At 45.6% G+C, this 57,671-nt stretch carries 52 protein-coding genes (1 of these 52 running past the window's edge); 26 read left to right on the top strand and 26 right to left on the bottom strand.

The window, feature by feature from the left end; translation table 11 throughout:
* A protein-coding gene (sstT, locus tag ACXAD4_RS19005) for a serine/threonine transporter SstT (protein WP_475243401.1) crosses the window boundary here: on the top strand, positions 1–1,224 show its 3' portion. 18 nt of this gene lie to the left of the window's left edge; 1,224 of the gene's 1,242 nt are visible here — the last part of the coding sequence; the start codon falls outside the window, past its left edge; it ends in the stop codon at positions 1,222–1,224.
* Positions 1,225–1,323: 99 nt separating this feature from the next.
* Here sstT and ACXAD4_RS19010 read toward each other — a convergent pair whose 3' ends face one another.
* Positions 1,324–2,298, bottom strand: coding sequence for an outer membrane beta-barrel protein (locus ACXAD4_RS19010; RefSeq protein WP_475243402.1), 975 nt, complete (start codon positions 2,296–2,298; stop codon positions 1,324–1,326).
* A gap of 351 nt (positions 2,299–2,649) precedes the next feature.
* Here ACXAD4_RS19010 and ACXAD4_RS19015 point away from each other — a divergent pair, with 351 nt between their 5' ends.
* Positions 2,650–4,176 carry an NAD(P)-binding protein gene (locus ACXAD4_RS19015; protein WP_475243403.1) on the top strand — a complete coding sequence of 509 codons (1,527 nt, stop codon included), beginning with the start codon at positions 2,650–2,652 and terminating at the stop codon, positions 4,174–4,176.
* A gap of 94 nt (positions 4,177–4,270) precedes the next feature.
* Here ACXAD4_RS19015 and ACXAD4_RS19020 read toward each other — a convergent pair whose 3' ends face one another.
* The 3 genes from ACXAD4_RS19020 to ACXAD4_RS19030 form a co-directional block, all read right to left on the bottom strand.
* On the bottom strand, positions 4,271–4,594 hold the full coding sequence (locus ACXAD4_RS19020) for a cupin domain-containing protein (RefSeq protein ID WP_475243405.1): 324 nt from the start codon (positions 4,592–4,594) through the stop codon (positions 4,271–4,273).
* 55 nt (positions 4,595–4,649) lie between these two features.
* Positions 4,650–5,312 (bottom strand): chromosome segregation ATPase, encoded by a 663-nt coding sequence (locus ACXAD4_RS19025; protein ID WP_475243406.1) that lies wholly within the window; start codon positions 5,310–5,312, stop codon positions 4,650–4,652.
* A 197-nt stretch (positions 5,313–5,509) separates the two neighbouring features.
* A complete protein-coding gene (locus ACXAD4_RS19030; protein ID WP_475243407.1) occupies positions 5,510–6,571 on the bottom strand; it encodes a PTS sugar transporter subunit IIC in 1,062 nt (353 codons plus the stop codon).
* A gap of 279 nt (positions 6,572–6,850) precedes the next feature.
* Here ACXAD4_RS19030 and ACXAD4_RS19035 point away from each other — a divergent pair, with 279 nt between their 5' ends.
* Complete coding sequence (locus ACXAD4_RS19035) at positions 6,851–7,765, top strand: DNA ligase (RefSeq protein ID WP_475243409.1); 915 nt, start codon at positions 6,851–6,853, stop codon at positions 7,763–7,765.
* 697 nt (positions 7,766–8,462) lie between these two features.
* The gene (locus tag ACXAD4_RS19040) at positions 8,463–9,623 is read left to right on the top strand and encodes an MFS transporter (protein WP_475243410.1); all 1,161 of its coding nucleotides are present in this window, start codon (positions 8,463–8,465) and stop codon (positions 9,621–9,623) included.
* Positions 9,624–10,274: 651 nt separating this feature from the next.
* On the opposite strand, the gene ACXAD4_RS19045 is transcribed toward ACXAD4_RS19040, so the two are convergent.
* The gene (locus ACXAD4_RS19045) at positions 10,275–13,025 is read right to left on the bottom strand and encodes a hybrid sensor histidine kinase/response regulator (RefSeq protein ID WP_475243412.1); all 2,751 of its coding nucleotides are present in this window, start codon (positions 13,023–13,025) and stop codon (positions 10,275–10,277) included.
* Positions 13,026–13,126: 101 nt separating this feature from the next.
* Here ACXAD4_RS19045 and ACXAD4_RS19050 point away from each other — a divergent pair, with 101 nt between their 5' ends.
* The gene (locus ACXAD4_RS19050; RefSeq protein ID WP_475243413.1) at positions 13,127–13,609 is read left to right on the top strand and encodes a hypothetical protein; all 483 of its coding nucleotides are present in this window, start codon (positions 13,127–13,129) and stop codon (positions 13,607–13,609) included.
* A 3-nt stretch (positions 13,610–13,612) separates the two neighbouring features.
* On the top strand, positions 13,613–14,668 hold the full coding sequence (locus ACXAD4_RS19055) for a porin (protein ID WP_475243415.1): 1,056 nt from the start codon (positions 13,613–13,615) through the stop codon (positions 14,666–14,668).
* A gap of 113 nt (positions 14,669–14,781) precedes the next feature.
* Here ACXAD4_RS19055 and ACXAD4_RS19060 read toward each other — a convergent pair whose 3' ends face one another.
* Both ACXAD4_RS19060 and ACXAD4_RS19065 read right to left on the bottom strand, forming a co-directional pair.
* Positions 14,782–15,225, bottom strand: coding sequence for a GNAT family N-acetyltransferase (locus ACXAD4_RS19060; RefSeq protein WP_475243416.1), 444 nt, complete (start codon positions 15,223–15,225; stop codon positions 14,782–14,784).
* A gap of 108 nt (positions 15,226–15,333) precedes the next feature.
* Entirely contained in the window at positions 15,334–16,239 is a 906-nt protein-coding gene (locus ACXAD4_RS19065) for an ROK family protein (protein ID WP_475243417.1), read from the bottom strand.
* Positions 16,240–16,347: 108 nt separating this feature from the next.
* Between ACXAD4_RS19065 and ACXAD4_RS19070 the strand changes: the two genes are divergently transcribed.
* A complete protein-coding gene (locus ACXAD4_RS19070; RefSeq protein ID WP_317522957.1) occupies positions 16,348–16,563 on the top strand; it encodes an acetyltransferase in 216 nt (71 codons plus the stop codon).
* Positions 16,564–16,632: 69 nt separating this feature from the next.
* On the opposite strand, the gene ACXAD4_RS19075 is transcribed toward ACXAD4_RS19070, so the two are convergent.
* From ACXAD4_RS19075 to phhA, 5 genes are all read right to left on the bottom strand, one after another.
* On the bottom strand, positions 16,633–17,202 hold the full coding sequence (locus ACXAD4_RS19075; RefSeq protein ID WP_475243419.1) for a PqiC family protein: 570 nt from the start codon (positions 17,200–17,202) through the stop codon (positions 16,633–16,635).
* Positions 17,203–17,219: 17 nt separating this feature from the next.
* Positions 17,220–18,866 carry an intermembrane transport protein PqiB gene (pqiB, locus tag ACXAD4_RS19080; protein ID WP_475243420.1) on the bottom strand — a complete coding sequence of 549 codons (1,647 nt, stop codon included), beginning with the start codon at positions 18,864–18,866 and terminating at the stop codon, positions 17,220–17,222.
* Positions 18,859–20,193: a PqiA/YebS family transporter subunit gene (locus ACXAD4_RS19085; RefSeq protein ID WP_475243421.1), complete on the bottom strand. Its 1,335-nt coding sequence runs from the start codon at positions 20,191–20,193 to the stop codon at positions 18,859–18,861. Before ACXAD4_RS19085 ends, pqiB begins: the two co-directional genes overlap by 8 nt.
* A gap of 157 nt (positions 20,194–20,350) precedes the next feature.
* Complete coding sequence (locus ACXAD4_RS19090) at positions 20,351–20,695, bottom strand: 4a-hydroxytetrahydrobiopterin dehydratase (RefSeq protein WP_475243422.1); 345 nt, start codon at positions 20,693–20,695, stop codon at positions 20,351–20,353.
* A 9-nt stretch (positions 20,696–20,704) separates the two neighbouring features.
* On the bottom strand, positions 20,705–21,547 hold the full coding sequence (phhA, locus tag ACXAD4_RS19095) for a phenylalanine 4-monooxygenase (RefSeq protein ID WP_475243423.1): 843 nt from the start codon (positions 21,545–21,547) through the stop codon (positions 20,705–20,707).
* Positions 21,548–21,950: 403 nt separating this feature from the next.
* Between phhA and ACXAD4_RS19100 the strand changes: the two genes are divergently transcribed.
* The 4 genes from ACXAD4_RS19100 to ACXAD4_RS19115 all read left to right on the top strand — a co-directional run bounded on the left by ACXAD4_RS19100 (position 21,951) and on the right by ACXAD4_RS19115 (position 26,969).
* A complete protein-coding gene (locus ACXAD4_RS19100) occupies positions 21,951–23,090 on the top strand; it encodes a homogentisate 1,2-dioxygenase (protein WP_475243424.1) in 1,140 nt (379 codons plus the stop codon).
* Positions 23,091–23,172: 82 nt separating this feature from the next.
* The gene (locus ACXAD4_RS19105) at positions 23,173–24,204 is read left to right on the top strand and encodes a fumarylacetoacetate hydrolase family protein (protein ID WP_475243426.1); all 1,032 of its coding nucleotides are present in this window, start codon (positions 23,173–23,175) and stop codon (positions 24,202–24,204) included.
* A 55-nt stretch (positions 24,205–24,259) separates the two neighbouring features.
* Positions 24,260–24,907 (top strand): maleylacetoacetate isomerase, encoded by a 648-nt coding sequence (gene maiA / locus ACXAD4_RS19110; RefSeq protein WP_475243427.1) that lies wholly within the window; start codon positions 24,260–24,262, stop codon positions 24,905–24,907.
* A gap of 49 nt (positions 24,908–24,956) precedes the next feature.
* Positions 24,957–26,969, top strand: coding sequence for an acetoacetate--CoA ligase (locus ACXAD4_RS19115; RefSeq protein WP_475245590.1), 2,013 nt, complete (start codon positions 24,957–24,959; stop codon positions 26,967–26,969).
* 25 nt (positions 26,970–26,994) lie between these two features.
* Here ACXAD4_RS19115 and ACXAD4_RS19120 read toward each other — a convergent pair whose 3' ends face one another.
* Positions 26,995–27,237, bottom strand: coding sequence for a hypothetical protein (locus ACXAD4_RS19120; protein WP_475243428.1), 243 nt, complete (start codon positions 27,235–27,237; stop codon positions 26,995–26,997).
* Between the two features lie 143 nt (positions 27,238–27,380).
* Entirely contained in the window at positions 27,381–28,409 is a 1,029-nt protein-coding gene (locus ACXAD4_RS19125) for a S66 family peptidase (protein ID WP_475243429.1), read from the bottom strand.
* A 371-nt stretch (positions 28,410–28,780) separates the two neighbouring features.
* On the opposite strand from ACXAD4_RS19125, the gene ACXAD4_RS19130 reads away from it, so the two are divergent.
* The 3 genes from ACXAD4_RS19130 (at position 28,781) to ACXAD4_RS19140 (ending at position 31,989) form a co-directional block, all read left to right on the top strand.
* The gene (locus ACXAD4_RS19130) at positions 28,781–29,770 is read left to right on the top strand and encodes an ABC transporter substrate-binding protein (RefSeq protein WP_475243431.1); all 990 of its coding nucleotides are present in this window, start codon (positions 28,781–28,783) and stop codon (positions 29,768–29,770) included.
* Positions 29,771–29,852: 82 nt separating this feature from the next.
* Positions 29,853–30,752, top strand: a complete 900-nt coding sequence (locus ACXAD4_RS19135; protein ID WP_475243432.1) for an ABC transporter permease — start codon at positions 29,853–29,855, stop codon at positions 30,750–30,752.
* Positions 30,745–31,989: a quaternary amine ABC transporter ATP-binding protein gene (locus tag ACXAD4_RS19140; RefSeq protein WP_475243433.1), complete on the top strand. Its 1,245-nt coding sequence runs from the start codon at positions 30,745–30,747 to the stop codon at positions 31,987–31,989. The genes ACXAD4_RS19135 and ACXAD4_RS19140 overlap by 8 nt, the downstream gene beginning before the upstream one ends.
* A gap of 114 nt (positions 31,990–32,103) precedes the next feature.
* Here the strand turns inward: ACXAD4_RS19140 and ACXAD4_RS19145 are convergent, their stop codons facing one another.
* Both ACXAD4_RS19145 and ACXAD4_RS19150 read right to left on the bottom strand, forming a co-directional pair.
* Entirely contained in the window at positions 32,104–32,478 is a 375-nt protein-coding gene (locus ACXAD4_RS19145; RefSeq protein WP_475243434.1) for a hypothetical protein, read from the bottom strand.
* Between the two features lie 138 nt (positions 32,479–32,616).
* Positions 32,617–33,591: a CobW family GTP-binding protein gene (locus ACXAD4_RS19150; RefSeq protein ID WP_475243436.1), complete on the bottom strand. Its 975-nt coding sequence runs from the start codon at positions 33,589–33,591 to the stop codon at positions 32,617–32,619.
* A 262-nt stretch (positions 33,592–33,853) separates the two neighbouring features.
* On the opposite strand from ACXAD4_RS19150, the gene ACXAD4_RS19155 reads away from it, so the two are divergent.
* The 3 genes from ACXAD4_RS19155 (at position 33,854) to ACXAD4_RS19165 (ending at position 37,318) form a co-directional block, all read left to right on the top strand.
* On the top strand, positions 33,854–35,236 hold the full coding sequence (locus tag ACXAD4_RS19155; protein ID WP_475243437.1) for a TldD/PmbA family protein: 1,383 nt from the start codon (positions 33,854–33,856) through the stop codon (positions 35,234–35,236).
* The gene (locus ACXAD4_RS19160) at positions 35,236–36,579 is read left to right on the top strand and encodes a TldD/PmbA family protein (RefSeq protein WP_475243438.1); all 1,344 of its coding nucleotides are present in this window, start codon (positions 35,236–35,238) and stop codon (positions 36,577–36,579) included. The genes ACXAD4_RS19155 and ACXAD4_RS19160 overlap by 1 nt, the downstream gene beginning before the upstream one ends.
* A 475-nt stretch (positions 36,580–37,054) precedes the next feature.
* The gene (locus ACXAD4_RS19165) at positions 37,055–37,318 is read left to right on the top strand and encodes an Lpp/OprI family alanine-zipper lipoprotein (RefSeq protein ID WP_107296951.1); all 264 of its coding nucleotides are present in this window, start codon (positions 37,055–37,057) and stop codon (positions 37,316–37,318) included.
* Between the two features lie 66 nt (positions 37,319–37,384).
* Here ACXAD4_RS19165 and ACXAD4_RS19170 read toward each other — a convergent pair whose 3' ends face one another.
* Positions 37,385–37,633, bottom strand: a complete 249-nt coding sequence (locus ACXAD4_RS19170; RefSeq protein WP_475243439.1) for a hypothetical protein — start codon at positions 37,631–37,633, stop codon at positions 37,385–37,387.
* An 82-nt stretch (positions 37,634–37,715) separates the two neighbouring features.
* Complete coding sequence (locus ACXAD4_RS19175) at positions 37,716–38,171, bottom strand: acyl-CoA thioesterase (protein WP_475243440.1); 456 nt, start codon at positions 38,169–38,171, stop codon at positions 37,716–37,718.
* A gap of 366 nt (positions 38,172–38,537) precedes the next feature.
* On the opposite strand from ACXAD4_RS19175, the gene ACXAD4_RS19180 reads away from it, so the two are divergent.
* Positions 38,538–39,614, top strand: a complete 1,077-nt coding sequence (locus tag ACXAD4_RS19180; RefSeq protein WP_475243441.1) for a Preprotein translocase subunit SecY — start codon at positions 38,538–38,540, stop codon at positions 39,612–39,614.
* 97 nt (positions 39,615–39,711) lie between these two features.
* Here the strand turns inward: ACXAD4_RS19180 and ACXAD4_RS19185 are convergent, their stop codons facing one another.
* The gene (locus ACXAD4_RS19185) at positions 39,712–41,970 is read right to left on the bottom strand and encodes a peptidase U32 family protein (RefSeq protein WP_475243442.1); all 2,259 of its coding nucleotides are present in this window, start codon (positions 41,968–41,970) and stop codon (positions 39,712–39,714) included.
* Between the two features lie 91 nt (positions 41,971–42,061).
* Positions 42,062–42,979 carry a LysR substrate-binding domain-containing protein gene (locus ACXAD4_RS19190; RefSeq protein WP_475243444.1) on the bottom strand — a complete coding sequence of 306 codons (918 nt, stop codon included), beginning with the start codon at positions 42,977–42,979 and terminating at the stop codon, positions 42,062–42,064.
* 138 nt (positions 42,980–43,117) lie between these two features.
* On the opposite strand from ACXAD4_RS19190, the gene ACXAD4_RS19195 reads away from it, so the two are divergent.
* Together ACXAD4_RS19195 and ACXAD4_RS19200 are read left to right on the top strand one after the other, a co-directional pair.
* Complete coding sequence (locus ACXAD4_RS19195; RefSeq protein WP_475243446.1) at positions 43,118–43,990, top strand: DMT family transporter; 873 nt, start codon at positions 43,118–43,120, stop codon at positions 43,988–43,990.
* A gap of 3 nt (positions 43,991–43,993) precedes the next feature.
* On the top strand, positions 43,994–44,506 hold the full coding sequence (locus ACXAD4_RS19200) for a YgjV family protein (RefSeq protein ID WP_475243448.1): 513 nt from the start codon (positions 43,994–43,996) through the stop codon (positions 44,504–44,506).
* Positions 44,507–44,550: 44 nt separating this feature from the next.
* Here ACXAD4_RS19200 and ACXAD4_RS19205 read toward each other — a convergent pair whose 3' ends face one another.
* On the bottom strand, positions 44,551–44,892 hold the full coding sequence (locus ACXAD4_RS19205; protein WP_475243449.1) for a hypothetical protein: 342 nt from the start codon (positions 44,890–44,892) through the stop codon (positions 44,551–44,553).
* Between the two features lie 549 nt (positions 44,893–45,441).
* Here ACXAD4_RS19205 and ACXAD4_RS19210 point away from each other — a divergent pair.
* From ACXAD4_RS19210 to ACXAD4_RS19220, 3 genes are all read left to right on the top strand, one after another.
* A complete protein-coding gene (locus ACXAD4_RS19210; RefSeq protein WP_475243450.1) occupies positions 45,442–46,917 on the top strand; it encodes a peptide MFS transporter in 1,476 nt (491 codons plus the stop codon).
* Between the two features lie 393 nt (positions 46,918–47,310).
* A complete protein-coding gene (locus ACXAD4_RS19215; RefSeq protein ID WP_475243451.1) occupies positions 47,311–48,354 on the top strand; it encodes a GMP reductase in 1,044 nt (347 codons plus the stop codon).
* 228 nt (positions 48,355–48,582) lie between these two features.
* On the top strand, positions 48,583–48,738 hold the full coding sequence (locus ACXAD4_RS19220) for a hypothetical protein (RefSeq protein WP_317523019.1): 156 nt from the start codon (positions 48,583–48,585) through the stop codon (positions 48,736–48,738).
* A 74-nt stretch (positions 48,739–48,812) separates the two neighbouring features.
* Here the strand turns inward: ACXAD4_RS19220 and ACXAD4_RS19225 are convergent, their stop codons facing one another.
* The gene (locus ACXAD4_RS19225; RefSeq protein ID WP_475243452.1) at positions 48,813–49,472 is read right to left on the bottom strand and encodes a Crp/Fnr family transcriptional regulator; all 660 of its coding nucleotides are present in this window, start codon (positions 49,470–49,472) and stop codon (positions 48,813–48,815) included.
* Positions 49,473–49,685: 213 nt separating this feature from the next.
* Between ACXAD4_RS19225 and add the strand changes: the two genes are divergently transcribed.
* Entirely contained in the window at positions 49,686–50,681 is a 996-nt protein-coding gene (gene add, locus ACXAD4_RS19230) for an adenosine deaminase (RefSeq protein WP_475243453.1), read from the top strand.
* 85 nt (positions 50,682–50,766) lie between these two features.
* Here add and ACXAD4_RS19235 read toward each other — a convergent pair whose 3' ends face one another.
* The 4 genes from ACXAD4_RS19235 to ACXAD4_RS19250 form a co-directional block, all read right to left on the bottom strand.
* On the bottom strand, positions 50,767–51,864 hold the full coding sequence (locus ACXAD4_RS19235; RefSeq protein ID WP_475243454.1) for an ABC transporter permease: 1,098 nt from the start codon (positions 51,862–51,864) through the stop codon (positions 50,767–50,769).
* Positions 51,861–52,787, bottom strand: coding sequence for an ABC transporter ATP-binding protein (locus ACXAD4_RS19240; RefSeq protein WP_475243455.1), 927 nt, complete (start codon positions 52,785–52,787; stop codon positions 51,861–51,863). Before ACXAD4_RS19240 ends, ACXAD4_RS19235 begins: the two co-directional genes overlap by 4 nt.
* A 2-nt stretch (positions 52,788–52,789) precedes the next feature.
* Positions 52,790–53,755, bottom strand: coding sequence for an HlyD family secretion protein (locus ACXAD4_RS19245; protein ID WP_475243457.1), 966 nt, complete (start codon positions 53,753–53,755; stop codon positions 52,790–52,792).
* A 428-nt stretch (positions 53,756–54,183) separates the two neighbouring features.
* Complete coding sequence (locus ACXAD4_RS19250; RefSeq protein ID WP_475243458.1) at positions 54,184–55,110, bottom strand: LysR family transcriptional regulator; 927 nt, start codon at positions 55,108–55,110, stop codon at positions 54,184–54,186.
* A gap of 139 nt (positions 55,111–55,249) precedes the next feature.
* Between ACXAD4_RS19250 and ACXAD4_RS19255 the strand changes: the two genes are divergently transcribed.
* Both ACXAD4_RS19255 and ACXAD4_RS19260 read left to right on the top strand, forming a co-directional pair.
* A complete protein-coding gene (locus ACXAD4_RS19255; RefSeq protein ID WP_475243459.1) occupies positions 55,250–56,254 on the top strand; it encodes a zinc-binding alcohol dehydrogenase family protein in 1,005 nt (334 codons plus the stop codon).
* 261 nt (positions 56,255–56,515) lie between these two features.
* Complete coding sequence (locus tag ACXAD4_RS19260; RefSeq protein ID WP_222549204.1) at positions 56,516–57,559, top strand: GMP reductase; 1,044 nt, start codon at positions 56,516–56,518, stop codon at positions 57,557–57,559.
* Positions 57,560–57,671: the final 112 nt, after the last annotated feature.

Consider the following 57,671-nt stretch of genomic DNA (forward strand, 5'->3'; position numbering starts at 1 on the left):
TTTCTAGCCCGAGTCGCGAATGGAAGCCTGGTAGTACAAATACTAATTGGTATTGTCGCCGGTGTTATCCTCGCACTATTCTCACCCGCTTCAGCTGTTAAAGTTGGCTTCTTAGGCGGCTTGTTCGTCAGTGCCCTTAAAGCAGTTGCTCCTATTTTGGTCTTCATTCTTGTCGCCTCTTCTATCGCTAACCAGAAGAAAGGCGCACATACCAATATGAAGCCGATCATCGTGCTGTACCTATTCGGTACCTTGATGGCATCGCTAACCGCCGTAACCATGAGTTTCCTTTTCCCTACCACTCTAACTCTAGTTACCGGTGCGACTGGCGCTACACCGCCTGAAGGCATTACAGAAGTCCTGAATACACTACTATTCAAGATTGTCGATAACCCTGTAAACGCCCTAATGTCTGGTAACTTCATTGGTATTCTTGCATGGGCCATTGCCCTTGGCTTTGCCCTTCACCAAGCCAGTGACGCAACTAAGCAAGTCTTCCACGATGTATCGAATGGCATCACACTGATTGTTCGCTTTGTTATTCGCCTAGCGCCAATTGGTATCTTCGGCCTAGTGGCAAATACGTTTGCAGAAACAGGTTTTGACGCCCTATTTGGTTATGGTCACCTACTTGCTGTACTACTAGGCTCAATGGCTGTTATCGCATTTGTGGTAAACCCAATCATTGTTTTTGTGAAAACCAAAGAGAACCCATACCCACTGGTACTTCGCTGTATCCGTGAAAGTGGTATCACTGCTTTCTTCACCCGTAGCTCAGCGGCAAATATCCCAGTAAACATGCAGCTATGTAAAGATCTAGACTTGCATGAAGATACTTACTCTGTGTCTATCCCTCTGGGTGCAACCATCAATATGGCAGGTGCTGCAATTACTATCACGGTTCTGACTTTGGCTGCAGTACACACTATGGGTATCGACGTTGATGTGGCAACAGCTGTGCTATTGAGTGTGGTTGCTGCTGTATCGGCATGTGGTGCTTCTGGTGTGGCCGGTGGTTCGCTACTGTTGATCCCTCTAGCATGTAGCTTGTTTGGTATTCCAAACGATGTGGCGATGCAAGTTGTTGCGGTTGGCTTCATCATTGGTGTTATTCAGGATTCAGCTGAAACAGCTCTGAACAGCTCAACTGACGTAATCTTTACAGCTGCGGCATGTAAGGCGGCTGAAGCAAAGCTTGAAAGTGCTGACGTTAAAGCTGCTTAACAACGCATCTTTATCTAAACAAATTCGGCACTAACAAAATGAAAAATCCAGCATCAAAGATGCTGGATTTTTGTTTGAAACGCTAGCATAGCTTAGCTGTTATTGTTCCATTTCGAAGCCAGGAACAAACACTTCTACACGACGGTTCTGAGCACGCCCCTCTTCGGTATCATTAGTTGCAACAGGCTCTAGCTCACCGCGCCCCTGTGCAACGATACGGCTCTCATCAATACCAAAGTGATTACCTACATACCCTGCAACTACCGCAGCACGGTCTTCAGATAATTTCTGGTTGTATTCAATCGAACCACGACTATCCGTGTGACCAACTACATAAAGTTGGGTATCAGGGTACTTCACAAGCTGCTGGGCAACAGGCTGAAGCAGCTCAATATCACGTTGGGTTAGTTTGTCACTATCGAAGGCAAATGGTAGCACAGCACCCACGGCTTCAACTTTCACAATCTCAGGGACAGGTTCTGGCATTGGTTCTGGCTCTGGCTCGACGACAGGCACAGGCGCTGGTGCACCCCAGTGATACACTAAGCTCAAACCATAGAAGTGAATGTCACTTTCACCTGGAGAATCAGTATCACCCACCTGATTGTAGTATTGGTATTCAGCACGAGCTGACAAGTCATTGTTAAAGAAATACTCAATACCGACACCAGCGGTTCCTGCCAAGCCACTCTTATCATCGTTTACAACACTGTTGTCTGCATCGAAGACAAAGCCACCGAGCTTACCGTAAATATCAAACGAGTCAGAGACTTCGTAGGTAAATTTACCCAGCAGATCAATACCCTGAACTTCAAAGCCATCATTTGAGTAGTCGGCTTGGCCGAGATAAGTGTAACCACCCTCTAGTGCAAACCAAGAGTTAAAGTTATACCCGACGAAGACACCACCACCCCAATCATCTTTGTCGGCATTCTGGCCTTTGATCACGCCATCTAGGTTGTCATACGTTGTTCCACCGACACGGGCACCCACATACCATGGATTATCTGTGGCAGCGTGAACAGCGCCGGATATCAACAGTGCAAGCGGAAGTACCTTGAAGACTTTATTCATAACTAACTGTCCTTATTTATTATTTACCACTACCACATTAGGTGTAGAACAAAGAACAGCTTTTGTACAAATTTCGATAACAAAATTCTTCAATAAAAAGAGCAAATAAGGTGATCTTTTACCCAAATTATTTTCGAACAGCATTAAGTTTAAACAGAGACTTAGAACGTTTACTCTCGAAAGCTGTTTCAAATGAGTCTAAAAAGCTCAATTTGAGAGCAAAAAAGTCACACAAATTTTTATTCATTTACCAAAAATTATAATGTCCCTATTCTTTTTCGGTTTTCAATGTGATCTATGCACAGTAAAATCGGGTAACTTAGATTTTGTAATATAACGACGCGCATTTGTATGAAAGAACAAGCTAAACCGCACAATCATCACCCCTCTTTGTCGGTAGGTATTATTGGCGGTGGCATAGCAGGCTCAACCATTGCGCTGCGTCTGGCTGAGTTAGGCATCAACGTCGAGATTTTTGAAGAAGGTACCAGTCTGGTAAATGGGCCACCTATCTGCCACCTTCATGCCGGTGGTAATTTATACCGTGAGATCTCAGACGAACAATGCATCGCACTCCTCCAGCAGTCTATCGATTCACTCAAAATCTTTCCGCATACTGTCAATATCCGCCCGACGGTGATTGCAACGCCGAAACATGACAAAGGGGATCCTGGTGCCCTTATCCCTCGATTAGAGAAACTGCAATCTTTTTACCAGCAGTTAGTCAATGAAGATCCTGCTAACCAGGTCATTGGAAAACCGGCTAATTACTTCAAACTCTACTACCAAGAAGATCTTGAAGTGCTTTCACAGCGAGACATGCCTACGTGTCCAGTCAGCTTTGATGACTGGATGATCCCTGTTGCGAGAAACTTAGATCTAGACCAATTTAAATATCCTTTGGTGCTTGTTCAAGAATATGGTTGGAGTGTTTTCCGTCTTGCGGCTACCGCCAACCTTGCGCTGAATAAGCTCCCTACTAGTCGTGTCCATACACAATCTAAAGTCACGCTCGTATCTCAACATGCTGATTCCAGTTGGCAAATTGAATACCAAGAGTACGATTCAAACTGCCAGGACTATGTTACCCGCCACCTTAATGTTGACTACCTTATCAATGCCTGTGGCTTCCAAACCGGTGTCATTGATGACATGGCAAAACAACAGCGTCGTCGTCTGGTAGAGTTTAAAGCTGCTTATGTTACCCATTGGCCTGATTGCCAAGGAAGCTGGCCTGAAGTGATATTTCATGGTGAACGAGGCACTCCAGATGGCATGGCGCAGCTGACACCTTACCCTGACGGTTATTTCCAGCTACACGGCATGACAGAAGATATTACCTTGTTCAAGCAGGGTCTCGTCAAAAGCACCTCGCACAGTGCACAACCGAAACTGTCAGATAGCTTTATACATAAAATTAAATCTGGCTGGGATAATAACGAAGTCGACACTCGTACAACGCGTGCCATTAAGCACATGTCCCGCTTCGTACCTACTTATCAATCTGCCCAAGTCGGAGGTAACCCCCTGTTTGGTGCCCAGCAAATCCCTGGAAACGACATTACCTTAAGAGCCGCAGATGTTTCCTTTGCCGGAGATCGCTATGCCCGTACTGAAATTGTGAAAGCGTCTTCTGCATTGTCGGCTGCAAACAGTATCGTTGAACAACTTCAAAACGATGGCCTTTTTGCTTTAGATAGCAGCAATGCGGCTCAAAGTTTAGATAGCAGCAATGCGGCTCAAAGTATTGAGCAACATTTTCCTGTGACAAGGTCACTTTCAGCACATGAAGTCGAAGCCTACGCCATCCAGCTTGCCCACGAGCGAGACTACCCAGAAGCATTGGCGAAAACCTTGTCATTTGATTTGGAAAGCTAGTCATCTTTCTAATGAAATAAACGGGGCTAAAATAGCCCCGTTTATTCATCTAAAATGCAGCACATTAGCCTTAATTTTTAGCCAAGCTCTATTACTAATTGTCCGAGTAAAACACAGCCAGCCAAATGGTATCCTGATCAGGATCAGTCCAAGAGACACGATGGCGTTGATGAGAAGGGATATTAATGTGATCGCCTACTTCCATTGAGACTTCACGCATTCCGTCTTCAAAAAGGAGCTTGGCACTGCCTTTTACGACCATGACCCACTCCGCTTCATCTTGATCGTACCAATCGCCTTCAGGGGTAATATGACCACGAGACACAATACGCTCAACCCTCACCGAGTCAGTCTTTAGGATATCCTCAAAAAGCTCATCCGGTAATGACGTAGGGATCGTGCCAAACAAGTTATTCATTCGCTCTCCTAAAGAAAAAGGCGAGCCTAAGCTCGCCTTTTACCTAATTCATAAATTATTTCAGTTTCGGAATTTCTATCTCAATACGTTGGTTTAACTGGTCGAGCTCTTGCTCCAATGCAGCCAGTTGCGCTTGCTCACCTTCAACCACTTTTAACCGCGCCTCGTATTTATCACAGTCGGCTTGTGAAACCCAGTTCCAGCTAGTACCTGACTTGAACTCATCACAAGCTTGCTTGAATTCAGCAGCCACTTGTTCTGCCTTTTTGACATCTGCTTTTGCTGCTCTGATCTGCTTTTGAAGCTCCAACTGTTGTTGGTATAAGGCTTTTGAGTTATCCAATACCGCTTTTTGCTGTTCAGCGGTGCTAGTTAATTTAACTACTTGGGTATCGAGCTTTTTCTTGGTCACAACCAAAGACTTTTTCTCAGTCGTCATGGCCGCCATTTTTTGCTCAAATTCGGCTTTTTGATCCTCAATCGCTTGTTGTGAGGTTTTCAACTCAGTACGAACTTGCTCAATATCAAGTGCGCTTTGGGTTTGAAATGCTTCAAACTCTTGCTCGATTGCTGACTTTTGAGCAATCAATTGCTGGTTTTTCTGCTGAAGTTGATCAAACTCTTCTTGTGTTGGTCGAGGCGTGCGGTGCCAAACAGCGGTTGTCAACAAACCACCTATAACCAAACCAGCAACTAAAGATATTTTCCAAGATGTCATATAACGATATCCATAAGTATTGGAAATGTTTCCCTCACAGGGCAGCAATACAGCTATTTACAACATAAAACGGTTGGCAATCGAACAAGCAAAATCCAACTGCTAACTATTAAATTATCAGTGTAGAGAAACCGAATGTCAGATTTATATCAAATTTTCCGGAAATTCTATACAGCTAAAAGACTTGGAATTGTTTGTCATTGCAAGTTGAGCTTTAGATCACCTTCTTTTATCCAACCAGCTTTTCTAAGCATCTCGGAAAACAGCAAAGTAAGAAGCGCAGGGAGTACAAAGTGCAGCAAGACAATCACGCCGTACATCGTCATGCTATCCCAGCCAGCAGCTTCTAATGCAATAACACTCTGAATCTGCCCGACAAAGCCCGATGTACCCATACCGGCACCCAATGGGGTATTTTCCACAGCGAAAATCGAGGTCGCTACTGGGCCAAGGATCGCAGATGTCAGAATAGTCGGGATCCAAATTTTATAGTTTTTGATGATATTAGGCATTTGCAGCATGGACGTTCCGAGCCCTTGAGCCATCACCCCTGCCCAGCGGTTTTCACGGAAGCTCATTACCGCAAAGCCCACCATTTGAGCACAGCACCCGACCGTAGCCGCACCTGCGGCTAGCCCGTTAAGACTCAACATAATAGCTATTGCTGCACTGCTAATAGGTAGCGTTAGCGCCATCCCCATCAATACAGCCACAACGACACCCATCAAGAAAGGCTGCAATAGCGTCGCAGACATGATCAAGTCACCCAGCGATGTCATAAACTGGCTGATATAAGGACCAATCAATGTCCCGACTAAAACACCGCTGATCATTGTCACAGCGGGTGCAACAAGTATATCGACCTTGGTTTCATTAGCGACCAGCTTACCCAGTTCAGTGGCAATCAGTCCCGATACGAATGCACCTACAGGCCCTCCTAGCATGGCACCAGCTGCGCCTACCGTCGTTACCGAAAACATAACCAGTGGTGGAGCCTTCAAAGCAAAGGCCACAGCTACCGCGATAGCAGGGCCAGTCATTTGCTTTGCTAAAGGCCATAGCGTTTCAGTAAACAAAGGGATACCAAATTTGATCCCTACCGTGTTCAAAATCGAACCGATCAGAAGTGATGAAAACAACCCCAGAGCCATAAAACTCATGGCATGGATAAAGTAAGTTCTTGGTGAAAGCGAGACACCTTTGCGCTGGAAAAACGCTTGGCATTGAGCAGAAAAAGTAGCGGACTGGGTACTGGACATGATTAAACGTAACTAGATATCTAAAGCACAAACACGCAATTCTATGCCTGCCCTGCCAAGATGCAACAAAATTACTCAAAGTATTAATATTTCTGCCCCTCTCCTAGCCCAAATCCACAACAGCTCCCATATCTATGCGTGTCCGACTTAAAACATAAGCAATAAAGTGTTGGCTGAGTCGCAAACATTACGCCCCAATTGAAGTGATATTTTTCTCAGCGCTGTTTAGACCGTAACCATCAGCTCTATCTGTTTTTATACACTGAAATGAGGCAATAGATGGTTACTTGTTCAACACTTCCGATCAACATAAAACTTAGCGCGCTATCTGCGTTAATAGCACTCGCCATTAGCCCCTTTGGCACAGCAACCGATTCGCACCCTATAAGCCAAACGCTCATGCACTCACGCAGTATCGACATCAACAAGATTGAATCTGATGATGAACTCATTGAGCAGCTCGACACTTTCTTTGCGAGCGAAAAACTAGATGGCATCAGAGCAATTTGGACAGGTCGTGATCTTGTGACCAGACAAGGGAATCCGATCAATGCGCCTTTGTGGTTCATAGAGTCTTTACCTATGGACACATGGCTTGAAGGAGAGTTGTGGATTGAACGTCAACAGTTCCAAAAACTCAGTAGTATTGTTAGAGATAAAGACCCCAATGACAAACAATGGAAACAAGTGAAGTTCATGGTTTTTGACTCACCGTCATTACAATCACCATTTGCTGGTCGATTACAAGCTATTGAAACTTTTATTAACGCTATAAACAAACCCTATATAAAAATGCTTCCTCAGCTCGAAGTGAACCGCTATGAAGAGCTAGACCGTCTTCTTGACAATATCATCAGCCAAGGTGGTGAGGGTGTCATGCTGCACCGCAAGGATAATCTATACCATTCAGGTAAAAGCCATGCGCTCATCAAAATTAAACCTTATCAAGATGCTGAGGCTATCGTCGTCGGCTATGAACCCGGTAAAGGAAAATATAGCGGTCAAATGGGTGCAATTTGGGTCATCACTCCTAATAACAAGAAATTTAAGATTGGCACTGGTTTCAGTGAACGAGACAGGCAGTCCCCTCCGGCTCTCGGTACTATTGTTCAATACCGGTTCAATGGATACACCGACAGCGGTATTCCTCGTTTTGCGCGCTTCTTGAGAGAACGTTCTAGCCCAGACTCTTAAGCCGTAATATCTTGAAAAGTTATAGATAAAAAAAGTACTACTCCCCCGCTACTGAGAGTAGTACGTAAAAAGATGTGATTGTGTACCATCTGCTGCAATCATTACCTCGTATAAAGAGTGTCAGATTGCAAATTTACTGTTGCATTATGCTTGCCAACTTTTGAAGTACCAATAATCAACAACTTAATTCACCCTGTGTATGACTACCGCCCCAAAACAGTGAATGCTTGCACTACACAGTAGCAAAAGGCCTCACGCTTTGAAGCTGAGGCCCCTCTTTTCTAGCGTTAATAAAAAAATCATATTTTGAACATTAAAATCTTCATTGATTACCGGCTTAACAAATTATTTAGCCTACTAATCATTTTAGAATCGAAAACCACATAAAAACTCACAACACTAAGCATTTAACCACCATAAAATCAGCGATTTAATTAACAATCACCCATATATCAATAGCTAACTTAACTTTATCCATCAAAGCTTCTTTATGATGATATTAATCAGATAAATTTGATTGTTATTTCACATTAGAATTAGTCATTTTACTCGCCCTAATTTTATCGCCATAGTCCCGATCAGCGACAATCCCTTGGGCATGTTCAATGCCTATATCATCGCCTGAACACCCTGTTATAGCCGCTTCTCAACCTGAGAAAGTGGTCATTTATTTGCTTAATTTTTGGAGATCACTGTAGTGAACAAGCACGCTACGCCATCCGCAAAGAATCCTGTTTGGGTTCCTATTTTGGGGCTATCTATTTTTGCCATCGCCTCAGGGTATTTTATGAGTGTGCTTCCTTTAACATTGGCAAGCCATCATATACCTGAATCTGCAGCCGGATGGCTTGCAAGCATTTATTACTTTGGTCTTTTAGCTGGTGCAATGCTGATCGAACCTGTGATCAAAAAGGTTGGTCACCGTATGGCATTTATTGGTTTCGTGGCCATGTTAGCCTCATCAGTAATCTTCATGGGGTTAACATCAGCGCTTAGCCTTTGGATGGCCAGTCGCTTTGTTGCGGGCTTTGCCGTTGCAGGCATTTTTGTGGTGATCGAATCCTGGCTACTAATTGGTGATAGCAAAGAGGAACGGGCCAAAAACCTAGGCCTTTATATGACTTCACTATACGGTGGTACGACCGTGGGCCAACTTGGCATTGGTGTTATTGGCACAAGTGGCGTGTTGCCATTTATCGTGACCGTCGCATTGTTATCTCTGGCCATTATTCCTACACTAACATCGAAGCAGTCGAACCCAAGCCAAGCAGAACATGTGAGCTTGAGCTTGAAGCAAATTCTTGCCCTTAGCAAACCAGCATTAATTGGTTGTTTGGTTTCGGGTATTGTAATGGGGTCAATATACGGGTTATTACCCCTGGCTTTGAAAGCGACCACCAGCAACCTAGAACAAGTCGGTAGCTTAATGGCTGCGACAGTGTTGGGTGGAATGAGCATTCAGCCAGTGCTAAGTAAACTCTCGTGCAAGATGCCAAAATCACTGCTTCTAGCTTTGATGAGCCTTCTAGGTGTATTCGCGATGGGGTTATTGCATATAGATAACAGCTACGGGGTACAAATTGTGGCTCTTGCCCTATTGGGGATGTCGGCATTTGCGCTTTACCCGATAGCCATCACTCTAGCCTGCGATGGCCTAGAGTCAGCTTCAATTGTCTCAGCCACGCAAATTATGCTATTTAGCTACAGTGTGGGATCAGCATTTGGCCCAGTTGCAGCGAACTACATCATGCAAACTGAGACAGGACTAACCGGGTTTTTCTTTGCAGTAATGACGGCTACAGCTATTTATATGTTGATGGTGAGCCTAAGAACCAAGCCTACGGCCATTGCACAATAAAAATCGGAAATGATTAAGTACCAAAAAATTTTCTAGGACTAGAAATAAGAGCGGGCGCGACTTTCGTCGCGCCCTTTGGTCTTACTTGCAGCAATCCGGCTACTAAGATGCTCCCTGCATCATTCCATGATAAAGCTGTTTCCTTCAGCGCTTCCCTTTTATATCCGTCCTGGACATGTCCTATTGGTCTCGCCTTGACCCGTCGATCCATCCTGTCTCGACTCTCTTCTCCATCCTGGAGGTGTCCCTAACTTCTTCCTGAAGTGGTCCATCTGCGTCGTCATGACTAGTAAGCATCCTACTTACCGTATCGCTTCCGTTCGATTATCCCTTCACAGTCCTTGTCCGATAAATCATCCTGATCCACCGACCTCTTCCTGAGGTTGCCAACTTCCCTGGCCGCTTTCCTGTTCCGTTCCGTCAGTTCCTTCCGACGCAGTTAAGATTACGCGAACTAAAAATCTTAACAACCAATAAAGATCACATTTCTAATATCCATTTCGGCGCTATACAACAAATCACCTATAAATTATTGTTTTAAAAAGGAACATATATTTACGCAAATATCATCTGACATGCATAAACATAAAAATCCCACCGATTTGTAAGAGATCTCTCACAAGCCAGTGGGATGATTACACATTAAAACACCTAAACAGTTTGCTCTTCTATATTTTCTGACCGGCTTAAATCTTCAAGTTTCTCTAGCAAAATATCCTTCTTAAAGGGTTTGGCCACATAATCATTCATCCCTACTTCATAACATTTCGAGATATCAGCATCGAGAACGCTGGCTGTGAGAGCAATGATATGCAAACTAGGGACTGCCGCTTCTTTTTCCCACGCCCTAATCGCTTCTGTCGCGGTAAAGCCATCCATCACCGGCATCATACAATCCATAAGAATGGCATAGTATTGATGGCCGGCTTTGACTTTATCAACGGCCTCCTGGCCATTATTAGCTATATCAAATTGGTAGCCGGCTTTTTTCAAAAACAACCCTGCAACTTTCTGGTTTACAGCATTATCTTCAACAATCAGCACTTCTGGTTGTTCAGTTGTCGGTTCCTGGATTTGCTCTGAAACTTCAGTTGTTTTTAAGGTAGAGGGAGCAGTTTCAACAGACAAACTGGATTTAACTGGCTGCATTTCACTTTGTTGAAGAGAAACCGGCGTTTTTTTAATTTCCAACGCCTTAGTGAGAGTTTTGACTAATCGCTTGCCAAAAAATGGCAAGGTGACAATGCCAGCAATCATATTGCCAAAGTCATGTTGTTCATTTCGATGGTCAACACACAGTATGATATTGAGGCTTGGCATCATCGAATTGATTAACCCCAGATCGTATTGGGTCTGTTTGATACTTTGCTGACAGTAGAAAATGACATCAAAGTCCTTTTCTGATTGCATTGAGAGATCGGCTAAATCTACAGCAGTAGAATGAATGCCAAGACTATGACATTCAGCCTCTATGCGATGCGTCGCTGGCTTATTCGCGCCCAGAACGATCGCTTTGCGGGTACTCAGGGTATCTAAAGAATTATCATGAGCTTTACACACCTCTACATCCAAACTGAAGAAGAATCGGCTACCTACCCCTTTTTCAGATTCAAGCGCTAGCTCCCCTCCCATTAACTCGACAAGCTGACGACAAATGGCCAGACCTAGGCCTGTCCCGCCAAACTGTCGTGTAATTGAACTATCTTCTTGTATAAATGGTGCAAATACCTGCGCCTGCTTATCTTTTTCGATACCTATGCCGGTATCTACCATTGAGAAAACCAACTTGGCACGACCATCCCGATGCTCCACACAATCTATTTCAAGCGTTACCCCACCTTCTTGGGTGAACTTGACCGCATTGGAGGCCAAATTCATCAATACTTGCCTCAATCTGTGTTCATCCAAAATTACTATGGCGGGTAAATCAGGATCGATTTTCACATCCAGATTAAGCTGACTTGAGGTTGCTTTTGCTAGCACTACGGTCATTGTATCGTAAGCTATTTCAGCCACTCGGCTTTCACTTGGCGATAAAACAAGATTACCGGATTCAATCTTCGACAGATCCAAAATATCATTAATCAACAACAACAATGTCTGAGAAGAGGTTTCAATCGTCTGGACGTACTCCGACTGTGAGGGGGTCAGATCGGTATCAGAGAGAATACCAGACATCCCAATTATGCCGTTTAGTGGGGTACGAATTTCATGTGACATATTGGCCAAAAAAGAGCTCTTAGCTAGGTTGGCTTTTTCGGCTTCATCCTTAGCTTGAATTAGCTTGTTGTGGTTATCTATTCGCTCTTCAATCATGCCATTCAGCTGATGGCTAAATACAGTAAATTCATCTTTACCATCAACTTTAATCTTGGCAGCTGAGTGATCATTATTACTTGTTTCAAGCAACGACATGGCTTTGAGTATCCGGCTCAAATATGAGCCAATTCGCCGGATAAGATTAACCCCAAGCCAAATAATCATGGTAACAGACAGTAGGATCACGCCAGCATATAACCAGATAAGTACCTTAGATTGGCTGATACTCCCCTGGATATCTCTGGCTAACTCACGACTTATCTCAACAACAACAAATTGAATTAATGCATAGCGCTCATCCAGCGCTGAGAATGAATCACTCTCACTAAATCCACTAAAAGAATCTGAGAAAATACTTTCACGTAACTGGTAGCTAGTGGAAAAAACGGGGTTGGCAAAAGTTTTACGTAGCAATTCAATCTGAGATGGATTGGCACTCACCGATAAATAACGCTCGATGATTAATTGCTGCCGTTCAATAATTGTATCTAATTGCTCTTTGTAATCGGCGGCTTGTTCTGGTTGGCTAGCGATTATTCGGATATACCAGTTTTCTTGTTGCGCCCAGAGTTGAAGCCATTGAAGTTGGTATAAAATTGATAACTTCTGCTCGATGTTAGTATCTGCAACATTCAAAGGGGCTTTTTCTAATGAAACCAAGTTTTGGATAAGAAGATCGAATCCCCAGTCAGACCAATCATTGACATCCATGGCTTCTACAAACTCATATTCAGTAATGAGATCTTTCATCTCCTCACTGGTAGACATTGGCTCGGTCGAATCACTCGTTGGGAAGGCTTGAGGAATTAAAACAGAATACTGTGATGTACGTTCAATTGCTTTCTCAACTGTTTCACTATTTTCATTACCTGATAACTTATTTAATTTTAAATCGTGAACTGAATTGGAAAATTGTGAATTTGCTTTCAACAACTCCATTCGAGCCGTTAACGTATTCAATGAAGAGACTTTGTCGAAAAGACTCGAAATCTCTATCGTCGCAAAAGCCCCTGAAAACGTAAGTGGCAGAACAACAAGAGAAATCAGCCTAAATTTTATCGAAAATCGATTTAACAGCCCCATAACCTCACCTTGATCAAAAAATCCATTCTTGCCTATTTGTACTCACTTCAATGTCTACTAACATTTATAGCAGGAATAGACGTAATGATGGAACTAAATCAATGATCAAAGGATTGACTTTAAAAAGGTTATTGCCTTTATCGTTATTATTGGCAATTACATCAATAATAATGCCAGCACATGCTGAGGATAACCAAAATATTCAAGATGTGGAGTTTGCAGTATTTTCATTAAATAATGAGATCCCTGCCCTTACAAAAAGTAAGGCGAGAATGCTTTATAAAGGAAGAACAAAGAAGCTAAATGGTAGCATCAAAATAGTCTTGGTCGATTTACCTGAAAAATCGATACACCGGGAAGAATTTTACAATATGCTGCTAGGTAAGTCGGTATCCCAAATGAACGGTTATTGGGCAAGCCTTTCTTTTTCTGGTAAAGGAACACCACCAGAGGAATTGAGCTCTGATGATATTAAAGACATCCTTGAGTGGTTAAACGATAATCCCAATGGCATTGCGTATGCACCCGTTAGTGCAGTACCTGAAAATGCCAACATCCTCATAACTGTCTTACAAGGAGAGTAAGATATGACTCATAAATCATTACTTGCATTCACTCTGCTTGTATCACCATTAACCAGTGTGGCAGCAATACAAATCACCGATAATTTTTCAATCAGCGGATTTGGTTCCACTTCTATTGCTAAAACTGATAACAGTACCCCGTTGTTCGTCAACCGCGAAATTACTGACGATACCTGCTACGACTGTGACACTATCTTTGGCTTGCAAGCTGACTTGTCCATTATCGACAACCTTAATGCATCGGTGCAGGTGGTTAAGCGTCCACAAGACGATTGGTCAGATCCTGAATTGGAATGGGCTTACCTCAATTACGAATTTAACCAGTTCTCTTTCCGTGGCGGTAAGCTGCGTATTCCACTCTTCCTTGTGTCTGAATACTTCTTTGTCGGACAGGCATACACTTGGGCTCGCCCTCCGCAGGATGTCTATGACAGTATTCTTGGGTTTACCTCTTTCGAAGGGGTAAGCGCGACATGGCAATGGGATCCCAGCGATGAAATCGTGGTAAACATTACTCCGTATTACGGCTTTGGCAATGACAATAAAATCGAGTTCAGTGGTAGTGAATTCAATTTCAAGTCAGATTACATGGCCGGGCTATCTACTGAGGTGAGTGGTTTCAACTACCGAATTCACCTTGGCTATATGCGCTCTGAATATCAAATCGAACGACTGGGTATAGCCTCACCGGAAGAAACGACCAATATTTTTACCCTCGGAGGCGAATACTCCTACGACCAATGGCAATTTATGTCAGAAATACAGACAGATGACATCCAGACAAACTGGTATGTCAGTGCAGGCTACAACATCAACGACTTTACCCCCTATTTGGTGTATGGCGAGAGTCACCACCGTCGCAAGTCCAACAGTGTAACAGCTGGCGTACGCTATGATCTAACCCCGAAAATATCGCTCAATGCCGAGTGGCAGGGTATATACATGGACCAGAAAGATTACGACGACTTTAACGACGGTCAATTTGTAAATCCGCCTAAGCGATACGGTGAAGACAAGGACGTGAACCTTTACACCTTGATGCTTAACTTTTTCTTCTAGGGCGAGTCATCCCCCAATAAAACGGAAGCGTCTCCGGTTATTAGCCTGAGACGCTTCTTCTGTCTTTATACCCTCAAGAGAACCCTAAGGGTCATGCACATTTATCGAGTGACTCACATATCTTGATGCAATTTCATATGAAGTATCGGGAAAGGTTTGCCCATACCGTCAAGCGGTGAGCGAGATTCGACTTTGAAGCCCATGTGCTGGTAGAAACCAACAGCTTGCGGGTTTTGCTCATTCACATCGACAAATAGAGCGCCCAGCTCATCTATCGCATGCTGAAGCAAGATCTTACCTACCCCTTTACCTCTGGCGTCATCATGAACAAACAGCATTTCTACTTTTGCATCATGAACACCAACAAAGCCCAAAATCATACCCTGCGTGCCTTTGACACACTTCAGAGTAACAGCAGGGAACGCCTGCTCAATAATAATAGGCTTAAAGAAATCAATGTCCTCTTCAGTAATGAAGTCATGAGTCGCTCGGACTGAATTCTCCCAGACGCTCAGTAGCTCTGAGTAATCTTTGGAGTTAACACTTTCTACAATCATCTTGTTCTCTTTAGAATCAGTTTTCGGTACAAAGTGCAGCCGCGAGCGAAGAATATACCATGCCCCCACTTATCGGGCTATTTCACTTGCCTATTTATCTAGCATGGATTATTTCACTAACATGGCTGCGCCGAACACTCCCGCACTGTCTCCTAGTGCCGGTTTTGCCAGCACGGTATTGAGAGTTGGGTTAAACAAATGAGGAAGAATCGCATCTCTACCCTCTGAATACAGCGACTCAATATTACCCACACCGCCACCGACGACAATGACGTCCGGATCGATGACATTAATGATTGAGGCAACCGCAAGGCCGAAATAGGAATGCATTCTATCAATTGTCTGCTTCGCCAATTGATCACCCTGTGCAGCAAATGACACAATGTCAGGCAAGCTCAAGTTGCTGTCACTATGCTCTCTGTAATAGCGCTCTAACCCTTTGCCAGACAGTACTGTTTCAACACAGCCCTGCTTGCCGCAGTAACAAGGTGCACCACCGGCTTCAAGCACATTGTGCCCCCATTCACCGGCAATGCCATGGCAGCCATTAAGCACCTTGCCATTAACCACAATACCGCTACCGACACCGGTTCCCATGATGATGCCAAATACCACTTCGGCATCCGGTTTAATCTGCTTCGCAACGCCCAACGTCGCTTCAGCCAAAGCAAAGCAATTGGCATCGTTAGCTAACTTAACAGAGCATCCCAATATGGCTTGAAGATCTTTATCCAGTGGCTGGCCATTAAGATGGGTCGAGTTACTGTTCTTCATTGTGCCAGTCGCTGGATCTAACGTTCCTGGCGTTCCAAACCCAACCGATTTAGGATACTCACCAACTTCTTCTGCACATAGTTCAATTAGCTTTTTAATCTGCCCCAGAACATGCTGGTAGCCCTGTTCGCCCTCAGTGGGTATGCGCTTACGCAATACACAGTGATCATCAGCATATTGCATCACCGCGCACTCAATTTTCGTTCCACCTAGGTCAATGCCCCAATAAAAATTACTCATAGCTCTCCTGCTCTGCAAAGCGCGTAAAATCAGCCATACTTATACCAAAACATAATGGCTCCGATGGTGAGTTATCATCATTATTTCAATAAATTTTGGAGATTTGTGATGTTTCTAAAAGAGTCACGCACTGGTGATTTAGTTGACGTCATCGATATGTCTTCTTTGATCAACCCATTCTCCTCGCATGTTAAAGTGCAGTATCAGTCTGGCGAAGATCTTGCCGATCCAGTCACTATCGACAAACAAAACCTAGCCTTCCCATCAGGAGAAGAATTACCTGAATGCTGGATCAACGGTTACTATCGGCACAGCCAGCGTTAGCCCAAACAAAAGAGCCCTCACTTCACAATGAGGGCTCTTTCTTATGTCCATACAATTGGATTTAACCAATTACAGCGTTAAACCGCCCATGCTCTGACTGATTTGGTTAGTTAAACGAGCAACCCCTTCAGCAAGGGCTTTGACCTGCGCATCGTAACCATCTTGTTCCAATGGGACCTGAATGAAAAACGGTTGCCTTGCCAAGGCTTCTCCTTGTTCACCTACTAGCAGCCATTGTCCACTCAATCGAGCCAGACCGCTATAGTGCCCATTGAACTGGGTAAATTTCACCTGCAACTTCGGTAGTGCATTGCTGTTGACAACAGGGGTCAATTCATCAAACCAATACCTTGATTGCTTCTGGCGTAAATCATGGGTAATCATTCGGGTCAACTGACGCGAAAGGCTCTCCGCCCATAGGTTCTGTTGAGCCTGCACCACTTCAGTCTCACTGGTTTGGTAAACCAACCCAGTACCAGCAAGATGCTCTGCAACTTCTACAGGACGCACAATTACAACGGGCTGATGCTTATTGGCAAACGCCATGGTCAAATCACTACTCTGATCAGGTAGTAAGTATGTTTTAGTAACAGGCTCGGTTGAGCTACAACCTGCTACAGCAAGCAGAATTAACGCCATCAAGCTTCCCTTTAACATTATTGACGTCCTCCTACTGGAATTGGGTCAGCGGCTTTCTCGCCACTGAAGATCAACGAATTGGGCTTTTCATTTATTTGGCGTAATACCGGCTGCAACTCGGCCATTACCTGCTCAAACTGAACCAGCGCCTGCTCAAGGCTCTGATATGGCGCCCCGTCAGGGCTATAACCGTTGAGGGTATCTTGGATTTGCTGCAAGCTTTCACGGATCTCACCCGGAATCGCTTTAGTGTCTTTCTGGGCTAGTAAGCTATTCAACTCCTTAGCCACTTTCTCAGCCGCTAGTAAGGTTTTCTGAGAGGTTTCCAGCGTCTTGTTGAGCGTTAACAGTGTATCCTCAACCGGCAAATTGTTGATCTTCTTCAGCACTGAAGAAATTTCTTTCTGAATTTGGGCAAACCCACCCGCTTTGGTTGGGAACACATCATATTCACCATAGGTTTGATGTTTATATCTATTCTCTTCTTCAAAGACACCCACATCCACCAAAAGGGCTCCTGTCAGCAAGTTAGCCGTTTTCAACGACCCACGCAGACCGTATTTGAACTCTTCTTCAAGGCTTGCTTTAAGCAAATCCAAATTATCATACCTGACATGGGCTATTACCCTGTCCAGTTCGATACGCACTAATACAGGGATTTCTCTATTGGAGAAGTTTTTCTCACTGGCCATGATATCGAGTGGCACTTTACGTACGGTACCAATTTGAATACCGCGGTACTCAACTGGCGCGCCCGGCTTCAGTCCACGAACGGACTCATCAAACAGCATCACATACTCAAGATAGTCCTCGAAGAAACGCTCACGTACTTGCTTGATATTATTGTATAAACGGAACTTTGATTTTTCTTTAGTAATGAGCTCGCCAGGTTCACGACCTTTTGGTACGCGGAAGCTTACCCCGCCAGTGATCAACGATTCAATAGAACCAATTTTCAAGTTAAAGCCTTCAGCAGACATCTGAAGATCCACGCCTGAAGTCAACCAGAAGCGGGTACTCTTACGGATCAGGCTGTTGTAAGGTTCGAATATAAATAGTTGGTAGTGTGCTTTTTTGGTTTCTGTATCAAACGTAACGTTCTCTACCCTGCCGACAGTAAAGCCTTCATAAAGCACAGGATCGCCAACACCCAGTTTCCCTGCTTCATTGTGGGTCAAAATTAGGCGCAAGCCCTTAGCATCTGGCGGAGCCACAGGAGGAATATCCAGTACTTCAAAAGAGCGCTTTTCTTTGTCACTTTTACCCGGTTGTAATTGGATATAAGCACCAGATAACAAAGTATCTAGACCAGATACCCCAGACTTACCGATACGAGGCTTCACCACCCAGAACAAGGTATCATCTTTGAGCATGCGCGCTGCGTCTTTGTCCATTTGCGCAGTCACTTCAATGGCACTGTAATCCTCATTCAAGATAACCCCGGTCACAACACCGACTTTCACATTCAGCGCTTTGATCTCAGTCTTGCCAACCTCAATGCCCTCTGCCGTATCGATTTTCAGTGTAATTTCAGGGCCTTGACTGGTGATAAACTGAAACAACATCCAGATACCGATACCCACAGCAATAACAGGCACCAGCCATATTGATGAAATTTGTTTTATGGCTTCTTTCTTAGCCTGTGGAGGTGAGGATTCACTCATAACTATTTTTCTCTTTATTATCGTTCACATAGCCTGCAGATGATTCAAACGCCGAATCCTTTGGCCAAAAAACGCGCGGATCAAAAGTCATTGCCGATATCATGGTTAGCAATACTACACAGGCAAAAGATAGTGCAGCAGGGCCTGGGTATATGGCCATCAGATTCTGAAGCTGAACCAAAGCCACTAAGATGGCCACCACGAATATATCTATCATCGACCAACGACCGATCAATTCGGTTATTCGGTATATCTTCAACTTCTGAACGGCTTTCTTCTCATCGGCGCTACCGCCTTTCCCCGCGACAATATATAGCCAAGACAAAGCGATAATTTTCGCCAGCGGTATAACCACACTCGCCAAAAAGATAACCGCTGCAATGGGATACGATTTCAATTGCCACAACAGCACTACCCCACCAAGTATGGTTGAACCTTCAGCCTTTCCCAAACTCACGGTATACATCATGGGATAAAGGTTGGCAGGAATAAAAAAGATCGCTGCAGCAAGTAACAATGCCCATGAGCGCTGCAGCATTTGTTGCGGCTCATAAGGGTGCAGCCGACCGTGACATCGGATACAGCGCCCATGCTTTTCGTCGGCTACTGGGTTTAACTGCGAACAAACATGGCAACTAATATGGTTATGGCTGTTATGACAATCTCCCGCTTTGACTCCCTCCTGGGGTTTTAGAGGAAGAAATTGCAACCACAACCAAGTTCGGTCAGCCATAGATACACACTTTACCACCAGCATGGTGTAGAGACAGAAGGCCCAGAATGACATCCCGAGCCCAATATCTGCCAACGATGCAATTTTGATAAGACTAACCAAAACCCCAATGAGAAAAACATCGACCATCAACCAAGGCTCGATGCGAATCATTAAGCGACACAAACGTTTTTCCCATGACGCGATTGGTTTTTTCTCTGGCCTTGTTATTCGCTGTCCGGCCCGGAAATACAAATAAAGCAACGAGAGCAAATACATAGCTGGCAATACGATAACCGTAAGAAGCAGCAGTAATGCCAACAAGCTATTTTGGAAAACACTAAGCATTTCCGCTGAATGCATCAGGGTAATTTCTTGGCTTATGCCTTGCACGCTGAAAGACATAAAAGGGAAGCTGACACTGGCAACCAGCATAACGAGACTGGCCAAGCCATAAGACAATGGTCTTTGGAAAGGCTGGGCAATGCGTTTAACTAATGTGTGGTGGCACCTAGGGCAAACTGATTTCTCATCATCTTTGAGTTCAGGCAACGCTACCACTAATCCACACTCTTCACAGCCGACTAGCGCTTGTCGTTGTTGTGGTTCACCCATTTGTACCTCAATCCACCCTGCCTACTAGCAAGGTCATCCTGTTTGTGAGCGGTATAGTACTTTATTTTCACCTTGGAGCATATTTAAGTTATTAGCACATAACAGAAAAAGCACCCGACTTATTCGAGTGCTTCTCTGAAATAAGAGTTACTGAAGACTATTCCGACGACAAAAGCTGATCCGTTTTGGCGGCACAAATAAAGTCATTCTTGTGCAGCCCTTTTGCCGCATGGCTCCACCAGCGCACCCTTACCTTACCCCATTCCAATGTGATTTCAGGGTGATGAAACTCTTCCTCGGCCAAGGCAGCGACTTGGTCGGTAAAAGCCCAAGCCAATTTGAAATTCTTGAAGGTATACTGACGCTCCAGCTGTTCAACACCGTCAACTTCAACCGCTTGCCAATTAGGCAAAGTGGCCAACAATGCTATTTTTTCATTTTCTGTCACTTTAGGCGCACCACTGTGGCACGCTTCGCATTTTTGTTGATGTAATTCTGTCATCAGTTCCCCTTAACCCGCGTCCTTGATTTTTGTTTCGAATAGGGGCTGATGTAACCCCTGTTGTTGCGCTTTGACTACCATTGACATGATGTCTTGATGTGCCAATTCGTAAAGCTGGTTGATGTCGTCAAGAATGAAATAGAGTGGCTGCATGATATCAATCCGATAAGGTGTACGCATGATATCCACCGGATCAAATGGCCTATAAAGTGGCCTTCCTTTATCCGCTTTGTTTTCCGCAATAGAGTCACTGTTCATTTTCCCCGCCAGGGCATATTGTGTCTCGCCGGGTGAGGATAAAATACCACCGCCATAAATTCGCAAGCCCTCTGCTTGCCGCAGCAATCCAAATTCAACTGTAAACCAGTATAGCCTTGCTAAATATACTCTTTGCGAAGAATTGGCTTTAGCTCCCAATTTTCCGTAAGTATGAGTGAAAGCAGCAAAAGCGGGATTGGTCAGCATGGCACAGTGGCCAAATATCTCATGAAAGAAATCCGGCTCTTGCAAGTAGTCAAATTCCTCCCTAGAACGTAAAAATGTCGCGACAGGGAACTGCTGGTTGGCTAACAAGGCAAAAAAGCGGTCAAAATTGATCAAAGCTGGAACGGCTACACATTCCCAACCTGTGGTTGATTTCAATACCGCGTTAATTTCAGCCAGTTGAGGCGCACGATCCAATGGTAATTCCAATAAATCCAACCCATCAATATAGGCTTGGCAAGCACGCCCTTCTATACAGGCGAGCTGACGCTCAACCAAATCGTGCCAAACACGGTTTTCTGAACTGTCCCAATGAACAACCCCTTGCTCATCTGGCTTTTTAGAAATATATTTCGTTCCGCTACCCATAAATGACCTTCATCTTTGTTACTGCCTCACCCTGGCATCCGAATATTCCGCTTATTTCACGTTCGTTTCCTTTAGATTAGGTCGGGTAACGAAGACTCCGAAAGCTGTTCTCAGCAATGAAACCAGCCCGCAATGTAACATTTATTTTACACGCACCATTTTTGCATGTGGCACATCCATAGCGCCAGCCCATTGCATGGCCATAGCCATCAACTCATTGGAAAATATCGATAAACAGATGATTTAATTTGCAGTTATTGTAAATCATCACGGACAGACTTTTTGCTGTGTAGTTGTGGCCAATAATTGCCTTGCCCCGCTGAGTACGCCAGAGTTAAGTCATTGAGCTAACATTTTATTAACAGCGTCAATCTGGAATGACTGTGATCATGAGGGATATGCAATGCGGCAATGGTTTCAATTTCCTATCACCGAAGGAGACGCTTCGCGGCAAGCACACTGTGACTTACCTGAAGGTACTTTCGAGCGCGAATGTGGCAGAGAAGGTTTCTTTGGCCCTGCAAGTCACATGTACCACCGCCACCCTCCTACTGGGTGGATTGATTGGGATGGGCCACTTCGTCCCAGAGCAATAGACACCAACAAAATACCATCTGAAGGGCTATCGCCTTGGGATGCTTCGCTGATTTTGTTCAACAACAACCTAAAGATGAGGGTGTGGCATTGTGATAGAGCAATGGAAGCTCTAGCCCGTAATGGTGACGGCGATGAAGTGCTGTTCATCCACCAAGGAAGCGGCGAATTGTTCTGTGATTACGGCCATATGACATTTCGCGACGGTGACTATATTGTGCTGCCAAGAGCCACCAGCTGGCGCATTGAACCCAAAGAGCCAGTCTCAATGTTGCTCATAGAAGCGTCTAACAGTGCTTATCAAATGGCAGAGCGCGGCATTGTCGGCCAACATGCGGTCTATGATCCTGCGGTGCTGGAATATGCCCGAATAAACGATGCTTTCCTCAAGCAGCAAAATGATCACCAGCATTGGAAAGTACAGTTAAAAGCCCGTAACCAACTCAACACGATTACTTATCCATATAACCCGCTCGATGCACAAGGCTGGAAAGGTAACCTAACGGCATTCAAGCTGAACTGGCGTGACATCAGGCCATTGATGAGCCACCGCTACCACCTTCCCCCATCGGCACATACCACCTTTGTTGCTGATGGCTTTGTGATCTGTACTTTTGTCCCTCGCCCGATAGAAAGTGATCCCAATGCGTTGAAAGTACCCTTCTACCATAACAATGACGATTACGACGAAGTGCTGTTCTACCACCGGGGGAACTTCTTCAGCCGTGACAATATCGACGCCGGCATGATCACCCATCACCCTTGCGGATTTTCCCATGGCCCTCACCCTAAAGCGTTGGCTGCCAGTATGGCTTCTCCGAAGAAAGAAACGGATGAAGTCGCGGTGATGATAGATGCCCGCTGGCCACTCGAAGTCGCCCCTCTGCCTGATGGGGCCGAAAACAAAGAATATGTCTTTTCGTGGAAAGGGAAAAGTGAAGGGCAGTAACGCTGACTAACCCGCTCCAGTCTTCTCATTCAATTAAGAGTGGCTTAGGTCGAGACGGATTAAACAAATTAAGGAGACGAACGTGAAACTTGCATCACTTAACCATGGCCGAGACGGTCAGCTCATCGTGGTTTCCCGTGACCTGAAACAGGCTGTACACGCCCATGATATTGCCCCAACGCTGCAGTTTGCCCTAGATAACTGGCAGGAAGTCGAAGCTGATCTGCAGCACCTGTACCGCAACCTCAACGACGGTACCGCCCGGCATACTTTCCCCTTTAACCCGACACTGTGTAGCTCACCGCTGCCACGTGCCTATCAATGGGCTGATGGTAGCGCTTACGTCAACCATGTTGAGCTGGTACGCAAGGCCCGAGGTGCTGAAATGCCAGAAAGTTTCTGGACCGATCCTTTGATATACCAAGGTATGTCAGACGGTTTCCTTGGTCCCACAGAAGATATCAAAATCGCCGATGAGCAATGGGGCATCGACTTTGAGGGAGAAATTGCTGTCATTACCGATGATATCGACATGGGGATCCGCACCGAAGAGGTACATGGCCATATCAAGCTACTGATGCTGGTCAATGATGTCTCGCTTCGTAACTTGATCCCAAGTGAACTGGCCAAAGGGTTTGGCTTTTTCCAATCTAAACCTTCCTCGGCTTTCTCGCCTGTCGCAGTGACACCCGATGAGCTCGGTGATAGCTGGCACGATTACAAACTGCATCATCGCCTGACCGTCCACCTCAATGGAGAATTATTCGGCCAGCCTCATGCGAGCACAGACATGACATTTAACTTTGCCGAACTTGTTCAGCATGTGGCTAAAAGCCGAGCTGTCTGCGCCGGCACCATCATAGGCTCAGGTACCGTGTCCAATAAAGATCGCAGCAGCGGATCTTGTTGTTTGGCCGAAAAAAGAATGCTGGAAACCTTGGAGTACGGCAACCCGGAAACGCCATTTATGAAATTTGGCGATACGGTCAAGATTGAAATGTTCGACAACAATGGCGACTCCATCTTCGGGGCTATCGAACAAACCGTGGTTAAGTACGAACACCAGTACCATGATGAAGATTTAAACCACCATAACCCGCACCATCACCAATAATAATTAGAGTGTCAGGTGTTATAGACGGTAAATCAAAACTAAGGGATTTGGGAACGTGAAACTGTATGATTACTATCGCTCGTCGGCGTCATACCGGGTGAGAATTGCGCTAAACCTCAAAGGCTTGAGCTACGAGCAAGTAGCGATATCGTTACTGGATAAAGAGCAAAACAGTGCCACCTATTCGGCACTTAACCCGAATCAATTGGTACCGGGGTTTTCTCGTGGAGATACAAGCGAAAGCGGCAATGAAGATACAGCGGTACTAGGCCAATCGCTCGCCATTATCGAATATCTTGACGAGTGTTATCCCGAACCCGCATTGCTGCCCAGCGATCCCTGGCACAAGGCCCAGTGCCGGGAAATTGCCCTTATTATCGCCTGCGACATTCACCCGCTCAATAATCTTCGAGTCCTCAACTATTTGAACAGCGAACTCGGTGTTAATCAAAATGAGAAGATGATTTGGTATCACCATTGGCTTATGCAAGGTTTCCAGAGCCTAGAGAGCCTATCAAGTCGCTACAAAACACTATTTACTTGTACCGACATCCCATCCCTGGCTGATATCTGCTTAATTCCTCAGCTTTACAATGCTAAGCGCTTTGGTTTTGATACCTCGCATTACCCGAGATTACTTGAAATTGAACAAAAATGCTTAGCACTCCCCGCCTTCCAGCAAGCTCACCCAGATAGCCAGTAAGGAGGTCACTGTGAACGATAAAACGACAGAATACGCTGAATCTTCCAGTATGAGCTATCAGCAAGAGCAGCCAAAATTGCTGTGGATGCCGGAAAAGGATCGCATCCACGATAGCAAGCTTTATCAGTTCATGGTCGAGCTTAGTGAGAAAAAGAACACCCTCTATCATGACTACAACCAACTCCACCATTGGAGTGTCAATCACAGTGAAGAGTTTTGGAGTATGGTTTGGGACTTCTGCCAGGTAGAAGGCGCAAAAAAGCCACCCGTGACATTTTGTCCTGCTGATAGCAGCACACCGGCTAAAGACACCCAATGGTTTCCGCACGCCAAGCTCAATTACGCTGAAAATCTGTTGCGTAACTGGCGCACTCGTGCAGCGGCTGATGCCGTCATTTTTCACTGTGAGGGCGACCCTACGCAGCGGCAGCATTTAAGCTGGCAACAGCTTTACCGACAAACCTCTCAGGTCGCCAGCTTCCTCCATAACCACGGTGTCAAAAAAGGCGATGTTGTGGCGGGATACCTGCCCAATATACCCCAGACTGTTGTCGCGATGTTGGCCACCGCATCACTTGGTGCAATATGGACCTCAACCTCACCAGATTTCGGCGCCGACAGTGTTATCGAGCGATTTGGTCAAACCAAACCGAAAGTGATGATTTTCGCCCAAGGTTACCAATACAACGGCAAGCCTATTTCTTACCGCGATAAGGTAATGGCGGTCAGTGAGAGTATTCCCGAGCTTGAACACTTGATCGAAATACCAGCAGCCATACCTGTATCAGACCAATCCAGCAAGGTCACCATTCCTGATAGGATTCATCATCACTACTGGAGTGACATCCTCGACAGTACGGTACCCAGTGAACTTGGCTTTACCCCCGTTCCTTTCAATCATCCGCTCTATATCCTTTACTCATCGGGTACCACAGGTAAACCCAAGTGTATTGTCCATAGCGTGGGCGGTACCCTGCTCAACCATCTTAAAGAGCACCAGTTGCAAACGGACATTCGAGCCGGAGACAAGATCTTCTATTTCACCACCTGCGGTTGGATGATGTGGAACTGGTTGGTCTCGGGGCTTGCCTCAGGCGCGACGCTGATCCTCTATGACGGCTCCCCCTTCTATCCTGACGGTAATGTTCTGTGGCAACTCGCCGAGCAAGAAGAAGTCACCTTGTTTGGTACCTCAGCCAAATACCTCGAAGCATTGGAAAAACAAGGCTACCGACCTAAAGACAATACTAATCTAGCATCGCTCCGTACCCTTTGCTCAACAGGCTCAGTTCTCGCCCCCGAGCAGTTCGATTATGTCTATGAGTCTATTCACAGTGACATTCAGCTCGCCAGCATTTCGGGGGGCACCGATATTTGCGGTTGTTTTGCCATCGGTAACCCGCTTAGCCCTGTATATCGTGGCGAATGCCAAGGACTCGCACTAGGTATGGATGTACAGGTATTCAATCAGCAAGGCAAGTCGGTTTATCAACAACATGGTGAGCTGGTCTGCCTAAATAGCTTTCCTAACCAGCCTATTGGCTTCTGGAACGACCCTGATGGCAGCAAATACCACAGCGCCTACTGGAACCACTTTATCGGAGTCTGGCACCATGGCGACTATGTTAGCCTCTCCAGCACTGGTGGCATGGTGTTCTACGGCCGATCCGATGCTATCCTAAATCCCGGCGGTGTAAGGATCGGAACCGCAGAAATCTACCGTCAGGTAAACCGCTTAGATGAAATCAAAGACTCGTTGGTGATAGGTCAGAACCAAGGCGCGGATGTGCGAGTAGTATTGTTTGTTCAGCTCGTTGAGGGAGAGGTGCTGACTGAAGAGTTAAAAACCAACATCAAGCAGAAAATCCGCGAGCAGTGTTCACCCCGCCATGTCCCCGAGGTGATCCTAGCCGTGAGGGATGTCCCCCGCACCAAATCCGGCAAACTGGTAGAGCTGGCAGTTCGCAATATCGTCCATGATCAGCCGGTTAAAAATGTCGGGGCACTGGCAAACCCTGAGTCTTTGGAGGAATTTAAAGATAGGGATGAGCTAAAGACGTAACATCAATAACTGTTACTTGTTGGCGTTAACTCCCCCAAGTGGCCTGAACCATTGCAGCCAGCGATGTATTCGACGTATTGGCGATGGTGTCACGACAATACTGTAGGTTGCTACGCGTATTGCATGGATGGTTGTCTAACCACTCATAAATCAGCTCGGGTGTCGTAATGTCGTCCAGTGCTACACCACTGTCGAGTTGATCTTCAACCTTACTGAACTCATCGCGTAGTTCCTGCGCCAACTCAAAGCATTCCTGAATCGAATTCATTCAAACCTGTCCTTTGTACCTACCTTTGTTGAGTGTAGGGTACTGCCCTGATAATTAGAAATGTTTGCCGATTCAGGGTAAGCTTCCATGAACACAATTTTGTAGACAAGCTTAAATCCGATTTAGCTCAAGACAAATTCATATTATCCCAACCACGGTGAAGTAAGACTAAAGCTCTCATGGTCAAAATCTATTTCGCCTTGAACGCCAATAGGCGTTACCAACATAGGATGGGTATGGCAGCTATCGAAGCCATTTAAGATTGGAACAGCTTGTCCGTTAAGGACTTCCATTAAAACGTCTAGAGGTTGGCGACCTGTTCTTTTATCGTCAAACAGCTCATGCTTGCCGAGCACAATGGCGGAAATCTTGTCGAAAACACCACACAGTTTTAAGTGGCAAAACACACGCTCGACGGTTTCTATCCCTTTTAGGCTGTCTTCTATTAGCAAGATATCTCCTTGCTGGATCTCAGGCATATATGGGCTTCCCCATATCCCCGCCATGGTATTTAAATTCCCACCCACAACTCGGCCTTTGACCACCCCTTTACCGATAAACTGCCAGTTATTAACCAAAATCGGTTTGGCTTCACTTTGGCTTTCCCAGTCAATTTTTACGTCTGTCCACACCTTAGGCATTGAGTAAGAGTAAGGGAGATTTTGCTGTTCAACTGCTTTTTCACTTAGCCTGTCACACAACAGTGCTTCAAAAGAAGAAAATGTCTCCTCGACCAATGGAGGGAATTCGCCAAACGATGCCACTAGTGCGGGGCCATAAAAAGTCACCAGGCCTGTCTGGGCATAAATCCCCAGCAGCAAAGCTGTGACATCCGAGTAACCGATAATGATTTTCGGATCTTGCCGTAGCGCTTCGTAATCAATATAAGGCAGCAAGGCATTACTGTTATTGCCACCGATGGTGGAAATAATACAGCGGACTTCTGGATCACGGATTAACGCATTTAGCTCTTCCGCTCGTGCTTGGATACTCCCCGAACGGTAATAGTCAGACTTCCCGGTTAGCTGCCCCGCTTTCAGCTTAAAGCCTTTATGCTGTAAAAAAGCTTTTGCCCTCTCAAATCGCTTCGGTGCAAAACACGTTGCGGGTGAGGACGGAGAGAAAAAGCCTATGGTGTCACCGCTCTGTAGCGGTTGGGGTAATAGTGTCATCCTTGATCTACTCTTTATCTGCACTAAATTACTTACACCATCTTACGCAAATTACATTCATATTTTCCCATTACTTAACAGACACTTAGACCCTCATCACAAAGTTTGCTTCTATCCAACGTTATCTAAAACACATTTCTGAAACAAAAATTTCATTAGAGCACGAAACATATTAAAATCAGCAAAACAAATTCCAGCCATAAAAATGAGATCTACATCTTACATGAGTAGCCTTAAATCCTTATGTTACAGATAAAAAAGCAAAACTTAGTCACATTTGTTCACAAATCATATACAATCTTATTGAGCAACTCATTTGAACACTAATAATTGTGTTGGGTGAACCTAAAATTTGAGGAAGGATACTCGATATGAAATATAAAACCCCATTACTGCTTGCCATAGGCGCATTGGCAATGAATGCCAATGCCAGCGAATGTGGGAAAGTCACTATTGCTGACATGAACTGGAGCTCTGCAAGCCTTATCGCCAACATTGACCGCTTTATCTTGGAGCACGGCTATGAGTGTGACGCCGAGCTCATCCCGGGCGACACCATGCCAACCGGCACATCCATGATTGAAAAAGGCCAACCTGATGTTGCCCCTGAACTGTGGAGCAACAGTCTAAAAGATGCCTTGGATAAAGGCGTAGAAGAAAAGCGTCTGCGCTACGCGGGTAAAGCCCTTGTCGACGGTGGTGAAGAAGGTTTTTGGGTACCTTCTTACTTAGTTGAGAAATACCCAGAAATGAAAACCATCGAGGGTATTGAAAAGCACGCCAAACTGTTCGAGCACCCAGAAGATCCTGATAAATCAGCTTTCTACAGCTGTCCAGCTGGTTGGAACTGTCAAATCAGTGCTGGTAACCTTTTCAAGGCCATGAAGCTTGATGAATCCGGCTTTGTGATTATTGACCCAGGTTCAGCGGCGGGTTTATCCGGCTCGATTGCAAAAGCTTATGAGCGCCAAGAGCCCTGGTTTGGCTACTACTGGGCACCGACTGCCGTACTGGGGAAATACAACATGGTCAAAGTCGACTTCGGCAGTGGCATTGACGAAGAGGAGTTCGTCAAATGTACCACCAATGCCGAATGTGATTCCCCCAAAACAACTATGTACCCACCATCACCAGTCCATACCGTCACCACTGAAAAGTTTGCTGCTAGTGCCCCAGAGGCTTATCAGTACTTTACCAAACGTGGTTTCACCAATGCTGACATGAACCAGATTCTGGCATGGATGGAAGATAACCAAGCAGATGGTGAAGAGGCAATGTTCTACTTTCTCGAAGAATATCCTCAAATCTGGCAACAATGGGTGCCACAAGATGTCGCGAAAAAAGTGCAGGACGCACTATAAGCCACATCTACAATTTCAGGTATAGGATTACCTTGTAGTACGCCAGAGCCCTTAGGGGCTCTGGTATGAAAAGGAATTAAACATGTCAGAGTCTAATTGGCTTAGTGAATTTCCGGAGATGGATCGTTCCGATCTCCGTGCTATCCGCAAATCTCTTGATGGCGCTTATCGCGACTTTTCTCGCGAATACGGTGACCTCATTGAATCTTTCTTCGATCCCCTACTTTCTTTCTTGGTCTGGTTTGAAAAGCTCCTTATTTCCACACCATGGGTTATTGTTCTTGGCGTCTGTACCACGTTAATTTACGCAGCTAGCCGCTCTTGGAAGCTTTCCCTAGGCTGCTTTGTTTCTCTCATTCTCATCGGTTATTTTGGAATGTGGGAAGATACTATGCGGACCCTTAGCATCATCACGGTATGTACCCTGCTCGCGATTCTAATGGGTATCCCCATCGGCATCGCTATGGCCCGCTCTAACCGGGTACAAGCAACAGTGACACCCTTGCTAGATGTCATGCAGACCATGCCAGCCTTTGTCTACCTAATCCCGGTTGTCATGTTGTTGGGCATTGGGAAAATCCCAGGGCTAATTGCCGTTGTGATCTATGCCATTCCGCCAGTGATCCGCTTAACCAATTTGGGGATCCGTCTTGTCGATAAGGAAGTGTTGGAAGCAGCAACTGCTTTTGGGGCTAACAAGAAACAACGCTTACTGGGCGTCCAGCTGCCTTTAGCCATGCCCACTATCATGGCCGGCATTAATCAAACCATCATGATGGCGCTGTCTATGGTCGTTATTGCTTCCATGATTGGCGTTAAAGGATTGGGCCAACCTGTACTTAAGTCGATAACCAATCAATACTTTACACTGGGGTTACTAAATGGCTTAGCCATTGTTGCCCTGGCAATTTTGTTTGATCGCGCATCTCAGGCTTATGCCAAACGTACTCAGGCCCACTTAGGAGACCTTACCCATGACTGAGCCATTAATTGAAGTAAGCGGTCTGTACAAGATCTTCGGCCCCAAACCGGCATCGGTCATTGACAGGGTAAAGAGTGGCGAAAGCAAAGATAAAGTACTTAATGACACCGGCCATACCGTTGGCCTCAAAGACATCAACCTGAAGATCAACAAAGGGGAAATCTTTGTCATTATGGGCCTTTCCGGCTCAGGAAAGTCTACCTTGATCCGTCATTTCAACCGTTTGATCGACCCAACATTGGGGCAGATTTTGGTTGAAGGTATCGATGTGATGAAACTATCTGCTGATGAACTGGTTAACTTCCGCAGGCACAAGATGTCGATGGTCTTCCAGCGCTTTGGTCTGTTACCTCACCGTACCGTTGTCGATAATGTTGCCTATGGCCTTGAGATCCAAGGTATAAAAAAAACCGAGCGACTAGCGAAAGCAACTGAGTGGCTGGAAACCGTTGGCCTTAAGGGATACGAAAACCAATACCCTGCGCAGCTTTCAGGCGGACAGCAGCAGCGCGTAGGCCTAGCTCGAGCCCTTAGCACCGACGCGGAGATATTATTGATGGACGAGGCATTTTCAGCCCTTGACCCCTTAATCCGTAGCGAGATGCAAGACCAACTGATTGAACTCCAGGAAAAGCTGCATAAAACCATTATCTTTATTACCCACGATTTGGATGAAGCCCTACGGTTAGGCGATCGTATCGCGATTCTTAAAGATGGCGAACTAGTACAACAGGGGTCACCAGATCAAATACTGCTTCACCCTGCCGATGAGTACGTCGAAGCCTTCGTCAAGGATGTCAATCGAGCCCGTGCATTGACTGTCGAAACCGTCATGCAGCCACCGGCTTATCGCATAACAGCGAAGACGATTGAAGAAGCCTTAGTTGAGATGAAGCGGATCAAACAAGATTACGCCTATAACGTCACTGAAGAAGGTTATCAGGGTGTGGTGACCAAAGAGAGTTTGCTCGATGCGGCCAAAACGGATGCTACACAGGATCTTCAAGATGACATCTATGAGGAAGTCCCTGTTATCTCGCCAGACTCCGTGATTGAAGAAGTGCTCCCCGACACCATGTCATGCGATTACTCTCTGCCGGTCGTAGACGAAGATGGTAATTTGCAAGGTGAGTTGGAGCGTAGTGCAGTTGCAGAAATCTTTACTGACGTCAGCGAGGCTAAGCCATCCACAAAGGAAGATCTCAGCATCCACCCCGTGATGGATAAAGCTTCATAGCAAAATTCGAATACCACGACCTATCGGCTTATAATACCAGTCGTCTCACAATATAAAAAACCGCCCACACCTTAAAAGTGTGGGCGGTTTTAATTTCTAAGCTCAATGGAAGAATTAAGCGCTCTCTTTCATTGCCGAGATAACCGAAGGGTCATTCAGCAGATTAAACAGCATGCTTTTGGCTGATGCACGCTGAGCATCCGAAAGCACCTTCTTCGGGTTCTCTCGAGCCATAGTCAGGATATTCTTAATGAACTTGCTGTTAGTACCTGAAAGCTCGTACACATAACGTAAGGTATCAAGCAGCTCGCCTTGTGGCAGGCTGTAAACCGCCATTTCACAGCTCAGGCCATCCATCGCTAGGAAATTGTTCACCACTTCCCTGCGCTCAGCGTTGAACTTCTCTTTGGCAATATGGCCATCAATCAAAGCCTGCACTCGATCAGCGATTGCGACAGGCACTTCCATTGTTCTTGTTTCTTGAGTCATTTTGTTCTTCTCCTGCTCTAGCTGAAGATTAGTGTTTATAGTAAGCCAATACGATTAGGTAAGCTAAACCCTCTGCTCAGGCTATGTAGCTAAGGATTACTCCTGACAACTTTAGACTACTCGCCTTCAAATGAAGGATTATAAATCTGAGATCCCCAGCAGTACTTGCTCGAGTTCATCCCATGGCATAAGTTGGCTATCGATAACTTCGAGGCGGCTTTCAAAACCTTCCAGCGTCACTTGGTTTACCGAAACAACACCATTATTCACATTAAATGCGTGGCAGCCTTTATTGGTATTGATCACCCCTTTCACACGCTCAGCGGTCAAACTGCAGAACATCGAAAAAAGCGGGTCAAAATCAAAAGTGACTTCGGCACCGAATATCCAGCCGCAGCTGTAATATCCCTGCCCTTTGTTTTCCTTACGGATAAACGTCTCATTTGGCGGCAGCTGAAACTGCGGCTCCATCTCAGCATGTTCATGATGATGCGCTTCAATTTCGCTAGCTTCGTCTTGCTGCTCTCGTTCGGTATCAAGCATCTCAAGTGGAAACTCACCCTGCTTAACTAACAGGCTGGCCAATTTCTTGGGTTGCTGCGTCGCGACCCAGTGCTCGAAGATCCCGACATCAACCTCGTCGCATTCGTCGAGTTTGTTACCTATTACAATCTCTGCCACATCGAGCTGATCGTTGAAGTTTTGGTTTTCCGTATACTTTTTATCAGAGAGGTTACGAGGGTCAACCAAAGCAACAGTGGCTTTTAAATCGATGTAATCTTTGAACTGGTTCGAGGTCAAGACCGAAATAATCTTGTGAGGATGACCGAGCCCGGTTGGTTCGATAAGCAATCGATCGGGGTTTTGGCGCAACAAGGCGGTGATCCCAACAGACGTAGGCACACCGGCAGTGCAGCACATACAGCCACCCGGCACTTCTTTGATCATCGCACCGGAGTCAGTAAGAATGGCACCATCAATACCGATTTCACCAAACTCATTGACCAGCACAGCCCATTTTTCATCGGCAGGCTTATTCTTCAGTAAGTTGAGAATCGTCGTGGTTTTTCCTACTCCAAGGAAACCGGTGATGACATTCGTTGGTATTCGCATAATGAGTGATTTTTCCGTAAATGTTGACGGGAAATTTACATGAAATACGCCCCGGCCTCAAATCATTGTGGCTGTCTTGTGGCGTTGAGGCTTTTGATTTATTTTAGTTTATTACCCAAGATTAAAGTATTGGGTGAAATGTCACCCTTTTTGAGCATTTGCCTCTTATAAAACCCGTAAATCAAAGCCATTAATGGCAATTCTGCTCACAATTTGTTTACATAACGTTTTTCGTGAGATTGCTAACACGCAAGGAGCATCTATGCTAAACCCTGCAACAGCGCAAGCAGTGATCGACCATGCCCTCTTCCTTGGCGCCGATTTTGCCGAACTGTTCGTTGAACACCACCAATCCAGCTCAGTCGAGCTTCTGTCCGGTGATATCGACAAAGTAAACTCCGGTATCGATTTCGGTATTGGTGTTCGCCTATTCTTCGGCCACAAGGTGCTTTATGGTTACACCAACAGCACCGACGAGGAAGAGCTAAAGCGCGTCACCAGCTTACTTGCTGCCAAAGACAAGCGCGATCAAATCGCCAACGCGGGCGCATTAAATCTTAGCCGCTACCAGAGCAAACATGCTTGTCAGCAGCCGTTGAGCCAGAACCCTAACCTTGACGCAAAAATAGCCTTTCTCCGCCAGTGTGACACCGCTGCGCGAGATGAAGACGAGAAAATCAATCAGTTCATTGGCCGTATCTTACAGCGTGAACAACAAGTTGAGATTTTCAACTCTACCGGCCTGCATATTGGCGATACCCGCCACTATACCCGCGTTGCAGCAACGGCTATCGCGCAAAATGGCAGTGAGCAATCAACCGGCTTTGAAGCGCCAGGCGCGCTAACCGGTTGGGAATTCAATAGCCAGCTAGATGCCAAAGAACTTGGCCACACTGTTGCCAAACAAGCAATGGTGAAACTCTTTGCCGAAAACTGCCCATCAGGTGAAATGCCGGTCATTATCGGTAATGGTTTTGGTGGCGTTATCTTCCACGAGGCATGTGGCCACCTACTCGAAACCACATCGGTTGCGAAAAAAGCTTCTGTTTTCCACGACAAAATGGGCGAAATGATCGCAAACCCTGTAGTCAGTGCAGTCGATGACGGCACCATGACCAATGAGTGGGGCTCAATCAATATCGATGACGAAGGGATGGAAACCCAACGCACCCAGCTTATCAAAGACGGTAAGCTAACCAGCTTTATGGTAGATCATATGGGCTCGCTGAAAACCGGCTTCACCCCGACAGGCTCTGGCCGTCGTGAATCCTACAAGTTTGCCCCGACCTCACGTATGCGTAACACCTTTATCGAGCCGGGCGACAGCTCTCTAGATGAGATGATTGCCAGTGTCGAGAAAGGCATTTACGCCAAGAAGATGGGCGGTGGTTCCGTGCAGCCTGGTACGGGTGAATTCAACTTTGCGGTACAAGAAGCTTACTTGGTCGAAAATGGCCAGATCACCAAGCCTCTAAAATCAGCAACGTTGATCAGTACGGGTCCGAAAGTACTCAAAGAGATCTCCATGATCGGGCGTGATTTTGCCCTAGCCGCAGGAATGTGTGGCTCTGTAAGCGGCTCGGTGCCTACTACCGTTGGCCAGCCAGCACTTAAAGTGGACAACATTCTTGTAGGGGGTAACTAATGGCCGATCAACAACAACTTCAACACGCAATTGATCAAGTTCTTGAGCGTGCCAAAGCTGCAGGTGCCGAAGCGGATGTTATTGCTAGCAGTAGCAATAACTTTTCTCTTAAAGCCAATGCTGGCGAGTTGGATGAATACAAGGTAACGTCAGGCCAAGTGATTGGCGTGCGTATTGTCAAAGATGAGCATATCGCCACCAGCTATTCGGAATCACTAGAGCCTACCAGCCTGGATATGATGGTTGAGCATGCTCTTGCCAACGCGACGTACACCAAAAAAGATCCTCACCAGACTATTGCCTGTGCAAACAGCCAGCTGACTACTGAGTATCCTGAGGTTTACCAATCAGATGCTGCGTCGGTCGATGACAAGATCTCTCTTGCCCTAGCCTTGGAAAAAGGTGTGGTTGAGAAACCCAACGCGACCTCTGCGCCATACAATGGGTTCGGCGAATCTGACAGCCAGGTCATCCTAGCCAATACCTTAGGCACCCGCTGCTACCACAAGGAACGTTCGACTTATTGCTATGCCTATACCCTTTTTGAAAAAGACGGCAAGCAATCGATGCATGGTGGCATGTCTACCGGTCGTCGTTTTGATGAGCTAGACCCTGAGTACTGCATCAACCATGGCTACGACATGGCAAAAGCTCTGTTGGATGGTGAGCCAATCAACACGGGTAACTACAGCGTAGTATTCGACCTAAACTGCCTGAGCAGTCTGTTTGGCGCATTTGGTATGTGCTTCTCGGGTCAGTCTGCTATGAAGGGCATCAACCCTTGGCGTGACTCCCTACATGCTAACGTTGCCAGCCCATTACTGACCATTTCGGATATAGCCTATATCGAGGGTGGCTCTGCCATCAAAGCCTTTGATAGTGAGGGCTTTGCAACTTGCGATACTATCCTGATTGGTGAAGGACAGCTGCAGAGCTTGCTGCACAACAGCCACACTGCCAGCTTCTTCGGTATCGAGAATACTGCAAATGGCTCTCGCTCAGCGAAAGGCGGTTTAGGCGTATCTGCTCGCCATACAGTTATCGCAACAGGACAAAGCAGCGAAGCTGAACTAACTGGCGGCGAATACCTAGAGCTGATCGAGCTTCAAGGTGTTCACTCCGGTGCCGATGCTGTCAGCGGTGACTTCTCATTTGGCGCGAGTGGCTTCTTGTGTCGTGATGGTAAACGTATCCAGCCTGTACGCGGTATTACAGTGGCAGGTAATTTTTACCAGATGATCAAAGAAATTGATGCTGTTGGTGATACGCTCACTCACGACCACGGTAAAAACTTCTTTGCTCCACTTATTCGCTTTAGCAAGCTGAGCATTGCAGGTAAATAAGCTGGGTGTGAATAATCCCGTTTAATGATTTGGCTACCAGCAGATATATCCTACTGGTAGCCTTAATAACAGTCTTGTAATTAACTAACCAAGCTTTCGCCCATAGTAAAATATTCTTTTCTCCAACCTTCTATCAAAGTAAAACACCAGCTCACTTGTGTGATTTAAATCACGCTTTTGTTTGTCTTTACTTTCCTCTGACTTTAGCTACCAAAAAACAAGCAGTTGCTGATTTTCCCATAACAATTGCTTTCACAAATTCTGTTTTAATAGCGCTCATACTGAAAAGCATGAATAAAACTGTTTAAAACATAAAAACAACGTACAAAAAGGTGTTCAAATTTACCAAAAAAGCTAAAAGATGAAGTTACTGACACATTTTTTATCTATTTTATTGTTAAATAGAATAACTTTATGTAATGCTAATTCAGTGTTTGTAGCAGTAGTAAATATCAACCAATTGTGGAGAATTACAATGAAACGTTCTATGACTCTAGTCGCTGGCCTAATTCTAAGTGCTACTCTTATGGGCTGTTCAAGCAGCGAAGAAGCAGAGCAGCTAAGCCAACTAACAAATAAAGTTGATGCGCTATCTGATCAAGTTGCAGGTCTACAAAGCCAACAAGATCAAATGGCAGGTGCAGTTAACGATACACGCGCTGCATCTGATGCTGCATACCAGGAAGCAATGCGTGCAAATCAGCGTATCGACAACATCGCTGATTCTTACACCAAATAATAAAAAAGTGGCGCAATCCTATTGCGCCACTTTTCTCTGAAGAATTATACCCAAGTTACCTCACAGTCACCCAATTGCTCTATCTGGGTCGACCAGACCATAAGTGTTGATACTCGCCTCTCCTAATTCCGACTCCAGATAATTCCTCACAACATCGATTGACTCAGCTTCCCACATGCACTGGCACAACTTATGTCGCTCAACAACCATTGTGGTATGAAGTCGCATACCTGAAGGTGGATGGGTCAGCACTCCACTTGCTCGTTGCCAAAACAATTCGGGATCGGTGATCTCATGTTGGATAACAATAAACATTCCCTACTCCTTGTTTTAACAATGCCCACGATACAATTATAGCTGGATTAGTGTGCTTGTGATGTATCAATTATAAGGAGAATCAATCAGTTGTAGCAACAATTTCTCCAAGTTCCGGTTGCATGGAAACAATCTTTTCAAGTAATGACGGGCTCAGGCTAGCTCGTTTTTGTGATTTAAAATTAAACATCACCACCTTTGCCGACCCTGTTGTTGTCACGGCTCCCTGCTGCTTGCTGACAATTTTGTATTCCATTACAAAGCTATCTTCAGCAAGTTCGGATACCCGACTTCCGACCAATAGTTTATCAGGGTATGTCACAGGCCTACGGTATCGACTTGAGGTTTCACTTAGCACAGGTCCCGTCTGTGTCACCTGCATGTCTTCCATCAAACCAATATCAGCAAAATAATCCAGTCTGGCTGTTTCAAAATAGCGGAAGTACACCACGTTATTAACATGGTTTAATGCATCCATCTCCCCCCAGGCGACAGGGATTTCAGTGATGACGGGATAACCTTCAAGTAAGTTAGACATATGCAGTTCCTTGCATCAAAAATGTAAAAGTACAGCTAAACGACAACCTATTCCTGTAAACACCTAATTTAAACAAGCGTTCGACTATTAACCTATACAGCAGATAACAAGTTTGCAACAATTCTTTCTATATCTTGTCGGTTAGATCCTTTTCTCATATTCCCCAAAGGGATGATGAACATCTTTTCTACAGTTATGAAAGCAGCGTGTAAAAAAACAACGTAAAAACGGCAAAGGCCTTAATTTATAAGGGATAGAAGTCTATTTTACGTTATCCTAGGCCACCTTTTTTCTACCTGACGATGAACAGTACGTTTTTCGGCAGGTAACTGTCGGCGCTTGCGCCCGTTACATGTATCAACAATTATGCTTTACGATAACAACATTCCAGTCCGTTACCCCAAAGGGGCCTTTGCTATGGGGACGGTATATAGCTTTACCGGTGCCTCCATTCTTGCATCTATCATTTTCTCACTGCTGCTGTTTCTTTCCATCGACGAAGATCCTGTCATGCAGATCTTGTTTGGCGGCTTGGCTGTCATTTTCGAATTAGGTAAGTTCTTTGCTTGGTACGAGTTTGGCGAACGCCGTGCGAGACGCAACTATGCTGGTGCCGCTTCGGCCTTTGCTTTCTATACTGTCCTCGCTGCCATTTCAATTGGTGGTTCAGTAGGCGGTATCAACAGTGCCACTAACCAAGCCCAGAGTCATGTGAATGTGCAGCAAAGCAGGGTCAACAACTACGACATGCAAATTGCCGCGATTGAAAGACAAATTGAACTGAACAACTCAGCGGCTGAGAAATACATTGAGATGGAGCGCATCGCAACGGGTGTTGCACGAATACAGCGCGAGAATGATGAGCTTCGTGAGCAACAACTAAAACTTGCCGCCGAACGAGACAGCTTACCGGTTGTCAATCAAGGCTCGGTCATTGGCCTTATTGACAGCTTAGCTCAATCACTAAAGATCCAAACAGAAACCGCCCAGCTCAGCTTGGTGATTTTCCTCTCTGTATTGCTTGATTTCTTCGCTGCTTTTTTTGTTGGCTTAATTGGTGAAGAGCTTCGCTTCAGAAACCAATTCCGCCGTGTCGGCCCTATTACTATCAACACCTATGCGGACAACGAAATCAAGCAGCCTGAATTGCTGACTAATCAGCAACAAGAATCAACTGAAGACAACGTTGAAGCGGAAACCGAAGTCAAAGAGCCTGTAGCGCCTACTGAACCGGAAAAACCAAAGTCACTGTACGAACAAGCCATCGAAGCCTTGAGTACCAATCAGGTCAACTGCACCAAGCGGGCCGTAACTAAATACCTCAAGACCAGTAGTGACGAGGTTGACGACATCTTCAGCCGTTTTATGGAAGAAGGTATTGTCAGCAAGAAACCAAACAACCACTACCAATGGCATGGTGTTTCTGAGGCCGCCGAGGCTTAAGTTGTTTACTTGCTAGCGAAGACGTAAATAAAAGCCCGACTTTATATTGATAAAGTCGGGCTTTTTTCATGCTTTTGCGAGTAAGGGAATGATTGTCTTACAAGCCTTTTTTGTATTGCGCCATCGTCGTTGGGGCAAGCTTGGCATGAAGTGCTGTCGGCGCAACATCACCATTGAGCTGCTCTCGGAAAGCTTCAAGCAATTCAGGTTTTTCCAACGCCATCTGGGTATGAGTTTTAATATCACGCAGATCCACCATATAGCCATCAAATAGGCCTGAGTGATCCCGAAGTACATCCAAGTTCAGGTAATTCTCTTGGCTGTATAAGGCGTTATGGGCACCGCGCTGTTTATCCACTACATAAGAAGCATGCTTGAGGCTGAGGATAGACGCCGACTTATCACATTTACGCAGACACTTGTCATCGAACCGCTTCTTCTTACAGCCTACAGTTTGGTGGAACAGGCACTGTCGGCTGGTCAACAAGGTGATTGGGTGGTAAATGCTGTAGTACAGCTCGAAGTTATCCGGCTTGACCAGTGGCTTGATCTGCTTCTTGTTGATCTCGTTAGAGACAAACGCCCCCACACAGTTAAACTCCTCTTTCAAGCAAGTCAGACTGTAAGAGTTGATAATGTTCATCTGTGGACCGGCAACCCAATCAATGCCCAGCTGATAAGCAGCGTATCCCACCCCACTATTGTTAGTAACAATACGGCTTGGTTTCACCTGCTCAAGGAAACTGACAGCCGCCTCGTAGTTATCCTCAATTAAGATAGCCGGGAACCAAGGCACTAATTGGTTATTGTCTTTAAATAGCGCAACCATCCTCGATAAGTCACTCGCCAACGCTTCTGGCAGCTGGAAGTAGACGGTTGTATTAGGCTGCCCCGACAATGATAAATCGCTTTGCGATGAAATCAGTGTGTAAAGGTGAGGTTCTTGGCCTACTTCATGGTCAAGAGCGTTATTATTGTTCTGTTGAGGTTTATCCAACTCAACTGGTGCAACAAGCGGTTTGTTTCCATTGAGGACAACTGCCACTTGCTCTTTAATTACGGTTTGCTCTTTGTAAGGAATGTACAGACCGCTTTCTAATGCGCTCAGGTCAATCTCATTGATCTGGTAATCTGCATTGGCAAAGCTGTTGACCCACTTGGATACCCCTTCCTCATCGAGGGTGTATTTGCCTGACGCCACCAAATTTGACTCGGACTGCAGCTCTACCAAACCTTGATGTGTGCGAAGCTCGACCTTCAGTGGCTGACCTTCAACCGCAATCACTTTGATATCAAGGTGTAGCTTCTCAACACACAAGTCTTTAGTGACGCGTTCTACTTCCTGAATAATGTCTGTTTTGGTGTCATAGAGCTTTTTCTTCACCGCCTTGAGATCATCCATGCTAGTGCAGCTATAGACATTCGAGAAGTGGGTAGCAGCATGATCCCTTGGGTTATCAATAAACATGTTTTTATTGATATCGCCTGTCAAGAATGCATTGGAAAAATCACGGTTAAATACCGTGTAAAGCCGGCTGGTGTCCGTCAGCATCTCTCCCTTACTGCAGTAGCTATCGATTTGCTTGCGCCAGGAATCTACCACCGTATAGACATAGTGGGACTTCTTGATCCGCCCTTCGACTTTCAAGGAATACACCCCCGCGTCAGCCAGAGCCGCCATATCAGAATAGGCTGAGTTATCCTTCAGGTTCAGTGGGTAATCTTTACCAACGTCAGTTGTTTGGTACTGTTCACGACAAGGCTGGCTACAACGCCCCCGGTTACCTGAACTACCATTTCTCACCGAGCTGATATAGCAAAGACCAGAGAAGCCGATACAGTAAGAGCCATGAACAAAGACTTCCATCAGAACGTCATGCTGATGACCAAACTGAGCCAGGTGCTTGATCTCTTGTATATTCAGCTCACGTGATAGGTTCACACGCGAAGCCGTCAATTGCTTGAGAAAAAGGATCTGCCCTTCATTGTGGGTATTAAGCTGCGTTGAAGCGTGCACATCCAAAGTAGGGAAATGCGTCTTCAATATAGAGAAAAGACCGATGTCCTGAACAATAACCCCATCAATATCGGTATTAACCAGTTTATTCAGCAATCGGACCAATGCCGGCACTTCGCTTTCAAGGATGATGACATTGAGCGTCAGGAAGATCTTGCATTGGTGCTGATGAGCAAGTCGAACCACACCACTGAGGTTTTCGAAAGTAAGGTTGGTCGCCCGGTTACGCGCATTAAAGTTATCCAGTCCGCAATACACTGCATCAGCGCCTGCGATAATAGCAGCTTTTATTGATTCTAAATCGCCGCCCGGTGCTAACAGCTCAAATTGGTCACTCATTTCGACATTACCCTTTTGCCAATACCCAATGCAAAAGGGCGGTATTCTACGTGGTACGAGCTGTAAATTCCATCAATACAATTAAGGTTATTTATCGGCGCAAGCTGTCGCCATCATGTTCGAAACATTGCAGCTTGAGCCATTGACCGAGTGTTTTAATTTCAAATTGCTTCGCTCGCGATTGCTTATAAACAAAATAGAGGTTATCGCCAGTTGGCAACTCATGCATCGGTATACGGACTAGGTTCTGTTGGTGGTCATGATCATTGAGGAAATAATCATTCAAAAACGCAATACCCTGATGATACTTCACCGCTTCAGCGGCAAGCACCATATGACTGAAATGGCTGACCTTTGCATTATCAGGCAATTCAAATCCCCCTCGCCGGCACCATGTCTGCCAATCTTTAGCCTGATGACCATCTTTGAAGATAGAGTGCACCGACAGCAATGGGTGCTCCCATAGAGCCTCTGGCAAAGGTTTGTCCTGGATTTGTTGCCACAGTTTTTGGCTGCAAAACGGGTACAGCAACTCTTTATACAAAAAATCACTGACATAGTTTTTCTTAGGGGGATGGGCCGTAATGAAGCAATCTGCCACCTGATCGGTAAACTCAGGCTCATCGGCAAACATCGCAAGTGATAAATCAATTTCAGGGTGTTGCTGGCGCAAATTTTCCAGCCTTGGCACCAACCATTTCACCGCCAGAGAACTATACATCGCGAGCCGTATCTTCCCGCTCTCCCCTTCGCGGATTTGCTGGCTGGCCTGCGCAATGTTCTGCAATGAATGGGAGATCTCTTCGTAATACTTCTCTCCCATTGGGGTCAAAGACAAGCGCCGGCCCTGCCGCACGAATAAGGTTTCACCCAAATATTCTTCCAACAGTCGCACCTGATGGCTAATCGCGCTTTGTGTCACATTCAGTGATTTTGCGGCAAGCGAAAAACTATTTAAGCGTGCAACAGATTCGAAACACTGAACAGCACGTAAAGGTGGTAGTTTCATTATTAGATTGGCTCATACTAAGTGAATATTTATCATTATATATGAAGGCTATTTATAGATTAAGCTTACCCAATCACAACTCTTCATTCTTTTTGTACGAACACGGAATGCGTGTCAGTCAATGACAGGAGCTTAGTCATGCCTTCAATATCTGTTGGAATGGCAATGAGTTTACTCATTGTCGGCAACCTTATTGCGGTTTTTTCTGATGCCTTAATTAAAACCTTGGGCGAAGATACAGCTGTTTTTCAATTTGTCTTTTTCAGGCAATTAACAGCTGTATTGATATTATTGCCCTTTTGTTATGGCGTCAGTAAAAAGAGCTTTACCGATGGACTGAAATGGCATGCCTTGCGAGCCCATATCTGGTTGCTTGGAGCAATCTTTATGGTATTCGCCATCAATGCTATGCCACTTGCTACAGCCAATGCCATCTTTTACGCGGCACCTCTAATGATGTTGCCACTCGCATTAGTGTTTTTTAAAGAACAACTCACTCGCTACTCCATTGCAGCAGGAGTGCTTGGATTTATTGGCGTATTGGTGATCATTCGGCCGACAGAAATTGATTGGGCGGCGATCGCAGCATTAATTGTTGCTTTGACGATTGCCAGCAATAATTTGCTGATTCGTAAATTACCCAAGCATCAAACCGTGGCTCAAACCTTATTGTTAACCAACCTTGCTGGTATTCCTGCTTCACTGGGGTTGGCGTTATGGGAAGGGCGAGAGTGGGATTGGACACCACTGATCACTGCAGCTGGTTCGAGTAGCTTCATCTTAATCTATGCCGCTATCTGTGTTATTGCCTATCGCTCTGCAGAGAGCAATAAGATTGCCAGCGCCGAATACAGCGGCCTACTCGGCGCTGTAGGAGTTGGCTTAGTCTGGTTTGGAGAAACCCCTGATATTGCCATGATCCTTGGCACCGCCATGATTGTGCTGCCACTTATCTGGCTGGCTCGAATCGAGAAGAAGAAGGCCACAACGAATACTGAACTTTCGGAATAACCTATGTCAGCGTTTTTACTATCACAAATACTAATGGGTATCGCAGTCTGCTTTGATCTTGTTTCATTCCAGTTCAAGGAAAAGAATAACATCATCAAATGTTTTATCTGCGCGGTTACCCTGATCGGTATCCATTTTGCTTTATTGGAGCAATGGACAGGCGCTGGCCTAATGGCGCTGGGAGCTGTGCGCTATTTTACAAGTCTGTATACAACGTCCAAGAAGATGGCATTGTTATTCTGCATCAGCACGCTGGTCATCACCTTTTTTACCTATGCAGGGCTTGCGAGCATTATCAGCTGCATAGCAGCATTAATCCAAACTGTCGCGACCTTTAGCAACAACGATAAACGGCTTCGTCAGCTAATGATTATGGGTACCAGCTTGTGGCTAACCCATAACATCATTATTGGTTCACCTACCGCCGTGCTTCTAGAGGCAGTATTCCTCTCCAGTAACCTCATTGGCTACTATCGCTACTACCTAAAGCCAGCGAAAACCGCCGAGCAGATGTAAAAAAGGGCCTTCCGGCCCTTTTTAACGTAAATCTCTGATTGTAGTTAGGCCGTCGCCTTGTCCGCTCTTTCCTTCACCTTTTCCAGGATGGCAGAGATCGGAACAATTGGGCCCATCATATTAACCCTCAGTGCATCACTGCCCGATGCATAATGCAGCTCAGATGAGTCATAAGAGGAATAGTTATACTTATAGTTAAACTTTCCCGTTGCGATATGTAACAAATCGAACTCTTTTCGATGGCAAGAGATATAAGCACGCCAGTACATCGCATCCACAATTTCTGACGGCTGCTCTGCGCGAATGATAAATCGCCAGCTCCCATCCTCGCCGTAGAAATCCAAAGGAAAAGTATTTTTTGTTTTTCTTTTGCTAAACAAAGTCAATTAATCCACTTAACCAGCCTATCAAATGAATTATGCAAGGATTGCAGCAGAATGGAAGTGATTACCGATCAAAACCGTCAAATTTGACATAACTGTACAATTTTCGACGCATTTAATTTAACCACATTCATCATTTCGCCTAATCTGCGAGCGTTCATTTAAAGCATCGATAAACGCCTTACTTAAAGCAATGGTTAAAAGTCCACGACTCTAAGCGCTTACAAAAGGGTTACTCTATCAATACACAAACGCAAATCATTACTATTGATAATAATAAACAGCTCTGACCACCCCTTAACATTCAATCCACAAGCTATTGATAAACATATTAAAACTATAATTATCAGATAGTTCCCTTCCCTACTAAGCACCTTGCTATAAAAATAATTCACCTTATTGATAAATATATCTAATGTTCACTTGGTCACTAAAAGCACATTTTAAAGAGTACCTGACGGTAAGAAGTGATAATATCCCCTCCGATTTACATTTGGTTACATTTAACCAGGTGTACCTCAAACACTCAATCCATGAACATAGAGATGTATTATGTGGAATAGACTCAATAAGTCGATGATGGTTTGCCAAATGATGTTTGGCCTATCTTTCTACGGTGTGATGGTTATCCTCACCCGCTTTTTCCTAGAAAACCTTAACTACAGTGAAGCCGACACCATGATGGTCGTGGGTGCTTTCTCATCAATAGGCCCGTTGTTTGCCATTGCAGGCGGTTTTATTGCTGATAAATTTCTCGGGGCTTACCGTTCACTTACAATCAGTTACTTCGGTTTTGCCATTGGCTATGCCCTGCTCGTGATGGGTGCATCGACACTAAATGTACCAATGAGTTTGATTGGTATTGCGCTTGCGAGTTATTCCCGTGGTCTAATGTCACCTTCTTACCCAAGCCTTTACAAACGCACATTCCAATCAGAAGAACACTTTGAGAATGCCTACCCAGTTAACTACTCGGTCAACAACGTTGGTGCCCTGCTAGGCCAATACTTCTTCCCGATGCTGGTGTTGATCCTTGGCTTCCATGGCAGCTTTGCCCTGTCTGCTGCTATGGCAACGCTTGCGTTTGTTATCCTGTTCATTTCACGCAAGCCCCTGTTATCTGTCGCCACTGACATGGACAACAAGCCTGCTGGAGCGAAGAACTGGCTGGCGTTTATTGCCATTTCGGCTTCGATGATCGGCCTTGTTTTCTTCATGTTCTCCAACATGGATATCGGCAAGAACATCGTATATGCGATTGGTGCAGCGGCTATCAGCTACTTTATATGGTTGATGATGAAAGCTAACCGCTCCGACTCTTTAAAAATGGGGACTATCTTGATCATCACCGCACTGACCACAGCGTTTTTCGTCTACTACGGTCAGATGATGACTTCTATGACCATGGTGACTATCAACACCATGCGTGGTGATCTGTTTGGTATCATCCCAATCGCTCCGGAAGCCTCAATGGCGATGAACCCACTATGGTGTATTGTCGGCGGACCTTTGGTATCGTGGGGTTTCTCTTCGCTAGAGAAACGCAATATAAACTTCTCAACGGCAACGAAAGTGAGCTTCTCTTTTGTATTGACCGCTATTGCCTTTGGTATTCTCACCATGGCGATCTACAACATCGGCGAAAATGTCATTATCCGCCCTGAAGTATTCTTGGCTATCCACTTCTTCCAGGCACTGGCAGAAGTGATTGTCGGTAGCTTGGTGGTTGCCTTCATCCTATCGGTTGCACCTAAGCACATTGAGAACTTCTCAGTCAGCCTTTTCTCGGTGGCTATTGCCCTAAGTGGTATTGTCGGCGCAGTATTCTCAACCTCTATCGCACTGGAAAAAGGCCAGGAAATCACCCAGGAAATCGTACAAACCGTTTACGGTGACTACTTTAGCCTACTAACAATGCTTGCGGTTGTGATGGTCGCAGTTGCCCTGCTTGCCTCTCGTATGATCCGTGTAATGCTGAAAAAAGCAGAAGACGATCAGGAACAAAATGCTACGCTGGCAGAAGCATAATGGCTTAGCCCATTTCTTTGCTGAGAATAGGTAAAGTAAAAGCCAACACTCTAAAGGCTCCGCTTCGGGGCCTTTTTTGTATCTGCAACAAAGCAGAAAAAGCCTAAACCAGCCAAAGCGAACAAAAATCAAACAAAATAATTGCAAAGCGTTGAATTATAGAACAACTTAATGAGGAGAAATGAAGATAGTCGAGGTGCTATCTTTTTAAAGGTAACACAAAAAAATTTATATTATTAGACTTGTTAAAAAACTTTCTCAGCCTATAATGCTGAAAACCGGAGCGTCTGCCAACGCTCCGGTTTTTTTGTGCCTGCAACATGGTAAATCTGAATGCTATCTGCCAATAGCAAAAAGCCATGATGCAAAATTCGATAAGATAAGGAATGACCAATGCGTATCGAACAAGACTTGAAACTGGGTTTTAAAGATGTACTGTTTCGTCCAAAACGTTCAACCCTAAAAAGCCGTTCTCAAGTTGAATTAACCCGCGATTTTACATTCAAGCATAGCGGTCGTCAATGGTCTGGTGTACCAATTATTGCTGCCAATATGGACTCTGTTGGTAGCTTCGAAATGACCGCTGCCCTTGCCAAGCACGGTGTGATGACAGCTGTTCACAAGCACTATACTGTTGCTGACTGGGCTGAGTTCGTTAACAACAACGACGCTAACGTGCTGAACAACGCAATGGTTTCTACCGGTACTTCTGACGCTGATTTCCAGAAGACCAAAGACATCATGGAACTGTCTGACGACCTTATCTTCATCTGTATCGATATCGCCAATGGCTACTCTGAGCACCTTGTACAATACGTTCAGAAGGTCCGTGCTGAATTCCCTAACAAGGTTATCAGTGCCGGTAACGTAGTAACAGGCGACATGGTTGAAGAGCTTATCCTTGCTGGTGCTGACATCGTTAAAGTCGGTATCGGCCCAGGCTCTGTATGTACTACCCGCGTTAAGACAGGTGTTGGCTACCCTCAGCTTTCTGCCATCATCGAGTGTGCTGACGCAGCTCACGGCCTAGGCGGTCGTATCATCGGTGACGGTGGCTGTGCATGTGCTGGTGATGTTGCCAAAGCCTTCGGTGGCGGTGCTGACTTCGTAATGCTTGGCGGTATGCTGGCTGGCCACGAAGAGAGCAACGGTGAAGTCATCGAGCAAGACGGCAAGACTTTCATGAAGTTCTACGGCATGTCTTCACAAAGCGCGATGGACAAGCACTCTGGCGGTGTGGCCAAGTACCGTGCAGCTGAAGGTAAAACAGTTCTTCTGCCATTCCGTGGCCCGGTTGAAAACACTATCCAGGACATCATGGGTGGCGTTCGTTCTACTTGTACTTACGTCGGTGCCGCGAAGCTGAAAGAGCTGACCAAGCGCACGACCTTCATCCGCGTACAAGAGCAGGAAAACAACGTATTCGGTAAAGAGTAAACAGGTTTTCGCTAAAGAATAAGCTATTACTTGTTTGGTGAAAGTATTAGCAAAGGCCGCTTAGCAATAAGCGGCCTTTCTTTTATCTCTTGCTTGCCACCAGCCACTCTTTAATTCATATCTCCTTACACTCTTTGGCCCCATAAAGGTCATACTGACTAATCTGATCAAGTATGAACACCGTAGTCATGGGTAGTTATAACGTGAACAAGTTATGCGGAGGCAGATATGGACTTAGCAGACAAACTCAGATCAAGAGGTAAAGCTGTCGAAGATGATTACTTTGCCCGTGAGGAAAGAGCACTGATTGAAGCTATCCGTGAAAAGCGTCAGAACGGAGAGCTTGATAACTGGCACAGAGATGATGAATCCCTAAGTGAATAGCAAACATCGTATATTTTTCAATTCAGCTTAGCTAAATACTGCACCCAAAGGCCACATCATAGTGGCCTTTGAAATTATTGCTGACACTGATTCAGATATTCAACCAATCCATCGAGGTCTACAGGGACGATCGTTGAATTATCTTCCCCTTTCTTCACTAGCCCTTCTTTAATTAACTCATGAATGATTCGGGTATAGGCTCTATCCGTACAACCGAAGCGCTGTGCTTCCTGATACATATAATCATGTTTTAAAGAACGGGCATCAGTCGTACACCGGTCTACGATATCTTTAACGATGTTGAACTTCAGCGGATACAAAGAGCGCTCGATGGCAATGTTCATTGACGATTGATACATATTCGCCATGCGGTGATTCATCCAAAATGAAATCGTCGAATCTTCAAGCAAGATTTCAGCAAACCGCTCCTTTGGGATCACAACAAGCTCAGTTGTCGCTGTTGCTACCACATCGAATGAACAACGATTTCCCGAGAAAAACTCGATTTCTCCAAAGAAGTTATCTTCTAGGAAGTAGTCACCCAAGCTAAGCGTTTTACCATTAAGGGCTGTGTGTAACAGCATAAACTGAGCGGCAGCAGACCAATATACCTCGGTGATATCGTGTTCTTGCCTGACGATATAATCGCCCTTTTGCCGAGTAATGCGCCGAAAGCTCTCATTGGCAATTAACTGACGAAACCTTTCTGGCCCTTTGCTCAAAATTTCAGACATATCCATTTTGTGTAAACTGTGTCCAACCTATCAAAATATAAAATTATTTTTGCCACACCCGGACAATTGTCGTGCTAGTGTCCCCAAGCGATTCTATAAGCTACAGTTCATAAGCTTAGGAAGCAAAATGCTAACTATCTATACTCATAATAATCAACCGCAATTTGGGAAACACTGCGTTTTCCCGGATTATACATTGTTGGGACAACACGAATGAATTACTTCGATCTTCCGAAAATTGATCTTCATTGCCACCTAGATGGCAGCGTCAGACCACAGACTGTTATCGACTTGGCCAAACAGCAAAACATCACGCTACCTAGCTATGATGTTGATGAAATCAACGCTTTGATGGTTGCCCCAGAAACTTGCCCTAACCTGCCAGAATACCTCAGCCGCTTTGACCTGCCGGTATCGGTCATGCAGACAGCTGAAAGCTTGGAGCGTATTTCTTTTGAGCTGTTTGAAGACGCAGCCAAAGAAAACGTGAAGTACTTGGAGGTTCGTTTTGCGCCTCAGCTGCACATTCAAAACGGCCTGACTTATGAGCAAATCATTGCCAGCGCGGTTAAGGGAATGAAAAAAGCTGAAGCTCAGTACGATATCAAGGGTAACTACATTCTTTCGATGGTGAAGTTCCTACCTTCTGATACCATCCCGCAGGTTATTGACGCAGGTGTTAGCCTACTGAACCAAGGCGTTGTTGCTTTTGATCTTGCTGGTAGTGAGCTTGATGGTTTCAGCCATGACTATGCCACTTTCGCACAGGATGCAAAAGACAAAGGCTACAGAGTCACTATTCATGCAGGCGAACAAGGCAGCGGCCAAAATGTCTATGAAGCTATTTCTATCCTAGGTGCTGAGCGCATTGGTCATGGTGTTGCGATCAAAGATCATGAACAAGCTTACAACCTGGTGAAAGATGAAGACGTCGCGCTTGAAACTTGCCCAAGCAGCAATGTTCAAACGAAAGCGATCCCAGAACTATCGCAGCACCCAATCAAAGCGTTTTACAAAGATGGCGTGCCAGTGACGATCAACACTGACAACCGAACAGTTTCAAACACTACGATGACTGATGAAGTTCGCAAGGTGGTAGAGCAGTTCGATCTAAGTGAAGAAGATTACTACCAAATCTACCAGATGAGCGTTAAACACTCTTTCGCTTCAGACGACGTCAAGCAAGCATTGATGCAGTTCGCTAAATAAGCAAAATCAAAACTAATTATAAGGCCACTTCACTCCTGTGAAGTGGCCTTTTTCATGTTTGCCGTATACCTAACAGCTAATACAATCAATCCAACGATTTCTTGAACCGCTTAGACGCCACCAGCAGACCGATAACGGTAAAGCCTGCTAGCCACAGTGTATCTTTCCATAACCCGGCCAGATCAGCGCCGCGCAAAACGATACCCCTTATCAAACGCATAAAGTGTGTCGCTGGCAGAGCTTCTGATATCCACTGTGCTGCAACAGGCATGGCTTCGTATGGAAACATAAACCCGGAGAGCAAAATCGATGGCAGCAGTATGAAAACGGTCATTTGCATCGCTTGAAGCTGGGTAGAAGCGATCGTCGAGATCACCAGGCCCAAGGTCAAACTGGCAGAGATAAACAACAAGGTCCCAAACAAGATCTGGCTGATCGCCCCATTGATCGGCACATCAAAGATAAAGTGCCCTAACCCCAGGATAATAATGACCTGAATCAATCCGACAAAGATATAGGGGACTATCTTGGCTACCATCAATTCAAATGAGTGGATTGGTGTGGTGATCAACAGTTCGAGGTTCCCGCGCTCACGCTCCCTTACTATGGCGGCACTGGTAAACAAGATCATCGTCATGGTTAAGATCACCCCCAAAAGGCCGGGAATAATATTCACCGCCGAGCGCTGGGTGGGATTGAAATACAACGCTACCTCAAAGGTTTTTTCTATCGGTGGGCGAATTTCGATGTCCAAGTCCGTTAGCGGCATGGCTTGTAAGCCAAGAATCGCCGCGCTAATCATGGTATCGGAACCGTCGACTATCCATTGACCTAGCTCTCGACCCTGCATCGCTCGTTGAGTTAAATCGCTAGGTAAAATCAGTGCAGCCCTCACCTCTCCTTGTTGAATCGCCAGTTCGGCTTCTTGCGGTGATGAATACTGCCTCTTTACCTCAATAACCTGAGTCACCTTTACTGATTCGACTATTATTCGCCCTGCGACACTATTGCTTTGATCGACGATAGCGACAGGGATATTGCGGACGTCAGTGTTTATTGCAAAGCCAAACAGCAGCAACTGGATCAACGGGATCATCACCACCATGCCAAAAGTAATTCGATCGCGTGATAGTTGGCGAATCTCTTTCACCATCACCGCTTTCATACGGTTGAGAGCATTCATTGCCTACCCTCCCCAGTCACTGTGACAAAGACATCTTCAAGGCTAGGCCTAGCAATGTTCATCTCGCTTTTTGTCAATTGTGGGAAGGTGCTTTTAAGCCATACAATAGGGTCATCAATATGTTGATGTATCAATACCCGCAAACGAATGCCGAGCTGTGCCGCCGAGCGGACTTCAGCCTTTTTCAATAATTGCTCTTTCAGCTCCCTTAAACGCTCTGCTTTAATCTCGACAACCTGTACACCCATCTCTTCCATCAGCGTTTCTGGTTCGCCATCAGCACGGATCACACCAGCTTCCATTATCGCTAGCCGGTGGCAACGTTCTGCTTCATCCATATAGTGGGTTGTGACCAAAATCGTGGTGCCTTGATCCGAAAGATCAAAAAGCTGCTCCCAGAACTCTCGACGATTTTCAGGATCCACCGCCGATGTCGGCTCATCAAGAAACAGGAGTTCAGGTTTATGCATTGTTGCAGCCGCCAACGACAAGCGCTGCTTTTGGCCACCACTCATACCGGAAACACGCTGCTTTCGCCGCTGATCTAAGCCATAGGTCGCTAATTGCTCATCGATTCTTTGCGCTAATTCCTGTTTTCCCATTCCGAAGATCTGGCCGATAAACTCCAAGTTTTCTTCCACACTCAAGTCATCGTAAAGCGAAAATTTCTGGGTCATATAGCCTATTTTTAGCCTCAGCTTTTCTGACTCCTGGGGAATAGTTAAACCCAGTACAGATACATCACCTTCAGTCGGGCTCAGCAAGCCTGTCAATACGCGGATAGTAGTCGATTTACCACAACCGTTAGGCCCTAAAAAACCGTAGATACTGCCTTTGGGCACATTAAGGTTGATGTTGTCGATGGCAGTGAAGTCACCAAATTTTTTCTTTACGTTTTGGGCTTTGATCGCATATTCCGCCATGATCATTCCCCAGCCAGTTCCACTTGGGCAGGTACACCGGAAGGAAGCTGCTCTGCACTATCAGGTAAATCAACCTCGGCGAGATACATCAAGCGAGAACGCTCATCTTCTGTCAGGGCATAATAAGGAGTAAATGCGGATTCAGACGATACCCAGCGGACAGTACCTTCAAAAGGCTGTTCTACCCCATCGACATAAACAGGCACTTTACGCCCAGGAACAAAATCGACCCTATAACTGGCTGGTACATAGACCCTTGCATAGGGAACACGGTTTGCTTGAACGACAGCGACTACGCCATTAACAGGTACTCTCTCGCCAAGGTTATATGGCAAGTTATCCAAGATGCCATCTCGGGTAGCCACAATCGTCAGCTCATCTAGCTTTTGTTGCTCCAAAACCACATCTGCGGTGGCGGCGGCCAGTTCAGCTTTAGCTTGATCTATGTCTTCCGGCCTTGAGCCTGCAGTGAGCTTACTGAACTCTTCGTTGGCTGAGTCTAATTCTGCTTTGGCTGAATCTCTTGCTGCGAGAGCACTGTCTTGTTCTGATTGGCTGATCAGTCTTCTATTAACCAATTCGGCCTTACGACGATAGTTCTTATCAGCCTCGGTGAGTTGTGCCTGCGCTCTAGCTACTTTGGCCTGTGCCGCGGCGATATCTTCCGGCCTTTCACCATTGGTGAGCCTGAGTAGATAAGCTTCTGCTTTAGATTGTTCAGCGATGGCATGTGCCAATATCGCTTCCTGGTTCTTACTATCAAGCCTTACCAATACGTCCCCTTGTTGTACTGTGCTGCCCTCTTTGACGGGAAGCTCCCGAATGATTTCATTGGCTGTCGCACTAAAAGTCACCCTGTCACGCTCAAGGGTACCTAAAGCTTGGCTGGGTGAGCTCTTCAAACACCCTGCTAGCAACAAGGGGACAAAAAGGAGAAAAATGATTCGTATGCAAAAGCTTCCTTTCATTGCTGTATCTCTTAAGGCTGGTTCATTGAATCAATGACATGATTACTACTAATTACAGTAGCACTTAGGTAGAGCCAATAACGCAGTGCTACCTCATAACTTCAACGATTTAATTATTAATTAAGAAGTAAAATATTACTTACCACCGAGAAAGGAAATAGTCTTTTAATCACTTTCTTCTTATTGGATAATTAATTACAAACGGTACAAAAAACGCCAATATAATCAATTTAATCAGCAACTTAAGCATAGACCCACATTCAGAACGAAATCAGCATATATTGTGTGGAAACTTGAATATATAATGAAGGCACGACTCAAATAGTGGTGGTTATATTACGTGTCCGAACTCATCTCATCAGTACTGTTACCAAAAGGCAGGCCCTTAAGTGTTGTATACATAGAAGACCGCTATTACGGTCTTTTTATTATCGAGAGAGCTCAGAAAGTGACGTCGCTGCCAGATACTTTTCTGCTTTATCTGCCAAGAACTCTTTCAACGCCTGAATCTGCGGGTTAATGACTCTTCGGCTTGCACACACCAGATACAGGGGAGCCAACTCTGGCTCCCTGCCAATATTAATCTCCTGCAATCGCCCTGCAAGCAGGTCTTCTTTGGCGTCCAATAAAGACTTGTAGGCAACCCCCTTCCCGGCAAGGGCCCAGCGCCTTACCGCCTCGCCGTCATTAGCATAGCGATTCCCCTTCACAACAAGCGTTACCTCTTGACCTTGGTGGAAGAATCGCCAACGGTTATACAAACTATCTCCCAAGGCAAAGCATAAGCAGTTGTGAGCAACCAAATCATCAGGAGTCTCAGGTGTGCCGTGCTCTGCCAAATAGTCAGGCGATGCACACAAGACCCGGGTATTTCCCCCTGCAATAGGTAAAGCGACCAACGAAGAGTCACTTGGCTCGCCATAGCGAAGTGCAACGTCGACAGGCTGGGTATACATATCTGCCAAGCCATCACTCAACTGCACCCTGACTTCCAGCTTTGGATGCAGCGCCATAAACTCATCGATCCAACCTAGTAATATATTTCGCCCACAATCTGATGGCATCGAGAGTTTAATCACACCCTGAAACTCCGCCTGACCTTCTGAGATCGTACTGCATGCTTCGGCCATCAAGCCAACGGCCTGCTCGCAGTAATTCAGAAACTGTTCCCCTTGCTGGGTGAGCCTGATGTTTCGGGTGGAGCGAATAAAGAGCAGCGACCCCACTTCTGTTTCGAGCCTTTTGAGCGCCGCACTGGCCGCTGCTGGGGTAATGTCCATGTTTCTTGCTGCAGCAGAAAGACTGTGCTGTTTTGCCGTTTCTATAAAAATCTTGAGATCGTTTAGTGCTTTCACCGGCAGCCCTATATTCAAAAATTATTTGAAAGTAATTTAAACCAATACTGGTTTTTCAAATTTTCATTGTCAAATAAACTTCAACCATAGATTTGATAAAGCACCTACCCTCTTGTAAGGGAAGCTAAAGGAGAACACCATGAAAGCGGTCGGCTATCAGCAATCACTACCTATTTCTGAACCTCAATCACTGGTTGATTTTACTCTGCCAGAGCCTGTTGCTACTGGTACTGACATCTTGGTTGAAGTCAAAGCCATCTCGGTAAACCCAGTAGACACCAAGGTCCGCATGCGTGCAGCGCCTGAGCAAGGCGAATATAAAGTATTGGGTTGGGATGCCGCAGGTATCGTCAAAGCCGTTGGCCCAGATGCCACCTTGTTCAAACCTGGCGACAAAGTTTGGTATGCCGGTGATCTGACCCGCTCAGGGTCTAATGCCGAGTTCCAGCTCGTTGATGAAAAAATTGTCGGCCACATGCCAGAGGCACTTACTTTTGCTGAAGCAGCAGCCCTACCGCTAACCACAATCACTGCTTGGGAGTTGTTGTTTGACCGCCTGCAGGTGGAAAAGGAAAGTAATAAGAAACTCTTAATCATCGGCGCGGCCGGTGGTGTGGGCTCGATTATGGTTCAATTGGCGAAGAAGCTCACTAACCTGACAGTTATCGGCACCGCCTCGCGCCCAGAAACCCAAGCATGGCTAGAAGAGCTTGGCGCTGATCATGTCATCAACCACCGCGAGTCACTGAGCAAGCAACTGGCAGATAAAGGGCTTGGTGAAGTAGATTATGTAGTGGGTTTGACCAACTCGGATGATCACCTAAGCGAGATTGTCGAGTCTATTAAACCACAAGGCAAATTCGGCTTGATTGATGATCCGGCATCGTTTGATATCTTGCAGCTCAAGCGTAAAAGCATTTCATTGCATTGGGAATTTATGTATACCCGCTCATTATTTGGCACTGAAGACATGATTGAACAGCATCACCTGCTCAACAATGTTGCAAAAATGGTCGATAACGGGGACATAAAATCAACAGTTGCTCATCAGGGCGGTACGATTTGTGCTGATAATTTGAAAAAAGCGCATGAGCTATTGGAGTCACAAAAGGCGCTGGGCAAAATCGTGCTTGAAGGTTTCTAATTAATAATCAGTAGCTTGAGAAAGATTATGAGATGAATTGCGAAGGTAGCAGTCATGTGTCGAGGTGCTATCTTCGTAAAGGTAACACAAAAAAATTTCTATTATTAGACTTGTTAAAAAACTTTCTCTGCCTATAATGCTGAAAACCGGAGCGTCTGCCAACGCTCCGGTTTTTTTGTGCCTGCAACATGGTGAATCTGATTGCTATCTGCCAATAGCACCAAGCCATGATGCAAAATTCGATAAGATAAGGAATGACCAATGCGTATCGAACAAGACTTGAAACTGGGTTTTAAAGATGTACTGTTTCGTCCAAAACGTTCAACCCTAAAAAGCCGTTCTCAAGTTGAATTAACCCGCGATTTTACATTCAAGCATAGCGGTCGTCAATGGTCTGGTGTACCAATTATTGCTGCCAATATGGACTCTGTTGGTAGCTTCGAAATGACCGCTGCCCTTGCCAAGCACGGCGTAATGACAGCAGTTCACAAGCACTACACTGTTGCTGACTGGGCTGAATTCGTTAAAAACAACGATGCTAGCGTGCTGAACAACGCAATGGTTTCTACGGGTACCTCCGACGCTGACTTCCAGAAGACCAAAGACATCATGGAGTTGTCTGACGACCTTATCTTCATCTGTATCGATATTGCCAACGGTTACTCTGAGCACCTTGTACAATACGTTCAGAAGGTCCGTGCCGAGTTCCCTAACAAAGTTATCAGTGCCGGTAACGTGGTAACTGGCGACATGGTTGAAGAGCTTATCCTTGCAGGTGCTGACATCGTTAAAGTCGGTATCGGCCCAGGCTCTGTATGTACTACCCGTGTTAAGACAGGTGTTGGCTACCCTCAGCTTTCTGCCATCATCGAGTGTGCTGACGCAGCCCACGGCCTAGGTGGTCGTATCATCGGTGACGGCGGCTGTGCTTGTGCCGGTGATGTTGCCAAAGCCTTCGGTGGCGGTGCTGACTTCGTAATGCTTGGCGGTATGCTGGCTGGCCACGAAGAGAGCAACGGTGAAGTCATCGAGCAAGACGGCAAGACTTTCATGAAGTTCTACGGTATGTCTTCTCAAAGCGCGATGGACAAGCACTCTGGCGGTGTGGCCAAGTACCGTGCAGCTGAAGGTAAAACAGTTCTTCTGCCATTCCGTGGCCCGGTTGAGAACACTATCCAGGACATCATGGGTGGCGTTCGCTCTACTTGTACTTACGTCGGTGCCGCGAAGCTGAAAGAGCTGACCAAGCGTACAACCTTCATCCGCGTACAAGAGCAAGAAAACAATGTTTTCGGTAAAGAATAAACAGGTATTCGGTAAAAAGTAAGTCTGGAAAGGAGATATCGCCTCCTTACACTAGACATAGATTTAAAAGGCCACTGTTTTTTCAGTGGCCTTTTTGCATACAAATACCAAT

Source organism: Photobacterium sp. AWH4_225, from assembly GCF_056158405.1.

Excerpts from the sequence above, each read along its gene's own strand:
- ACXAD4_RS19115 (WP_475245590.1), top strand. The coding sequence starts at position 24,957 with ATGAGCTATCAGCAAGAGCAGCCAAAATTGCTGTGGATGCCGGAAAAG.
- ACXAD4_RS19015 (WP_475243403.1), top strand. The coding sequence starts at position 2,650 with ATGAAAGAACAAGCTAAACCGCACAATCATCACCCCTCTTTGTCGGTA.
- ACXAD4_RS19150 (WP_475243436.1), bottom strand. The coding sequence starts at position 33,591 with ATGCGAATACCAACGAATGTCATCACCGGTTTCCTTGGAGTAGGAAAA.
- ACXAD4_RS19045 (WP_475243412.1), bottom strand. The coding sequence starts at position 13,025 with ATGGGGCTGTTAAATCGATTTTCGATAAAATTTAGGCTGATTTCTCTT.
- ACXAD4_RS19245 (WP_475243457.1), bottom strand. The coding sequence starts at position 53,755 with ATGAAAGGAAGCTTTTGCATACGAATCATTTTTCTCCTTTTTGTCCCC.
- ACXAD4_RS19195 (WP_475243446.1), top strand. The coding sequence starts at position 43,118 with ATGCCTTCAATATCTGTTGGAATGGCAATGAGTTTACTCATTGTCGGC.
- ACXAD4_RS19235 (WP_475243454.1), bottom strand. The coding sequence starts at position 51,864 with ATGAATGCTCTCAACCGTATGAAAGCGGTGATGGTGAAAGAGATTCGC.
- ACXAD4_RS19175 (WP_475243440.1), bottom strand. The coding sequence starts at position 38,171 with ATGTCTAACTTACTTGAAGGTTATCCCGTCATCACTGAAATCCCTGTC.
- ACXAD4_RS19220 (WP_317523019.1), top strand. The coding sequence starts at position 48,583 with ATGGACTTAGCAGACAAACTCAGATCAAGAGGTAAAGCTGTCGAAGAT.
- ACXAD4_RS19145 (WP_475243434.1), bottom strand. The coding sequence starts at position 32,478 with ATGACTCAAGAAACAAGAACAATGGAAGTGCCTGTCGCAATCGCTGAT.
- ACXAD4_RS19140 (WP_475243433.1), top strand. The coding sequence starts at position 30,745 with ATGACTGAGCCATTAATTGAAGTAAGCGGTCTGTACAAGATCTTCGGC.
- ACXAD4_RS19010 (WP_475243402.1), bottom strand. The coding sequence starts at position 2,298 with ATGAATAAAGTCTTCAAGGTACTTCCGCTTGCACTGTTGATATCCGGC.
- ACXAD4_RS19050 (WP_475243413.1), top strand. The coding sequence starts at position 13,127 with ATGATCAAAGGATTGACTTTAAAAAGGTTATTGCCTTTATCGTTATTA.
- ACXAD4_RS19125 (WP_475243429.1), bottom strand. The coding sequence starts at position 28,409 with ATGACACTATTACCCCAACCGCTACAGAGCGGTGACACCATAGGCTTT.
- ACXAD4_RS19120 (WP_475243428.1), bottom strand. The coding sequence starts at position 27,237 with ATGAATTCGATTCAGGAATGCTTTGAGTTGGCGCAGGAACTACGCGAT.
- ACXAD4_RS19100 (WP_475243424.1), top strand. The coding sequence starts at position 21,951 with ATGCGGCAATGGTTTCAATTTCCTATCACCGAAGGAGACGCTTCGCGG.
- ACXAD4_RS19165 (WP_107296951.1), top strand. The coding sequence starts at position 37,055 with ATGAAACGTTCTATGACTCTAGTCGCTGGCCTAATTCTAAGTGCTACT.
- ACXAD4_RS19130 (WP_475243431.1), top strand. The coding sequence starts at position 28,781 with ATGAAATATAAAACCCCATTACTGCTTGCCATAGGCGCATTGGCAATG.
- ACXAD4_RS19240 (WP_475243455.1), bottom strand. The coding sequence starts at position 52,787 with ATGGCGGAATATGCGATCAAAGCCCAAAACGTAAAGAAAAAATTTGGT.
- ACXAD4_RS19035 (WP_475243409.1), top strand. The coding sequence starts at position 6,851 with ATGGTTACTTGTTCAACACTTCCGATCAACATAAAACTTAGCGCGCTA.
- add (WP_475243453.1), top strand. The coding sequence starts at position 49,686 with ATGAATTACTTCGATCTTCCGAAAATTGATCTTCATTGCCACCTAGAT.
- ACXAD4_RS19030 (WP_475243407.1), bottom strand. The coding sequence starts at position 6,571 with ATGTCCAGTACCCAGTCCGCTACTTTTTCTGCTCAATGCCAAGCGTTT.
- ACXAD4_RS19190 (WP_475243444.1), bottom strand. The coding sequence starts at position 42,979 with ATGAAACTACCACCTTTACGTGCTGTTCAGTGTTTCGAATCTGTTGCA.
- ACXAD4_RS19210 (WP_475243450.1), top strand. The coding sequence starts at position 45,442 with ATGTGGAATAGACTCAATAAGTCGATGATGGTTTGCCAAATGATGTTT.
- ACXAD4_RS19075 (WP_475243419.1), bottom strand. The coding sequence starts at position 17,202 with ATGGCGTTAATTCTGCTTGCTGTAGCAGGTTGTAGCTCAACCGAGCCT.
- ACXAD4_RS19180 (WP_475243441.1), top strand. The coding sequence starts at position 38,538 with ATGCTTTACGATAACAACATTCCAGTCCGTTACCCCAAAGGGGCCTTT.
- ACXAD4_RS19060 (WP_475243416.1), bottom strand. The coding sequence starts at position 15,225 with ATGATTGTAGAAAGTGTTAACTCCAAAGATTACTCAGAGCTACTGAGC.
- ACXAD4_RS19185 (WP_475243442.1), bottom strand. The coding sequence starts at position 41,970 with ATGAGTGACCAATTTGAGCTGTTAGCACCGGGCGGCGATTTAGAATCA.
- ACXAD4_RS19065 (WP_475243417.1), bottom strand. The coding sequence starts at position 16,239 with ATGAGTAATTTTTATTGGGGCATTGACCTAGGTGGAACGAAAATTGAG.
- ACXAD4_RS19225 (WP_475243452.1), bottom strand. The coding sequence starts at position 49,472 with ATGTCTGAAATTTTGAGCAAAGGGCCAGAAAGGTTTCGTCAGTTAATT.
- ACXAD4_RS19200 (WP_475243448.1), top strand. The coding sequence starts at position 43,994 with ATGTCAGCGTTTTTACTATCACAAATACTAATGGGTATCGCAGTCTGC.
- ACXAD4_RS19025 (WP_475243406.1), bottom strand. The coding sequence starts at position 5,312 with ATGACATCTTGGAAAATATCTTTAGTTGCTGGTTTGGTTATAGGTGGT.
- ACXAD4_RS19020 (WP_475243405.1), bottom strand. The coding sequence starts at position 4,594 with ATGAATAACTTGTTTGGCACGATCCCTACGTCATTACCGGATGAGCTT.
- ACXAD4_RS19090 (WP_475243422.1), bottom strand. The coding sequence starts at position 20,695 with ATGACAGAATTACATCAACAAAAATGCGAAGCGTGCCACAGTGGTGCG.
- phhA (WP_475243423.1), bottom strand. The coding sequence starts at position 21,547 with ATGGGTAGCGGAACGAAATATATTTCTAAAAAGCCAGATGAGCAAGGG.
- ACXAD4_RS19255 (WP_475243459.1), top strand. The coding sequence starts at position 55,250 with ATGAAAGCGGTCGGCTATCAGCAATCACTACCTATTTCTGAACCTCAA.
- ACXAD4_RS19155 (WP_475243437.1), top strand. The coding sequence starts at position 33,854 with ATGCTAAACCCTGCAACAGCGCAAGCAGTGATCGACCATGCCCTCTTC.
- ACXAD4_RS19215 (WP_475243451.1), top strand. The coding sequence starts at position 47,311 with ATGCGTATCGAACAAGACTTGAAACTGGGTTTTAAAGATGTACTGTTT.
- ACXAD4_RS19260 (WP_222549204.1), top strand. The coding sequence starts at position 56,516 with ATGCGTATCGAACAAGACTTGAAACTGGGTTTTAAAGATGTACTGTTT.
- ACXAD4_RS19055 (WP_475243415.1), top strand. The coding sequence starts at position 13,613 with ATGACTCATAAATCATTACTTGCATTCACTCTGCTTGTATCACCATTA.
- ACXAD4_RS19160 (WP_475243438.1), top strand. The coding sequence starts at position 35,236 with ATGGCCGATCAACAACAACTTCAACACGCAATTGATCAAGTTCTTGAG.
- ACXAD4_RS19085 (WP_475243421.1), bottom strand. The coding sequence starts at position 20,193 with ATGGGTGAACCACAACAACGACAAGCGCTAGTCGGCTGTGAAGAGTGT.
- ACXAD4_RS19135 (WP_475243432.1), top strand. The coding sequence starts at position 29,853 with ATGTCAGAGTCTAATTGGCTTAGTGAATTTCCGGAGATGGATCGTTCC.
- ACXAD4_RS19070 (WP_317522957.1), top strand. The coding sequence starts at position 16,348 with ATGTTTCTAAAAGAGTCACGCACTGGTGATTTAGTTGACGTCATCGAT.
- ACXAD4_RS19170 (WP_475243439.1), bottom strand. The coding sequence starts at position 37,633 with ATGTTTATTGTTATCCAACATGAGATCACCGATCCCGAATTGTTTTGG.
- pqiB (WP_475243420.1), bottom strand. The coding sequence starts at position 18,866 with ATGAGTGAATCCTCACCTCCACAGGCTAAGAAAGAAGCCATAAAACAA.